Genomic DNA, 41829 nt, shown 5'->3' with positions numbered 1-41829 from the left:
GACTCCATGCCCTGTAAGGACTCAATGTGGGAGGGGGCTTGCCCCCGATAGCGGTGTATCAGAAGCAAAAATGCAGACTGACACTCCGTAATCGGGGGCAAGCCCCCTCCCACAGTAAGGCTGTTCGATGCTGGTGCTGGCAGCGGTGACTGAGCCCATGAAACAACGCTGAGCCTTGGTCATGTGAAATCAAAAGGTGGGAGGGGGCTTGCCCCCGATAGCGGTGTGTCAGACCCGGATGTTCAAACTGACCCACAGCCATTGGGCAAAGCCCCCTACATAGATATCCGCACTGTGATGCCCTCGGGTATTTGCCATAATGGCGCCCGTTTTCGTACTTCCCAATAGGCCCGATATGCAGGAAAACGCCCACACCCCCGTCAAAGACGCCGCCCCCACCGGCACCCAGACCCTGTTGCGTGGCCTGGGGGTGGTGCAGGCGGTGGCGGCGGGTGCGCGGGATCTGAAAGAGATCGCCAAGCGCATCGGCACCACTCGCAGCACCACCCACCGCCTGGCCAGTTGCCTGGTGGACGAGCGTTACCTGCGTGTGGTGCCGCAAGTTGGTTACCTGTTGGGGCCGAAGTTGATCGAGCTGGGGTTCCAGGCGCGCGAAGAGTTGCCGCTGGTTACCCTGGCGGTGCCGTACCTGGACGAACTATCGGCGCTGACCGGCGACACCATCCACTTGGCCATCCGCGAACACGACGATGTGCTCTACCTGCACAAGAACCCTGGCCGCTACGGCCCGGAAATGCGCTCGCGGGTCGGCCATCGCATGCCGTTGGCGCGTACCGGGGTGGGCAAGGCGATGTTGCTGGATGATTCGGTACAGGAATGGCAACGCTTGTACGACGCCAGCCTGCCGGCAGGCGGGAAGAATCTGCAGTGGCCCCACCATCCTGAGCAATCCTGGGCGCAGTTCGAGCAACGCATGCACGAGTACGTGGCGGGTGGTTATGCGTTCGATCTGGAAGACAACGAACCGTCGATCCGTTGCGTGGCCGCACCGGTGCGCGATGCCAGCCGGCGGATCGTCGCCGGCATCAGCATCGCCAGTACCGTGCCCTACATGCCGCTGGAAAAAATGGCCGAGCTGATCCCTGTAATCAAACAGGTCGCAGCACGGCTGTCGGCGGAGTTGGGTGCGAAGGCCTGATCAGACCTTGAGGGTCGCCATGTCGATGACAAAGCGGTACTTCACATCGCCGGCGATCATGCGGGTGTAAGCCTCGTTGATCTGGCGGATGTCGAGCATTTCGATATCGCAGGTGATGCCATGCTCGGCACAGAAATCCAGGACTTCCTGGGTTTCGGCAATACCGCCGATCAACGAGCCGGCCAGCACTTTGCGCCCCAGCACCAGTTTCGCGGCATTGACGGGCGGGTCCACCGGCTCGATCAGGCCCACCAGAATATGCACGCCGTCAAAACGCAGGGTGTCGAGGTAGGGGTTCAGGTCGTGCTGCACCGGGATGGTGTCCAGCAGGAAGTCGAAGTGCCCGGCGGCGGCTTTCATTTGCTCGGCATCGGTGGACACGATCACATGATCGGCGCCCTGGCGACGGCCTTCTTCGGCCTTGCTCGCGGAACGGGTAAACAGCGTCACTTCCGCGCCCATGGCCTTGGCGAACTTGATGCCCATGTGGCCCAGGCCACCCATGCCGAGAATCCCGACTTTGTCGCCAGCCTTGACCCCGTAGTGTTTTAGCGGTGAGTAGGTGGTGATGCCCGCGCACAGGATCGGCGCAGCGCTGGCCAGGTCGAGCTTGGCCGGGATCTTCACCACAAAATGTTCGCTGACCACGATGCTGTCGGAGTAGCCGCCCATGGTGTTGCTACCGTCCACACGGTCGGGGGTGGCGTAGGTCATGGTCGGGCCTTCAAGGCAGTATTGCTCGAGGTCCGACTGGCAAGCCTGGCACTGGCGGCACGAGTCGACCATGCAGCCCACGCCCACCAGGTCGCCGACTTTGTGCGCGGTGACGCTGGCGCCCACGGCGGTGACTTTGCCGACGATCTCGTGGCCGGGCATCAGCGGGTAGACGGCGATGCCCCACTCGTTGCGCGCCTGGTGAATGTCAGAGTGGCACACGCCGCAGTACAGAATCTCGATGGCCACGTCGTCGGCCCGTGGGCTGCGACGTTGGAAACTCATGGGGGCGAGGGGAGTGGTGGCCGACTGGGCGGCGTAACCGATGGCGGTGTACATGCAGAGAACCTCGCAAAAACAATGACAAGTGAGGCGGGCCATTGTCTCCATCGACTTGCTTGGCGGCCATGGCGATTGCTCCGAGTCTCATGCCTAAAACTCCGGGGGAGCAGCTAAAAGCAGCAAGCTACAAGCCGCAAGCTATAAACTGCGCGCTCTCTTGCAGCTTGAGGTTGAAGCTTGCTGATGCTCAGATCTGAAAACTCCCGAGAACTGCTTTTATGCTATTGACCCGCCATCTCGACGCCAACGCCACGTTGGTTTCCTTGATCGAGGGCCTCACGACCCGTGACGGTTTCTCCCCGACCCACTTGCCTGGCGTACAGGTTTTGCGTGCCAGTTGTGATGTGGCACGCGGTCCGCAGATCTATGAGCCGAGCCTGATGTTCGTGGCCCAGGGCAGCAAAGTCGCGTACCTGGGCCCGCGTACGCTGGAGTACGGCGCCGGGCATTACTTGATCCAGGCGATGCCGGTGCCGTTCGAGTGCGAGACCTTTGCCATGGCGCCCGGCGCGCCGTTGCTGGGGGTGACGGTGGGGATCGACCGCGTGGTGCTCGGCGAGCTGGTCATGGCCATGGGTATTCAGGCCGGACCACCGCCCGCTGCGCAGACATTGGCGTCGATGAGTTCGGTGGTGCTCGACGACGCGATGCGAGGTTGCGTCGAGCGACTGTTGCAGTGCCTGCACGATCCGCTGGAAAGCCGGATCATCGGCCCGTCGCGGGTGCGCGAATTGCTGTTTACCGCCTTGCGCGGGCCTCAGGCCGATGTGCTGCGCGCATTGGTGGAGCAGCAGGGGCAGTTCTCGCGCATCGCCACCTCGCTAAATCATCTGCATGCCCATTACGCCGAGCCGCTGAATATCGAGACGTTGGCCGGTTTCGCGCACATGAGCGCGTCGACCTTTCACGAGCACTTCAAGCGCTGCACCTTGTTGTCGCCCGTGCAGTACCTCAAGCGTTTGCGGTTGTTGAAGGCGCAGCAGTTGCTGCTGGTGGACGGCATGGGCGTGGCGCAGGCGGCGCACAGCGTGGGATATCAGAGTACGTCGCAGTTCAGCCGGGAATATAAGCGCTACTTTTTGCGCAATCCGGGTGAAGAGCGTGCGGCGTAGTGAGTTCAGGCGAAGACACAATCCAAAGGTGGGAGGCGGGCTTGCTCCCTTCCACACAGGACTGATGACAACTATAAAAAAGGCTCCCATGTGGGAGCCTTCTCTGGCTTACATATTCGGGTAAGTCGGCCCGCCCGCGCCTTCCGGCGTGACCCAGGTGATGTTCTGCGAAGGGTCCTTGATGTCACAGGTCTTGCAGTGCACGCAGTTCTGGGCGTTGATCTGGAAGCGCTTCTCGCCGTCTTCCTGGGTGATCACTTCATACACGCCGGCCGGGCAGTAGCGTTGCGCCGGTTCATCGTAGAGCGGCAGGTTGGTGCCGATCGGGATGCTTGGGTCTTTGAGCTTCAAGTGGCAGGGCTGTTCTTCTTCGTGGTTGGTACCGGAGATGAACACCGAGCTGAGTTTATCGAAGCTCAGTTTGCCGTCGGGCTTGGGGTAGTCGATCTTCTGGCAGTCCTTGGCCAGTTTAAGACAGGCGTAGTCCGGCTTGGTGTCGTGCAGGGTGAACGGCATCTTGCCGCCCAGGATGTTTTGGTCGAACCAGTTAAAGCCTGCACCGATGATCGGGCCGAACTTGTGCATCGCCGGGCCGAAGTTGCGGCTGGCGAACAATTCTTCGTACAGCCAGCTGGCTTTGAAGCTGTCGACGTAGTTGGTCAACTCGTCACCGCCTTCGGACTCGGCGAACAGACGCTCGGCCACGGCGTCAGCGGCAAGCATGCCGGACTTCATGGCGGTGTGGCTGCCTTTGATCTTGGCCACGTTCATGGTGCCCAGGTCGCAGCCGATCAGCGCGCCACCCTTGAAGACCATTTTCGGCAGCGAATTAATGCCGCCCTTGGCCAGTGCACGAGCACCGTAGCTGATGCGCTTGCCGCCTTCCAGGTACTGGGCCAGTACCGGGTGGTGCTTGAGGCGCTGGAACTCATCGAACGGCGACAGGAAGGTGTTGCTGTAGGACAGGTCAACGATCAGGCCGACGACTACCTGGTTGTTTTCCAAGTGATAAAGGAACGAGCCACCAGTGTTCTCGTTGCTCATGATATCCAGCGGCCAACCGGCGGTGTGCACCACAAGGCCTGGCTGATGCTTGGCCGGGTCGATTTCCCAGATTTCCTTGAGACCGATACCGTAGTGCTGGGCGTCGGCATCGCTGTCCAGCTTGAAACGCTGGATCAGTTGCTTGCCGATATGGCCACGGCAGCCCTCGGCGAACAGCGTGTACTTGCCGCGCAGTTCCATGCCGGGGGTATATACGCCTTCTTTCGGCTTGCCTTCGCGGTCGACGCCGAGGTCGCCGGTGATGATCCCACGCACCACGCCATTTTCGTCGAAGAGTGCTTCCTGAGCGGCGAAGCCTGGGTAGACTTCCACGCCGAGGTTCTCGGCCTGCTGGGCCAGCCAGCGGCACAGGTTGCCCAGGGAAATAATGTAGTTGCCTTCGTTGTGCATGGTCTTGGGCACAAAGAAGTCAGGCACTTTGGTCGAGGAATCGCTGCTGCGCAGTACATAGATGTCGTCGCGCACCACGGGGGTGTTGAGTGGGGCGCCGAGTTCTTTCCAGTCCGGGAACAGTTCGTTCAGGGCGCGTGGTTCGAACACGGCACCGGAGAGGATATGGGCGCCGACTTCAGAGCCTTTCTCGACCACGCAGACGCTGATTTCCTTACCGGCTTCGGCGGCCTTCTGCTTCAGTCGGCAGGCGGCGGACAGGCCAGCCGGGCCAGCGCCGACGATGACCACGTCGAATTCCATGTATTCGCGTTCCACAGGCTATCTCCTACTCAAGGCTCAACAGGCTTTTTTTCTAATGGATGGAGGTTCGGCATCGTCTTACAGCAACGGTAAGACCCACCGTTCTCTCTAGGTGGCGCATTATATATAGACCACTGTCAGCGTCCAATACAAACGTTTGTTTGAATTGCCCGCAGGCTAGGTAAATCAAAGCAACGCGGCTTATGACTGACCATTTTGCCGTATTGACCAGAATAGGCGTTCCGGTCAAGATACGGTCGGTTTTGCGCTTACCGTAGGCAGACAGCGGGTTTCAAGAGCACGTCCAAAAGCAACGCAACGGTAGAAACGGCAGGTACGCGTGCAAAGAATGGCGCGCAGTTTACACGCCGCGATTAGGAATGACCTCCCAGTCACCCCTGACGAACGGTCGTCACTTGCGTCGGTTTGCCGCTGCCGAGGTTTTTGGAGGTGCCCTTGTGTGCCGATGAGCATCAACCGCCAGGTTCGCCTAGGCGACTTTCTTTTCACCGGAGAGTAACGAGGAATCCATGAAGGTTCTTGTAGCTGTCAAACGCGTTGTCGATTACAACGTGAAAGTTCGCGTCAAGGCGGACAATTCCGGCGTCGATCTTGCTAACGTCAAAATGTCGATGAACCCTTTCTGCGAGATCGCTGTTGAAGAAGCAGTGCGTCTGAAAGAGAAAGGCGTTGCGACTGAAATCGTCGTGGTGTCCATCGGCCCAACCACTGCTCAAGAGCAGTTGCGCACTGCCCTGGCCCTGGGCGCGGACCGCGCCATCCTGGTCGAGTCTGCCGAGGACCTGACCTCCCTGGCCGTGGCCAAGTTGCTCAAAGCCGTTGTCGATAAGGAACAGCCTCAGCTGGTGATCCTGGGCAAACAAGCTATCGACAGCGACAACAACCAGACCGGCCAGATGCTGGCTGCACTGACCGGTTACGGCCAGGGCACCTTCGCTTCCAAGGTCGAAGTAAGCGGCGACAGCGTTGCTGTGACCCGCGAAATCGACGGCGGCGCCCAGACGGTTTCCCTGAAACTGCCGGCCATCGTCACCACCGACCTGCGTTTGAACGAGCCGCGCTACGCGTCCCTGCCAAACATTATGAAAGCCAAGAAAAAGCCGCTTGAGTCGCTGACTCCGGATGCCTTGGGCGTTTCCACCGCCTCCACCAACAAGACCGTCAAAGTCGAAGCGCCGGCTGCACGCAGCGCGGGCATCAAGGTCAAGTCGGTGGCCGAACTGGTCGAGAAACTGAAAAACGAAGCGAAGGTAATCTGAACATGACTATCTTGGTAATCGCCGAACACGACAACAAGGTGCTGGCTCCGGCCACCCTGAACACCGTGGCTGCCGCCGCTAAGATCGGTGGCGACATTCACGTACTGGTCGCCGGCCAAGGCGCGGGCGCCGTGGCTGAAGCCGCTGCAAAAATCGCCGGTGTGAGCAAGGTTCTGAACGCTGACAACGCCGCCTATGCGCACCAGCTGCCAGAAAACGTTGCGCCGCTGGTCGCCGAGTTGGGCAAGGGCTATAGCCACATCCTGGCCGCCGCCACCTCCAACGGCAAAAACATCCTGCCACGGGTTGCCGCGCAGCTGGACGTTGACCAGATCTCCGAGATCATCTCGGTCGAAAGCGCCGACACGTTCAAACGCCCAATCTATGCCGGTAACGCCATTGCCACCGTGCAATCGAGCGCTGCGATCAAAGTGATTACCGTGCGTGCCACCGGTTTCGATCCGGTCGCCGCCGAAGGTGGTTCGGCCGCTGTTGAAGCGGTTGCGGCTGCCCACGACGCCGGCACGTCCAGCTTCGTCAACGAAGAACTGGCCAAGTCCGACCGTCCTGAACTGACCGCTGCCAAGATCGTCGTTTCCGGCGGGCGTGGCATGCAGAACGGTGACAACTTCAAGCACCTGTACGCCCTGGCCGACAAGCTGGGCGCCGCGGTTGGCGCTTCCCGCGCGGCCGTCGACGCAGGTTTCGTACCCAACGACATGCAGGTCGGCCAGACCGGCAAGATCGTTGCGCCACAGCTGTACATCGCCGTCGGTATCTCCGGCGCGATCCAGCATTTGGCCGGCATGAAAGACTCCAAAGTGATCGTCGCGATCAACAAGGACGAAGAAGCACCGATCTTCCAGGTAGCCGATTACGGTCTGGTAGCGGACTTGTTCGAAGCCGTACCTGAGTTGGAGAAGCTGGTCTAATCCAGTCGCTTCACTTATAAAGGGCCCGGTCGTATGACCGGGCTTTTTTATGCCCGGCTTTTTTGAAAATTGGAGAACCGTGCCATGGACCTGCGCCCTTGGACCGCACTGCTGGGTATCACGCTGTTACTGCCGACCTTGTCGCTGGCTGCCGGTAAATGTGATCGTCTGGTGATTACCGGCAGCCCGGACGCACCGCCGCTCTTATGGCGCGACCCGCAGGACCCCACGCACCTGATCGGCGCCACTGCCGATGTGTTGCAGCAAGTCGCCAGTGATCTGGGGCTGAAAATCGACCTGCTCTACGGCGGCAAGCGCACCCTGGCTTCGGATGAAGCACGCAGCGGACGCATGGATATGCTGGCCGATGCACCGCTAAACTTGGCGGAGCTGGACCACTTCGACTATATCCATCCGGCCCTGATGCAGACCGATTATCTGGTCTGGACGCGCAAGGATTCAGCGCTGGCCTATGCCACGGCCGCCGACCTTCACGGTCATAAAGGCGCCATTTCCGAGCGTGCGCGCCTAAGCCGTGAATTTGAAACCTTCGCCAATCAGCAACTGAGCCTGCAACGCTTTCCCACGTTGACGCCTGCATTTCAAAAGTTGTTGCTGGGGGAGGTGGAATATGTGCTGGCCGGTCGCTATTCCGGCACCGCCATGGCGCAGTCGCTGGGCATGAGCAGCGACCTGGTCGCCCGTGATGTGCCCGTCGACCAACCTGGCCTGTACCTGGCGATTTCCCACAACTCGGCCTGCAATGATCCATGGCTGCGCGGACAGCTGGCCAAAAAGATGACAGAATTGGCCGGGTCCGATGGGGTACAAGCCGCTCTGCAGCGCAATATCGAGCGCTGGAAGGCGCAACTGCAACAATCTGTCGGCACCCCAACAAAGTAGGGATTTTCAGTGACTCTTCGACCTCTTTTCGCGGCCCTCGCCGTTGTCGCTCTGGCGGGATGTGCAGCCGATCCTGCGCCGAATGAACAAATACGCCTCACCCAGCAAGCCCTGGAACAGGCCAGTGCCGTCGGCGCCAATGCCGATGAATCCCCCGAGTTGAAGCTGGCCGAGGACAAATTCACCCAGGCCAAGGCCGATATGGCCGAGCAATCCTTCAAGGACGCGCGCATGCAAGCCGAACAGGCCGAGCTGGACGCGCGTCTGGCCGAAGCCAAAGTGCTGACTCGCAAGAGCCAGGAACAACTGAACGTGCTCAACACCCGTATCACGCGCCTGCGCAAGCAATTGCAATTGGGAGACGCCCAATGAGCCCGATGATCCGAGGTGTGAGCTGCGCAGTGCTGCTGGGCAGCGCGTTGCTGGGCGGATGTGCCAGCCACCCGAGTGGCGAGCAGGCCTTGCAACAGGCGGGGAGCGACTTTCAGAAGGTCAAGGAAGACGCCAATGTGTTGCGCATCGCGCCCAAGGACGTGATTCGGGCAGGTGAATCCCTGGCCCGCGCCGATCGCTTGTCCAGCTACTGGGGCAGCGGCGCCGACGTCGTGCACTACGCCTACTTGAGCCAGCGCTACAGCGCCATCGCCCGCGAACACACCGAACAGGCACTCAATGAAGAGCGCGGCGCCAAGCTCGAACTGGAACGTCAGCGCCTGCAACTAGCCCTACGCGAAAGCAAACTGAGCAGCGTGCAGCAACAGGGCAAATGGCTCGAAGAGCAGATCGCCAGCCTGGCTACCACCCAGACCGATCGGGGCCTGGTGATGACCCTGGGCGATGTGCTGTTCGACACCGGCGAGGCGGAACTGAAAAACTCGGCCAACCGCACCGTGCTCAAGATCGTGCAATTTCTGCAACTGAACCCCAAGCGCGTGGTGCGCATCGAGGGTTACACCGACAGTACCGGTGGCGAGCAGGAAAACCTCAAACTGTCCCGTGACCGCGCGCAATCGGTAGCCGATGTGCTGGTAGACCTGGGCATAGACGAAAAGCGCATTCAGGTCGAAGGCTATGGCGACCAGTACCCGGTGGAAGCTAACGCTTCCGAGCGCGGCCGCGCGCAGAACCGTCGCGTAGAAATCGTGTTTTCCGATGCCAAGGGCCAACTGGGCGCCGCCCGCTGAAGCCTTACGCTGACTAAAAATGTGGGAGGGGCAAACCCCTACCCACATTTTTTTTGCACAAGCCTGAATATCCTCAGCGCCACCCTTACAGTTTTTGCTATCACTGCCCGTCGTGCTCGACTATTGTGGCAACTGTCCCCGTACACTTCTAAACTGTGCCGGTATGTTTCACACAAAAATAAAATGCCCGTGAAATCGAGTGCTGCGACATGACCAATCTCTTGCTGTACCAACGTATCGCTCAGCAACTGGCTGAGGATATCCGGCGTGGTGTTTATCAACCGGGCGAACGCGTGCCTTCGGTACGTAAGATGAGTTCCCAGCTCAATGTAAGCCACGCCACGGTATTGCAAGCCTATGCCAACCTGGAGGACCAGGGGCTGATCAGGGCGCGACCGCAGTCCGGTTACTACGTGCATCAAACCCCCGCGCTCACCGCGCCCACGCCGGATATCGCACGGGTGGAGCGCCCGGGGCTGGTCACGCGCAGCAGCATTATCCAGCAGGTTCTGGGCGAGTCGCGCCGCGAAGGTGTGTTCCCGTTGGGCGCTGCGGTGCCGAGCGTCGACTACCTGCCGGTGCGCGCGCTGCATCAGCAATTGGCCAAGGTCACGCGTTTCCAGAGCCCGCGGGCATTCAGCTATATGTTCAGCCCCGGCTTCGAGCCGCTGCGCCGCCAGGTGGCGATTCGCATGCGCGATGCCGGCGTGGTGGTAGACCCTTCCGAAGTGGTGATCACCCACGGGTGCGTCGATGCGTTGCAGATGTCACTGCGTGTGCTGACCCGCCCCGGCGACCTGATCGCGGCGGAATCCCCCACTTATTACGGCCTGCTGCAACTGGCGGATCTGCTGGGCCTGAAGGTCATTGAGATTCCCAGCGACCCGGCCACCGGCATGAGCCTGGAAGCCCTGCAACTGGCCGCCAACCAATGGTCGATCAAGGCGCTGGTGCTGACCACGCGGCTGAGTAATCCCTTGGGTGGCACCATGCCTGAGGAGCGGCAGAAACACCTGCTGCGGTTGGCTTCGGATTTCGATATCCAGATCGTCGAGGACGATATCTACGGCGAGCTGATGTTCGAGCTGGGCCGCACCAAGGCTCTCAAAGCCTATGACCGCCTGGACCGGGTGATCTATTGCTCCAGCTTCTCCAAAACCTTATCCCCCGGCGTGCGTATCGGTTGGATGATTGCCGGCAAGTACCAGCAGGAGATCCAGCGTCTGCAGATGTTCAGCACCCACTCGGCCTGTAGCGTGACCCAAATGGGCGTGGCGGCGTACCTGGAGAACGGCGGTTATGACAGGCATTTGCGCTACATCCGCCAGGAATACCGCAAGAACCTGAGCGCCTTCCAGCTGGCGGTGCAGCAGTACTTTCCGGAAGGCACACAGATGACCCGTCCCACCGGCGGTTTTATCCTGTGGGTCAGTTTGCCCGGACGGGTCAATACCCAGGAACTGCATGTGCGTGCCTTGCAGCAGGGCATCAGCATCGCGCCCGGGTTGATCTTCAGTAACACCGAGCAATTCAACCACTGCATCCGGCTCAACTGCGGTACGCCGTGGAACCGCGAGGCAGAGCGGGCGTTGATGACCTTGGGGATGCTGGCCAGTCAGCTGTGCCAGGAGACCGCCGCCGGACTTTAAGGCACGGCCGACATACACAATGGGCACATTGCCGATAGCTGGCTAATCAATGCGCTTGTCATGTTGCCCTCAACAGGCGAGCATGTGGCCTTCTGCCGTTAATGCTGTAGGCGATATGACCTCGATGTTCCGAGTTGTTTTGGTGATTGGCCTGTTAAGCCTGTTTAACGTCCCCACGCTGTTGGCGGCGACTCCTGTGAGCGAAAGCAAGCCCGCGGCGAGCGCACAGAACACTAAGCCGGCGCCGGCTAAGACGGCCGCTTCTGCGAAAAAAAACGCCGCCGCCAAGAAACGCGCGGCGGCCAAAAAGGCCAAGTCTGCCCACGAAGTGGCCGAGACCAAACTGCCGCCGGCCCAGTTGGACCTGTCATTGCCTTCGGACATGGTCAGGCACTTGCAGCCGCTGGGCACCATGCCCCAGCCCAAAAGCGTGCCGTTGCTGCCTCCGATGTTCGCTGAGAAGCCCACCGACAACAGCGCTTTCCAGATTAACGGTCGCCTGCTCAGCAACGAAATGCGCCTGCAATTGCGCAACGAAGAGCGGCGTGATGTCGAGGGAGCGGCGCTGGATTTCGAATTCAAGCAGTAAACTTTTCCTACCAAGTGACTCGACGTTTCGACCATCTGTCGCAGACTGGTCAGTCACTTTCGTTTTGTGTGAAAAACCGATGTTGGACCATTTTAAAACGGCTGTTTAAGGGCGTACTCTAGCCCGGCCATCCTATTGAGTCGTCGAGGACCTGCTGGTCATGAAATGCCGTGAAGGCTGTGGCGCTTGCTGCATCGCCCCCTCCATCAGTTCGCCGTTGCCCGGCATGCCCAATGGCAAGCCGGCGGGTGAACGCTGTGTGCACCTGTCTGTCGAACTGCTCTGCCAACTGTTCGGCCAGCCGGAACGGCCGGCGGTGTGCAGTGATTTCAAGGCTGATATCGAGGTGTGCGGCACCGACCAGGCCGATGCGATCCGTTTGATCGGCTGGTGGGAACAGATGACGGCGGCTTGATGGGCTTTACTCTCGGAACTTGAACAATAAGGAATACAACAATGGGTTCGCTGAAACGATTGGCTGTGGTGTGCGGCTTTACCGTGTTATTTGCGGCCACCGCCCAGGCTGAAGAATGGGTGACCGCCAAAGACGACGACGGCATCAAGGTATCCCTGAGCGAAGTTGCCGGCTCCAAATACAAGGCGTATCGAGGTGTAACGGTGATCAAGGCGCCCGTCGCCAAGATCCTCGCTATCCAGGAGGACGTGGTTGGCGCATGTGCCTGGATTCATGAGTGCAAGTCGCAAAAGCTGATCGACAGCAAAGGCGACGAGGCCTGGACCTACACCCAGTTCAACACGCCATGGCCTGTGACGCCGCGTGACTCTTATACCCATGTCACCTCCACCAAAGCGGCTGACGGCAGCGTGACCCGCAAGCTGGAAGGCGTGCCGACTTACAAGCCTGAGGAAAAAGGCTTCGTACGTGTGGCCCAGGTCGAAGGTTTCTGGAGACTGGTGCCAAAGGGCGCTAACGAAACCGAAGTGACCTACCAGGTGCACACCGAGCCAGGCGGCAGCGTGCCTTCGTGGCTGGCCAACAAGTTCGTGGTCGACGCGCCGTTCAACACCCTCAAGGCGCTCAAAGCCCGCGCGGAAAAATAAGCGCGATTGATCGGGTGCTTCCTGCCTTGGGTGGAACGTTTGGCGAACCCCCAAGGTCCAGATAAAGGTGAGCCCACACACGGGTTTTATCGAGGAGGCACCGATGCAAACGTGGCAAATTACCTTCGTTGATGATCACGGCGAAAAATCCGTAGAGCAGTTCACCTGCGAACAAAAGCCCAGCCTCGAAGACGCTGCGCATATGATTCGCAGCAAACTGGTGCCGGTTGCCGCCGAACTCGACCTCAATGACCTTGAGGGGCGCAAGCCGGAGCCGACGGTCAAGATCCTCAAAGACCAGAACAGTATCCAGATTCTCGACATTTCTCCCGCCGCCTGAATATTCCCTGTCCTCCACCCAAGCGCCTCTGGTGGAGGCGATTGCTTCGCGCTACTCTGCAAACGAGATCAGCGAATGAATCGCTAAGGTCTGGTCTTGTCAGCTACATGCTTGTTTTCCAGCGGTGAAACCATTGCCGTAGTTCCCTCGCCAGTAAGGCGCGGGCTTCGGGAAGCACGGAAAGTCTATCCATCGTATTGAGGAGCACTTTTCATGAGCACAGCCTATCAAGAAGACATCAGCACCCACGTTCTGCGCCGCATGAAAGAAGGCGGTTTCGATTTTTCACGGTTCCATCCCATTGAGTTCTACGCGATTTTCCCCGACGAAGAACGGGCGCGCAGAGCTGCGGGCGAATTTCGTGGCGAATCCCTGAACGCTCAGGTCAGTGCGCGCGATGATGGCGCCTGGTACCTGGAACTGAGCAAGATCATGTCTGCAACCTACGACGGCATAGGAGACTTCGAGCAAGACTTTGAAGCAGTGGTCGAGCCCTTGGGCGGCATTATCGAGGGCTGGGGCGTCAAGCAGGAGGTGCGGGGGCGGCCGATGTAATGGTGCGTCCTTCACATCGTTAGCAACGCAGCGTATCGGCTGACCTTCGGGTCGGCCGATTTTGTTTGCGCCGGCGCGAACCCCGGCGGAACTTGCGGGCTCTTTTCATGCACCAAAAAAAAGCCACCCGAGTAGGGTGGCCGAAGGGAAGAGCGGAGCGCTGAAGGTCTGTTCAGCAGATGGTGGCGATTATCCGCAGCTATGGCGGGCCAGTGAAATCAACTCTGACTATGCTCTTGATAGTCAAAGCCCGCATTACGATGAAGCGCGCCACGACACACCAGGCATTCGACGCACCAGGAAGGTGCGATTAACTGCCTGGATCTATTCAACTCACTGATTTTTAAGTGTTTATGCCGATGGCACGGGCCTTGCGATGGTTCTTGCGTCCGGGTGACAAGGAGTACGGCATGATCCGCACTTATTACGACGAAATGTACGACGGGGCAGGGCAGGTCCGCCCCCATTACCGCGAGTTCGCCCGCTGGTTGGCCCAAACCCCTGATGAACTGCTGGCCCAGCGCCGGCGCGAAGCCGATTTGCTGTTTCACCGCGCCGGGATCACCTTCACCCTGTACGGGGACGAACAGGGCACCGAGCGCCTGATCCCTTTCGACACCATCCCCCGCAGCATACCGGCCAGTGAATGGCGGATTATCGAGCGTGGCTGTATTCAGCGGGTCAAGGCGTTGAATATGTTTCTCGCTGACCTTTACCACGAGCAACGCATCATCAAAGCGGGGATCATTCCCGCCGAACAGGTGCTGGCCAACGAGCAATACCAATTGGCAATGCAGGGCCTGAACTTGCACGGCAATCTGTATGCCCACATCGCCGGGGTCGATCTCGTACGCGATGGCGACGGCACTTACTACGTGCTGGAAGACAACCTGCGTACACCCAGCGGTGTCAGCTACATGCTTGAAGACCGCAAGATGATGATGCGCCTGTTCCCCGAACTGTTCGCCGCCCAGCGCATTGCGCCGATCGATCATTACCCCAACCTGCTGCTCGATACCCTAAAAAGCGCCAGCCCCCTGGATAACCCCAGCGTGGTGGTGCTGACCCCGGGCCGATTCAACAGCGCGTTTTTCGAACATGCGTTTCTCGCCCGGGAAATGGGCGTGGAACTGGTTGAAGGCGCCGATCTGTTCGTGCGCGATGACCGTGTATTTATGCGCACCACCGATGGCCCCAAAGCGGTGGACGTGATTTATCGCCGTCTCGACGACGCGTTCCTCGACCCCTTGGCCTTCAACCCGGAGTCCATGCTCGGAGTGCCCGGCCTGTTGGCTGCCTATCGTTCGGGCAATGTGGTGCTGGCCAATGCCATCGGTACAGGCGTCGCGGATGACAAGTCGGTGTACCCCTTCGTCACCGAGATGATCCGCTTTTACCTGGATGAAGAGCCGATCCTGCAAAACGTTCCGACATTCCAGTGCCGTAAGCCTGACGAGTTATCCCACGTACTGGCTAACCTGCCGCAGTTGGTGGTCAAGGAGACCCAAGGCTCCGGCGGCTACGGCATGCTGGTCGGCCCGGCCTCCACGGCGGCGCAGATCGAAGCCTTTCGCGCGCGCATCATGGCCAAGCCCCATGCCTATATTGCCCAGCCCACGCTGTGTCTATCCACGTGCCCGACCTTTGTGGAAAACGGTATTGCCCCGCGCCATATCGACCTGCGCCCGTTCGTGCTGTCCGGCAAGGAGACGCGTGTGGTCCCCGGCGGCCTGACTCGCGTGGCCCTGCGCGAAGGCTCGCTGGTGGTCAACTCGTCCCAGGGCGGCGGCACCAAAGACACCTGGGTGGTGGAGGACTGATGCCATGTTGAGTCGAACTGCTTCGGATCTGTATTGGATGTCGCGCTACCTGGAGCGTGCGGAAAACCTCGCGCGCATGCTCGACGTGAGTTATTCGCTGTCGCTGATGCCCCAGGACGGACGCGGCGATGGCCTGCATGAACTGGCGATGCCGTTGTTGATCACCGGCACCCTGGAGGATTACCACGAGCGCCACGGAGAGTTGCACGCCGAGCGCCTGCTGCACTTTTTTGCCCTGGACGCGGCAAACCCCGCCAGTATCTACAGTTGCCTGGGCGCAGCGCGGGCCAGCGCCCATGCGGTGCGTGGGCGAATCACCGCAGACATGTGGGAAAACATCAATGCCACTTGGCTGGACATTCGCGATATCGCCCAGCAAGGCCTGAGCCGTTATGGCATGAGCCGTTTCTGCGAGTGGGTCAAGGAGCGCTCCCACCTGTTCCGTGGCGCGACCTACGGCACCATCATGCGTAATGACGCATTTCGTTTCATTCGCTTGGGGACCTTTATCGAGCGCGCCGACAACACGCTTCGTCTATTGGATGCGCGCTATGAAATGGCCGGCGACCACGCCGACGCCGTCACCGATGGCACGGCTCACGCCTACTACCAGTGGAGCGCGTTGCTGCGTGCTTTGTCCTCGTTCGAGGCTTACACCGAAATCTATCGCGACGCCCCCGGTGCCCGGCAAGTGGCGCAGTTGCTGCTGTTGCGCGCCGATGTACCGCGCTCGCTGCGTGCGTGCAGCGAAGAGATCGACCAAATCCTCGCCAGCCTGCCGGGCCTCAATGGCCGCCCGGCGCAGCGCCTGGCCGCCGAGATGGATGCGCGCCTGCGCTTCACCGCCATCGATGAAATTCTTGAAGAAGGCCTGCATGCCTGGCTGACCGACTTTATCCCCCTGGTCCGCCAATTGGGCGATGCCATCTACCATTCCTACTTGGAGGCGGCATGAGACTTTCCATCAGCCACGAAACCACCTACCACTATGAAGACCAGGTGCGCGCCAGCATCCAGTACCTGCGCCTCACGCCCCACGACAGCGAGCGCCAGCATGTGCTCAGCTGGCAACTGGATCTGCCGCGCCCGGTGCGCGCGCAGGTCGACCCATTCGGCAATATCCTGCATGTGCTGACCCTGGATGAGCCCCACGACGCCATCATCATCGGCGCCCGTGGTCAGGTGGATATCGATGAGTTGCGCGAGGCCGAGCACGAGCAACAGTCGGCCTACCCATTCCTGCGCGGCACCCGCCTGACCGAGGCCGATGAAGCCCTGCGTGGGTTCGCCCAGCAGCAGTGCGGCCAACGGCGCGACCGCAGCGCCCTGATTGATTTGATGCACGCGCTCAACGAAACCATGGTCTACACGCCTGGCGCCACTGAAGTCGACACCTGCGCCGCTCATGCTTTCGCTGGCCGTGCGGGGGTATGCCAGGACCATGCCCATGTGTTCCTGGCTTGCGCGCGCAGCCTGGGGATTCCTGCACGATATGTGTCGGGGTATTTGTACAGCGAAGACAGCACTCACTTGGCCAGCCACGCCTGGGCCGAAGCCTGGCTGGACGACGCCTGGTACAGCTTCGACGTGACCAACCGTCTGGCACGTCCGGAACGCCACTTGAAACTGGCCGTGGGCCTGGATTATCTCGATGCCTGCCCGGTACGCGGCATGCGCCGGGGTGGCGGGCATGAACAGATGCACGCCAAAGTATCCGTGGCGCCGATGCCGGTCATTTCAGTCCAGCAGCAATAACCAGCCTCCACCGTGAAGCTCACCCGCCAAACGAAGGTGAGCGCTGAGCTTTACGGCTGCTTACGCCCCGCCATGTGCTTCAGATAGCCCACCAGCAGGTCCAGTTCATGGTCCGGCAACACGCTGGCGGTGAACGCGGGCATTTTTGCCTGTGGCCAATGCCGCAGGCTTTGCGGATCACGGATGTAGCGCTTGAGGAAATCGGCGGCGAAATATTCCGTAGGGTTGTAGGGAATATTCAGGTCCGGTCCCACCTGCGCATCCCCCGCGCCATTGAGGCGATGGCACGCCAGGCAGTTTTTCTGGAACAGTGCAAAACCCTGATTGATCGGGTCGTCGGCTGCGAGTTTCGGGTCGGGGAGGAGGGCGGGAAAGCGCTCCGCCACGGTTTTCAACTGTTTGATGCTGGAAATCTGGAATGGCCACTGTTCGGGGCTGATAGGCCCGGCCTGTGGGTCGGTCCACACCAGATAGAACGGACCTGCGCTAGGCTTGCCGTCGGCCAGTGCCGGCCATGGCTGCGCGGGGTCTTCCACGGCCAGCCATGCGCGGGCACCGTGGGTTTGCAGCAGTGGGCCAGCGCTCAGCTCGGCGGCGAAGCCATCCAGTGCAACGGCTTGCACATGGTGTTCCGGCTTAAGACCCGGCAGGAGTAGCGCCAGCGGCACTGCGCGATACGTCATGGTGCGCTTGTAGGAAACGTCATCAACGATACGCACAGTCTGCGCAGCCGGATGCTTGAGCAGGTCGGCGCTCTGCCAGGTCTTGCTGGTGTGGTCGAGTTCGATTGTCAGGGATGCCGCCGTGACCGGCAGGGCAAACAGCACGAGGAGAAGGGCGAAGATCGGTTTCAAGAGGAAGGCCCGGTAATAAGACGTGGCGAAAGCGCTCACGATACCGGAAAAACGCGGGTAAAAAGACAGCCCCTGCCACAGGATCGCGCACGGCGAAGTCCCGGCAGGTGCTGCCAAAAGCTGCAATCCTGATGCGATAAATGCCCAGAATTCGGGGGCTGAAGGGTCACCCAATCACCTTGGTGAGGTTGGGTAGGATCAGTATCAATGTGGTGGCGAAGAGAATAAGTCCCGCCTGACGTACTTTCGAATGCTTGAACATGGCTGACTGCCTTTTGTTGTTATTCCTGAGCGTCAAATGCGTGCCGTGGTCGTCCAGTATGGCGCTATGACGTGTCGCTTTTCTTACAGCCGCTCCGGCAAAACCCGGCAGCAACGTCTTACTGATTGAACCTTAGAGCCCTCGTTCTTCGTGGCTTAGATCCATTTCGTATCAGCTAATACGAATTCGCGCTTAAAACGACATGAGGCATAACGCCAGCTTGGCGCCAATGCCTTGGCTAGACAGCTAAAACGATTAATCCGGCAATTAGCATAGGCACCTACCGTTCGTCCGAGCATGAGGGTCAAAGTCAGTGAGCGCATCCGTCATTGAAACCGTGTCAATCGGGCTTAAGGTAAGGGCACACACGCACGCGGTTCGAGGACGTCATGACCCAAGCTTTGATCTTTGATGCCATACGCACACCCAGGGGCAAGGGCAAGGCCGACGGTGCCTTGCACAGTGTCAAACCGGTCAACCTGGCCGCCGGGTTGCTTACGGCGCTGGCGCAACGCAACGACCTCGACACCCAGCAGGTGGATGACATCGTGCTCGGCTGCGTCACCCCAATTGGCGACCAAGGTGCGGATATCGCCAAGACTGCCGCACTGGCTGCCGACTGGGCCATCAGCGTCGCTGGCGTGCAGATCAACCGCTTCTGCGCCTCGGGCCTGGAGGCGGTCAACCTGGGCGCGATGAAAGTGCGCTCCGGCTTTGAAGACTTGGTGGTGGTGGGCGGCGTCGAGTCCATGTCCCGCGTGCCCATGGGCAGCGACGGCGGCGCCTGGGTTCTGGACCCGCAGACCAATCTGCACAGCCATTTCACCCCCCAGGGTATTGGCGCGGACTTGATCGCAACGTTGGAAGGTTTCACCCGCGAGGACGTCGATACCTTTGCCTTACACTCCCAACAGAAAGCAGCCAGGGCCCGTGCAGACGGTTCCTTCAATAAGTCGTTGATCGCAGTGCAGGACCAAAATGGCATTGTGCTGCTGGATCACGACGAATTTATCCGCGCCGACTCCACCCTCCAAGGGCTCGGCCAGCTCAAGCCCAGTTTCGAGATGATCGGGCAGATGGGCTTCGACGCCACCGCGTTGCGGGTCTACAGCCATGTAGAGCGGATCCAGCATGTGCACACACCGGGCAACAGTTCCGGCATCGTCGACGGTGCCGCATTGATGCTGATCGGCTCAGAGGCCAAGGGCCGTGAGCTGGGCTTGCACCCACGGGCGCGGATTGTTGCCACGGCGGTGACCAGCACCGACCCCACCATCATGCTCACTGGCCCGGCGCCGGCCACCCGCAAAGCCTTGGTCAAGGCCGGTTTGCGCGTGGAAGACATCGACTTGTTCGAAGTCAACGAAGCCTTCGCCTCGGTGGTGCTCAAGTTCATCAAGGACATGGGTATCGACCCCGCGCGGGTCAACGTCAATGGCGGTTCGATCGCCATGGGCCACCCGTTGGGCGCCACCGGCTGTGCGATTCTCGGTACTTTGCTCGACGAATTAGAGGCACGCCAGCTGCGCTATGGCCTGGCCACCCTGTGTGTCGGCGGTGGCATGGGCATCGCCACTGTGATCGAACGTCTCTGAGCCCAAGGAATTAGTTATGACCGATGCCATTCGTTACGAAAAAGGCCAGGACCAGATCGTGGTGCTGACCCTTGACCTGCCTGGCCAGAGTGCCAACACCATGAATGCCGTATACCGCGAGGCCATGGCCGCCACCGTCGCACGTCTTGAAGAGGAAAAGGACCACATCGCCGGTGTGGTTATCACGTCGGCCAAGAAGACTTTTTTCGCCGGTGGAGACCTCAACGAGTTGATCGCCGTCGACAAGGCTGGTGCCAAGGCGTTCTACGACGGCGTGCGAGTGCTCAAGGCGCAGTTACGTCGCCTGGAGGCCCTTGGCAGGCCGGTGGTGGCCGCCATCAATGGTGCGGCGCTGGGCGGTGGCTGGGAGATTTGCCTGGCCTGCCATTACCGTATCGCGCTGGACGAGCCATCGGTGCAACTGGGGTTGCCGGAAGTCACCTTGGGTCTGTTGCCCGGCGGCGGGGGCGTGGTGCGTATGGTGCGTTTATTGGGCTTGGAAAAAGCCCTGCCGTATTTGCTCGAAGGTAAAAAAGTACGCCCGCAACAAGCATTGCAAGCCGGTTTGATCCATGCGCTGGCCACGGACCGCGACGCAATGCTGGCCCAGGCCCGCGCCTGGATTCTTGCCAACCCCGAGGCCAGACAACCCTGGGACAACAAGGGTTATCAGATCCCCGGCGGCACGCCGTCGCACCCCAAGGTCGCGCAGATGCTGGCGATTGCGCCGTCGATTCTGCGCAGTAAAACCCAGGGCTGTTTCCCGGCGCCGGAGAAAATCCTCTGCGCCGCTGTGGAAGGCGCTCAGGTAGACGTCGACACGGCTCACCTGATCGAAACCCGCTATTTCACCGAATTGGTCACCGGACAAGTGGCCAAGAACATGATCGGCACCTTTTGGTTCCAGCTCAATGACATCAATGCCGGGCGTTCGCGCCCCGCAGGTATTGCACCTTATGTGACACGCAAGCTCGGTGTGCTCGGCGCGGGCATGATGGGGGCGGGCATCGCTTATGTCAGCGCCTGTGCGGGAATCGACGTAGTGCTCAAAGATATCAACCTGGCGGCGGCCGAGAGGGGTAAAGCGCACGCGGCGGCGCTGCTGGACAAAAAGCTTGGCCGTGGGCAAGTGAGCGCCGAACAGCGCGAAAGCATCCTTGCGCGGATTTTTCCCACCCAGGACGACAGCGACCTGGCCGGCTGTGACCTGATCATCGAAGCAGTGTTCGAAGATCGTGAACTCAAGGCCAAGGTGTCGGCCGCCGCCCAGCGCGTAGTGGGTGCTGATGCGGTGATCGCGTCCAATACGTCCACCTTGCCCATCACCGGCCTGGCCACGACGGTGCCGGACCCCGCCAAATTTATCGGTCTGCATTTCTTCAGCCCGGTGGACAAGATGGCCTTGGTGGAAATCATCAAGGGCTCGCGCACCTCAGACGAAACCCTGGCCCGTGGTTTTGATTTCGTACTGCAGATCAAGAAAACCCCCATCGTGGTCAACGACAGCCGTGGTTTCTTCACCTCACGGGTGTTCGCCACCTTCACCAATGAAGGTATCGCCATGCTTGGCGAGGGCGTGGCCGCGCCGTTGATCGAGACTGAGGCGCGCAAGGCCGGGATGCCGGTAGGGCCGCTGGCGGTGTCCGATGAAGTCTCACTCAGCCTGATGAGCCATATCCGACAGCAAACTGCCAAGGATCTGCAGGCCGAAGGTCAGGCGGTGCTGGCTCATCCAGCCACGGCGGTGATCGAGCGGCTCGTCAATGAATTCAAACGGCTGGGCAAAGCCGCTGGCGGCGGTTTTTATGAGTACCCCAGTGGCGGGCAGAAATACCTGTGGCCAGAGCTGAAACAGCGCTTCGAGCGGCCCGAACAACGGATCTCGGCGCAGGACGTGCACGACCGCTTGCTGTTTATCCAAGCCATCGAAACCGTGCGCTGTGTGGAGGAGGGGGTGTTGATGTCCACGGCGGACGCCAACGTGGGCTCGATCTTCGGCATCGGTTTTGCGGCGTGGAGTGGCGGCGCATTGCAATTTATCAATCAATACGGCCTGAACGACTTTATCGCTCGCGCCCGTTATTTGGCCGAACAGTACGGCGAGCGGTTTACGCCGCCGGCACTGTTGTTGCAAAAAGCCGCGCGAGGGGAGAGTTTCGTATAGGTGTGGCGGGGGCTTGCTTTGCAGGTAGGTTTGCAGGCAGGCTTGAGGTGTTCGATATTCCCATCGCCGTGTCAGGTATTTTTTATGTCGCTACGCGTCTGCATCCTGGAAACCGATATCCTGCGTCCAGGCTTGATCGATCAGTACCAAGGTTACGGGCAGATGTTCAAGCGCCTGTTCGCCAAGCAGCCGATCCCTGCCGAGTTTGTGGTGTACAACGTGGTGAACGGGGAGTACCCGCCGGACGATGAGCAGTTTGACGCCTATCTGGTCACCGGCAGCAAGGCAGACTCCTTCGGCACCGACCCGTGGATCCAGACGCTCAAAACCTACTTGCTCGAACGTTACCAACGCGGCGACAAACTGCTGGGCATCTGCTTCGGCCATCAGTTGCTGGCGCTGTTGCTGGGTGGTAAAGCCGAGCGCGCTACTCAAGGTTGGGGCATGGGCATTCATGATTACACACTGGATGCCCAGGCGCCGTGGATGAGCCCCGAGGTGCCCGAACTGACGCTGCTGATCAGTCATCAGGACCAGGTGACTACCTTGCCGGAGGGCGCCAAAGTCATTGCCTCCAGCGAGTTTTGCCCGTTCGCCGCGTACCACATCGGCGATCAGGTACTGTGCTTCCAGGGCCACCCGGAATTTGTTCAGGATTATTCGCGCGAGTTGCTGGAGATTCTTCAGACAACCTTGGGCGAAAAAGTCTACTCAAACGGTGTGGCCAGCCTGGCACGCGAGCACCATGGCGTCACCGTAGCGGAATGGATGATGCGCTTTGTGGCGCACAAGCCCGAAGCCGAGGTTAAAGCCATCCCGACCGCTTGAAGCTGGCCCACAGGCTGGTGCACCCCACCGCGATCAGCCCGAGCACCGCAAAATAGCCGTAGTGCCATTGCAGCTCAGGCATGTTCTGGAAGTTCATCCCATAAATCCCCGCCACTGCGGTGGGGAACGCCAGGATCGCCGCCCAGGCGGCGAATTTGCGCTGCACTACACTCTGGCGCGACGCCTCCAGCAACACCCCGATTTCAATGGTCTGGCTGGCGATGTCGCGCAGGGTGGTGAGGTCTTCCATCTGCCGTGTGACATGGATCTGCACATCGCGGAAATACGGACGCATGTTTTTGTCGATAAACGGAAAGCTCAGTTTCTGCAGCTCCTGGCTGATCTCTACCATTGGCGCCACATGACGCTTGAGCCGCAGCACGTCGCGGCGCAGGCTGTGGAGGTTCTGGATATCGCGTTCGCTTAACGAACTGCACAGCACATTGCGCTCCAGCTCATCGATCTCGGCATGGATTGCCTCACTGACGGGCTGGTAGTTTTCCGTGACGAAATCCAGCAGCGCATAGAGTACGAAATCTTCCCCATGCTCCAATAACAGCGGTCGCGCCTCACAGCGCTGACGTACAAAACCGTAGGATGCCGAGTGACCGTTGCGTGCGGTAATCACGTAGCCGTTGCCGGCGAAGATATGGGTTTCGATAAACACCAGTTTGCCGTTCTCGCGCACCGGCGAATACGTGACGATAAACAGCGCGTCGCCAAAGGTTTCCAGCTTGGGGCGGCTGTGTTTTTCCAGGGCGTCTTCGATGGCCAGTTCATGCAGGTTGAACTGGCGTTGCAGGTTGGCCAATTCCAGGGCGTTGGGCTCTTCCAGGCCGATCCACACAAAATGCCCGGGTTTGGCGGCCCAGGCCGCGCCTTCGTCGAGGGTGATATCGGTGACTTTCTTTCCGGCGCTATACACGGCGGCCGCAACAACTCTACCCATGATGCTGATCACTTCTTATAAGAGGAGACAGATGTTGGGCAGCTTAGCGTGAATGGCGTTCCGTTGTAGGAGCGAGCACCCTCGCTCCTATAAGGAAAAGGGAATCAGACCCTCTTGAGCTGTGCATCCATGGCCTTGATGCACATGTCCATTTGCGCCTGACACGCTTGCATCAAGGCCGGGAGGTCGTCCGAGGTCATGCCGGTGGTAGGAATTGGAGGCAACGAGCGTATGAGCACATCACCGCTGTTCCAGCGATTGAGCTGCATATGGGTGACGTAATTGCTGACGCACACCTGCACGATGGGCACCCCGGCGGCGATGGCCATATGAAAGGCGCCTTTCTTGAATGGCAGCAGACCCTTGCCCAGGTTGCGCGTGCCTTCGGGGAACACCCAGATCGAGGTGTCTTTATGTTGCAACGTATCGGTGGTGGTGAGCATGGCGCGGCGCGCTTTGTGGGCATTGCCGCGGTCGATCAACACATTGCCCGCCAGCCAGAACAACTGGCCGAACAGCGGCACCCACTTGAGGCTCTTCTTGGCGATGCACACGGTGCGGTGGGGCACCACGGTACCGAACACGAACAAGTCATAGTTGGACTGATGGTTGGCGATAATCACGCAAGTGCCTGGCTTATGCCGCAGCGAGTCGACATCGGCTTTCACATTCAGCCCCAACAACCACATCGCGGGCACCGCGTAGAGGCGGGCGCACAAGCGACTGTTATCCGGGTTGAACGGGCGGCAAACGCCGATCAGCACACCCAACACACCAGCCACTATAAAGTGCAGGCCCATCAACACCATACGTAACAGAAAAAGCATCCACCTGGCCCATCGAAACAAAAGGTGGCGCAGTGTACGGTCGTGCACTGTATTCGGCAATTGGCGCTATAGAAGTAGGAGATGGGCGATGTTTGAGCGCATATTTCGATATTTGCCAGGGGCCCCAGCCTAGAGCGACTGAGGCTTTTTCAGATGTGGCTGTAAGAAAAAGCCCGACACAAGGTCGGGCTTTGGCATAAGCATAGTTAGGCTTAGCTCAGAATATGGCCCTGATCCTGGATGATTGCCTCGTCCAGGGCTTCCAGCAGCGCTTTGCGCACTTTCAATTTGGTGTGCTTGTGGGCGTTCATATTGATCTTCTTCAATTGCCGCGCCGCCTCCAGCGCTGCTGCGTGCAGTTCTTCCGGGGCGACCACTTTATCGAGGAAGCCGGCCTGCAATGCACCCTGAGGGTCGAACATCTCGGCATTGATCACCGAGCGATGGAACGCCGACTTGCGCAGACGATCCCGTGCCAGCTCGATTCCGGCGTGGTGCATGGTCATGCCGATCATCACTTCGTTCAGGCCGATGCTGAACGGGCCTTCTACCCCGATCCGATAATCCGCCGACAACAACAGAAAGGCGCCCTTAGCCACCGCATGCCCAGGGCACGCCACAATCACGGGGAACGGGTGCGACAACAGCCGCCGTGCCAATGTCGAGCCCGATGTCACCAGACCGATTGCTTCTTTGGGGCCGGCGGTCATCACCTTCAAATCGTAACCCCCGGACAGAATCCCCGGCGTGCCGGTAATCACTACTACCGCCCGATCCTTCTCGGCCTGGTCCAGCGCTTCGTTAAACGCACTGACCACCGCCGGGGAAATGGCGTTGACCTTGCCGTTGCTCAAGGTCAGGGTGGCGATACCGTCTTCGAGGTGGTAGGCAATCAACTCACTCATGACGCGGTTCCTTGTAGGGCTTGTTATAGAAGAATGCAGCAGACGTTACCCACCACGCCCGGCTCGGTAAAGCGCTATGACTGACTACCCAGTCAGCCTTTTCCCGCATGCCCAAGCCTAGACGGCCTGCGGCGTGGCGCGACAAAGCCTTGAGACAGGCGCCAGCGGTGCCTGAGAATGGCACAATCACCACCCCTCGCCGGACATGCTCAGGCATAACCGGCTAACCGCATGAATATTCTGAAAAAAACCTTTGCCATCAGAAAGGCTTTCGACTACATTAGCGCGCCTCGACAGACTGAACTGGTTTGACGAGATACGGTGAAGTGTCCGAGTGGCTTAAGGAGCACGCCTGGAAAGTGTGTATACAAGAAATTGTATCGAGAGTTCGAATCTCTCCTTCACCGCCACATTCTACAAACACAAACCCCTGGTTTCTTAACAAGAGCCGGGGGTTTGTGGTTTCTGGCGCTCGTAAATACAGGGCTTGGCACGCTGCGCTGTGCCCTCGCGTGCAGTCACTCAAACCCCGCAAGCCCTTGATGCCTCAAGTGCCTGATGGGTCCAAGCTCGGCTTGAGATGCCCGTATTCTTGCCGGTATTCACTTCGAATCGGTCTGGCTACCTGTGCGGGGCGACTCATACGTAATCTTGTTCGTTATACAACCTCTGCCTTGCCCGGATTGTGTAGATGACCACTCGACCGAAGCCCACGCTCAACCTTCGTAGTTTGATTCTTATTTTTGTACTGCTTTCTGCTGTTGCGACCCTGGTCAACAGTTTCTGGGTCATGTTCAAGATTCAGAAGCAGGAACTCATTGAAGGGGCGCTGGACGTCAATAGAAACTACGCCGCCCGTATCGCCCGCAGCGTCGAGCAGGTATTGGACGCCGATCTCGATAAATTGAAATATGGTGCAGCGGGTATTGGCAAAGCGTTTGGCGACAAAAGTGCTTTGACCCGTGAGGCCAAGCGCTTGTTTGAGCAGGACGCCAGTTTCAACTCCGTACTGGTCGCCGGCGCGGACGGTACCATCATTGCTTCCGCGCCTGAAAACCTTCAACTCAATGGCCGCACGTTGCAGCACAAAGAACCTTTGACGCTGCGCACGCCGAAAATCAGCAACGCCTTCAGGTCGATCTCCGGCAATTTGGTGGTGTTTATCTCTCAACCCATATTCGGTACGGGCGGAGAGTATCTGGGCTTGATCGGCGGCACTATTCGGTTGGAGCAGAGCAATACTCTTCAATCCCTCATGGACACGAATGTGCGCAAGGATGGCGCGCATTTCTACTTGGTCGACGCTGCGCGCCAGGTGCTCTATCACAGCGATCCTGCGCAGATAGGCAGTGTCAGGGGCACGGATTTGATCGCCAGCGCATCGCTCCGCGAGGCCTCAGGCACCTTACAAGCTAAGGATGAGCACGATGTGGAAATGCTCGCCGGTTTCGCTCGGGTGCCCAGCAGCGGTTGGGGTGTGATCTCGCAGCAGCCCTTGGAGAATATCCAGGCAGTTCTGCGCCGGACGATGACCAAAGTGGCTCAGGGTATAGCACCGTTGGCGCTGTTCGGGATCGTTCTGATCTGGTGGTTGGGCGCAAGGATCTCGGCCCCATTATCGCGGCTGGCCGACTGTGCCAAACGGCTGGACATGCCTGACAGCTACGCGCGCATCAGCGCAGTGCCTGCGCGTTATTTCGAAAGTTGGCAGATTCGCAGAGCGCTGTTGCTGGGCGCGACCCTGTTGCAGGAGAAGATCGGCAAGCTCAATCATCAGGCCCATACGGATGCACTGACGGGGCTGGCCAACCGCCGGGCCATGCAGGACGTGCTGGCGTTGTGGCAGGAGACAGGCAAAGCGTTTGCCGTGGTTTCCGTCGACATCGATCATTTCAAGCGCGTCAACGATACGTTCGGCCACGGCGTGGGGGATCAAACGCTGCGCGCCATTGCGGAACTCATGCAGCAGAATTCTCGTGCCAACGACTTGCCTTGCAGGGTGGGGGGCGAGGAGTTCGTCTTGTTATTGCCGGGCAGTTCGCTGCACACAGCGGCCGACGTCGCTGAACGGCTGCGTGCCTCGATCGAGGCTGCCAGCATCGAGACCGTGGGGCATATCACTGTTTCACTCGGCGTGGCCGTTTGGTGCCCCAATGGCGAGTCGATATCAGCGGTGCTCGAAAGAGCCGATCAATTGTTGTACCAGGCCCAGCAAAGTGGACGCAATTGCGTGGTGGTTGAGCACTCGTCGGACTGAACGGCGACCAGCCGGCACGCTGTTGGGCCCTCAATGCCTGTGGCGATGATGCACATCCGGAAAATGCGCGTGGCTATGCTTGATCGGGCTGTGCACATGCACATGGCTGTGCGGCTCATTGGGGGCCCAATCAAACGCATGTTCATGCTGATGATGTTCGTCATGCACATGCCAGTGCCCGTGTTCCGTGGCTTCGTGCTGATGTTCATGGGCGTGGCGTTCGGTCAGGTGCAGCCACACGCCTACCGCCATTAACGCCGAGGCCACCCAGAACGCGATCGACACCGACTCGCCCATCGCCAGTACCGCCAGGGCGGCGCCGAGAAAAGGGGCGGTGGAGAAATACGCCCCGGTGCGTGCGCTGCCCAGGCCGCGCAGGGCCAGTACAAACAGCACGAGGCTGATGCCGTAGCCGAGGAAACCCACCAGCAGGATTGGCATCAGTTGAGCGGTGGCCGGCCATTGCGCGCCGAGGTAAACGGCCAGGCCGGTATTCACCAGCCCGGCGATCAAACCTTTGATGCCGGCGATAAATACTGCGTCCGAAGCGGAAACCTTGCGCGTCAGGTTGTTATCGATGCCCCAGCACAGGCAGGCCAGCGCAACTGCCAGCGGCCCGGTCCAGTCGTGACTGGCGCCGGCGCCGTCCGACCATGACAACACCACGCCGCCCAGCACGATTGCGATCATCCCCAGGACGATACGGCGGTCGGCGTTTTCTCGGAACACCAGCCAGGCGATCACGGCGGTGAGCACCGATTCCAGGTTGAGCATCAACGAGGCCGTTGAGGCGGCGGTGCGGGTCAGGCCGTACATAAGGGCGACGGGGCCGAGGATGCCGCCGAAGAGAATGGCGCCGAGCAACCAGGGCCATTCGTGGGGTGTCAGCCCGCTGTTTTGCCATCCGCGATCGCGGATCAGGCGCACCACGCCGAGGCCGAGGCCACTGCCGAGGTATAGCAGGCCGGCCAGCAGAATGGGCGAGAGGCCCAGGCCGAAGTGCTTTGCGAGCGGGGTGCTGGCGCCGAACAGGGCGGCGGCGCAGAGGGCATAAACGATGCTGAGGTTCATGGGCCATCCTCGGAGGGTCAGCCCATGATACGTCGCGGGCGCAGGTGAACGCCCGAAGGATTTACTGTGCGGTTTTCAGCTTGACCACATCACCGGAGATCTTGGTGGTGTAACCGCTGAGCACCCAGGCCCAGAACCACTTTTCCTGCACTTGGGTGTTGATCAGAGCGTCGCCGCCTTTTGCCTTGATGGCCGCTTCTTGTGCGCGGACGAAACGGCTGTTCTGACCGATCGGGATCACGCCGAACAGCATGATGCCGGTGGCGCTGGCTTCACTGTGACCCAGCACGGTGTATTGGTTGCTGTCGTACTGTGGGGATTTGATGGCGGTGCCGGTGCAGCCGGCCAGGGCGAAACCGAGTACTGCGGCTGCAACTACTTTGCTGACGTACTTCACTGTGTAACTCCATGGTCTAAAGCCCAAGATTCAATTCCTGGGGGCGCGTACTGTAATCGCTGCATAGACGAATTGAAACGAATCTGAACGATTAGGCTCGTTCACGCCGCGCGGCTAAACATGCAGCCACGCCAGCCCGCCCAGCACCATGGCCACGCCTGCGGCCGTATACGAAAGCCGCTTCAACCACTCCTTCCTCGTCAACAAGGTAATTGCCGCCAACGAAATCGCGATCTGAATCGCAGTCATCGCCTGGGCCCAGCGGTGGTGCCGATGCAGCGCCTGTTCAGATTTTTCATCCCACTCCCGTGAGGTGGCTTCAAGTTTTTCTGCCTGTTGGCGCACGGCCTCCTTCTGGCTTTTGTAGCGTTCGATCTCTTCCCGATAATGCGCAGCATCCACGCCGGGGATATGGGTGGCCAGCTCCGCGAGGTTTTGTCGGCTGGACTTGGCCTGGTAGTAATTCCACTGGTTGGCGGCTTCGGTCTTGATGATCGCGGCGTTGTTCTTGTCCATCGCCGCTTCACTCTCGGTGGAACCGGCCTGGTAACTGAGCATGGCGCCGAGGGTGGCCATCAACGCGGTCATCACGGCGATGCGGCTGGCGAAACTATCCCCTCGGGCGTGGGCATGTTCGGTGGTGTGTTCGATATGTTTTTCGTGGGGGCTGGGGACTTCGAAGGCTTCGGACATGGCGGCGTCTGTGAACGGCGTGAGGGATACTGATTCTTCACCAGCCAAGCTGTCGCGATCCTGTCCGCGACGCAGGGTCAACCTCGTCCAAAGGGTTGCCCGCAGGTCAATGTGACCGCTATTGTGCTGAAACCTTTTAGTCCTTCCCCCAAGGATCCGTTGTGATGAATGCACCGCGTACCGCTGTCCCGATCAAGGCTGTGATTTTCGATATGGACGGATTGTTGCTGGACACCGAAGGCATCTACACCGAAGTCACGCAGATCATTGCCGAGCGCTACGGCCGTTCTTATGACTGGGGGATCAAGCAGCACATTATCGGGCGGGGTGCCCAGGACCTGGCCGAGTATGTGGTCAAGGCGCTGGAATTGCCGATCACCCCGGCCGAATTTCTGCGCATCCGCGAACCGTTGATGAGCGAGCGTTTTCCCAAGGCATTGGGCATGCCCGGCGCCGAAGCGCTGGTTCGGCATTTGAAGGCGCACAACATCCCGATTGCCGTGGGCACCAGTTCTTCGCGCAATTCGTTCGGCCACAAGACCACCTTGCACCGAGAGTGGTTTGCGTTGTTCGACACCATCGTCACCGCCGATGACCCGGAAGTCGGTGCCGCTAAGCCCGCGCCGGACATCTTCCTCACCGCCGCACGCCGTCTGGGTGTCGAGCCCAAGGATTGCCTGGTGTTCGAAGATTCGCCGTTCGGCGTAACCGCGGCAAAGGCTGCGCAAATGACCGCCATCGCTGTGCCCGATGAAGCCATGGCCGACAGCAAGTACCACCACGCCGACCAGATCATCCGCAAACTCGCGGACTTTGATCTGGCGGCGTATGGCTTACCGCCGATGTCCTGACCACACTCGGCCAAAATGTGGGAGGGGGTTTGCCCCTTCCCTATTGGCTCAGGCGCTGAAACCACCGTCGATAGTCAGGCTGGCACCGGTGATATATCCGGCCTCTGGCCCCGCCAGATACGCCACAAAACTGGCAATCTCCTCCACATGCCCGTACCGCCCAATGGCCATCAAGCCGATCAAGCTCTCGGCAAAATCGCTGTCGGCTGGGTTCATGTCGGTGTCCACCGGGCCGGGTTGCACGTTGTTGATGGTGATACCGCGTGGGCCCAGGTCCCGTGCCAAACCTTTGGTCAACCCCACCAGCGCGGCCTTGCTCATGGCATACGGTCCGCCGCCGCCGAAGGGCATGCGCTCGGCGTTGGTGCTGCCGATATTGATCACACGGCCGCCTTCGCCCATGTGCTTGGCGGCTTCTTGAGTGGCAATAAATACGCTGCGCACGTTGATCGCCAGGGTCTGGTCGAAGTCCTCCAGCTTGAAGTCTTCCAGCGGCGCAATGGCCAGCACGCCGGCGTTGTTCACCAGGATATCCAGGCGACCGAACGCCTTGACGGTGGCGCTGACGGCGTTGCGGATCGCAGTGGCGTCGGCGCTGTCGGCGTGGATGGCCAAGGCTTGGCCGCCTGCGCTGATCACGCTGTTTTGCAACGCCTCAGCCTTGGTCGCCGAGCTGACGTATGTAAAGGCGACGGCGGCCCCTTGGGCGGCCAGACGCTGGACGATGGCGGCGCCGATGCCGCGGGAACCGCCTTGAATCAAGGCGACTTTGCCGGTCAGGTTGTGTGCAGTCATGTCGATCTCCTGTCTGTTCAAGGCGGTATGCCCTGTTGTTGCAGCCGAGTATCGACCTGCCTCACCCAGGCCGGTAGACCGTGATTGCTATAGTCTGTGTAAACCAAAAGTTTAGGGTGAGTCGGTATGGAAAGCTTTGGCAGTATCGAATGCTTTGTGCGCAGCGCCGAAGGCGGCAGCTTTGCCGAGGCTGCGCGGCACTTGAGCCTGACCCCGGCGGCGGTGGGCAAAAGCGTGGCCAAGCTTGAAGCGCGCCTCGGCGTGCGCCTGTTTCAGCGCAGCACGCGGCGCCTTACCCTCACCGAAGCCGGCAAGCTGTTCCTCGATGAAGTCAGCGCAAGCCTTATCACCATCCAGAACGCCGTGGCCAACCTGGCCAGCGCCGAGGGGCGGCCGGTGGGCACACTCAAGGTGAGCATGGGCACGGTGTTCGGTAATCGTTATGTGATGCCGCTGCTGGGGCGATTCACTGAACGCTACCCGGATATCAGCCCGGACTGGCACTTCGATAATCGCCAGGTGGACCTGATCGGCCAAGGCTTCGATGCGGCCATCGGTGGTGGCTTCGAACTGCCCCAGGGCGTGGTGGCGCGCAAACTGGCGCCGGCTCATCGGGTGTTGGTGGCGTCGCCGGATTACCTGGCCAAACGCCCGCCGGTGCAGGGGCCGGAAGACCTGGGGCGCTGCCTGGGTATCCTGATCCGCTCGCCGCAAACCGGCCGCGTGCGCACCTGGCAATTGACCGGTCCCGACCGTGAGCAACGCCCCCTGACGCTCAAACCGCGCATGACCTTGAGCGACTCCGAAGCCGCCTGCTGCGCCAGCGCCCAGGGCCTGGGTATTGCGCTGGTGAGCATGCCCATGGCCGTGCCGTTTCTGGACAGCGGCGCGGTGGTACGGGTGCTGCCTGAGTGGTATGTGGACGACGGCAATATTTCCATCTATTACGCCGAGCACAAGCTGCTGCCCGGCAAGACCCGGGCATTTGTGGATTTCATCATCGAGCAGTTTGCCGAGCAGCGCCTGGGGCAGCGCTTTAGCGCGGTTTAATCGAAGCGCGGGCCTAGCGCCCGGACATCCCCGGCCAACCGATCACTTTCTTCGGCCTTGGCGTGGCATAGGTCCTGATCTTCGAGGTCGACAACCCCAGGCGTACCAGCGATTCGGCAATGGTCACGGCCGCCGTTACGCCGTCCACCACCGGCACGCCGGTACGCTGGCGAATCTGCTCATCCAGCCCGGCCATGCCGCCGCAGCCCAGGCAGATCACCTCGGCCTTGTCCTCGTGGATGGCCAGTTCGGCCTGGCGCACGATGGCCTCCATGGCGGCCAGCGGGTCTTCTTCCAGTTCCAGCACGGCCATGCCACTGGCGCGTACCGAGGCGCAGCGGGCAGAGAGGCCGGCGAGCTTCAGGCGGTCTTCGATCAACGGCACGGTGCGATCCAGAGTGGTGACCACCGAGTAGGCATGGCCAAGGAACATCGCGGTGCTGGCGGCCGCTTCGGTGATGTCCACCACCGGCACGTCGAGCAACTCCTGCAGGCCTTCGCGCCCATGTTCGCCGTAGCCGGCCTGGATGACCGCATCGAACGGCTGGTCATAGGCCATCACGCGGTCCATCACGGCGATGGCGGCCAGGTAGCTTTCGAAATTGCCTTCCACCGATTCGGCGCCGAAATACGGGGTGAGCCCGACAATCTCAGTGCCCGGTGCGGCCACGGCCCGCGCCTGCTCGGCAATGGTGTCGGTGATGGAAGCGGTGGTGTTGACGTTGACCACGAGGATGCGCATGGGGTGTCCTTGATTAATGACTGACGTTATCGACTGCAATGCTTTCGCCGCTGACATCGGCATAGAAAGGCTGGCGCTTGGCGATCAGCCGGTACAGCAGCCCTGCAATACCGGCGCCAAACAACCAGGAAAAGGGCGAGACGCTGGCGAAGCCCGGCAGCAGGGCCAGCAGAATGGCGATCACCGCCGCCGGAATAAACGCCGCCACCGCACGCAAATTGACCCCGCGGCTGTAGTAATAAGCGCCTTGCGGATCTTCGCTGTAGAGCTGCGGTACGTTCACTTGGCTTTTTCGGATCAGCCAGTAATCGACCATGATCACGCCGTACAACGGCCCCAGCAGTGCGCCCAGGCCCGAAAGGAAGTACACGATTACCAGCGGGCTGTTGTAGAGGTTCCACGGCAGGATCAGCACCGCCACCGTGGCGCTGATCAGCCCGGCGCGGCGGAAGTTCAGATACTTGGGCGCCAGGTTGCTCAGCACAAAGGCCGGCGCCACAAAGTTGGCCATGATATTCACCGCCACGGTCACGATCAGGAACGCCAGGCAACCGAGCACCAGGAACACGGTATTGGGGATCGCTGCGATGATCTCGGTGGGGCTCTCGATCACGCGGCCATTGAGTTGAAACTGCCCGCCGCACAGCAGCACGGTGATGGCGGCGAACACCAGGATATTTACCGGCAGGCCCCAGAAGTTGCCGACCACGATGGTTTTGCGGCACGGCGAAGAACGGGCGAAGTCGCAGAAGTTGAGGATCAGCGTGCCGTAGATCGCCAGCCACAGCGCGCCGCCGGCAAAGATATTGCGCCACATCTCACCGCCGCTCAGCGGCTCGCGCACCGACCAGGCAATATGGCCGTCCACTTGGAAGTACATCCAACCGGCCAGCGCGGCCATGGTCAGCAAAATCACGGGGCCTGCGAACCCTTCATAGCGCCGCACCATTTCCATGCCGTAGGCCAGGATCACCAGTTGCACGAACCAGATCGCCACGAAACACACCCAGCCCAGGGTCGACAGGCCGAGGATCGAGTTGTGGTCGTAGTCGGCAAAGCCTGGGTGAATCGCCGTAAGCAGTACGCGGAAAACCACCGAGGCCAGGTAGGTCTGGATACCGAACCAGGCAATCGCGATCACCGCACGGATCAGCGCGGGAATCTGCGCCCCGTGGATGCCGAAGCTGATGCGGCTGATCACCGGAAACGGCACGCCGGTTTTTTGCCCCATATACCCCGACAGGTTCATGAAGAAGTACACCAGCGCCGCGCCGATGCCCAGAGACAGCAGAATCTGCCAACCGCCCAGGCCCAAGGCGTATAGGCCGATCGCGAATGAATAGTTGGCGATGTTATGCACGTCATTGGTCCACAGCGCAAAGATGCTATAGCGCCCCCAGCGGCGGCCTTGCGCCTTGGTCGGCGCCAGGTCCTTGTTGTGCAGGCGTGGGCTCAGCACCAGCGGGCCAGGATCTGGGGCCGGGTGGTTCAGGGCGGAGGAGGGCAGATCCAGTGCGATGTTATTCGAGAGGCTTGTACGCATTCCGGCAGGCTCCAAGGCATCTGCAGCAACGCCGCGGATGGCAAAGTGTATGTAGATTTTGTATTAATTGTATACAAAGCACTTTTCACCTTAAGCCACATGCGTGCCAGTTTTTGGCATATCAAAACTGTAGGTAATTTCGTATTTAGAGGTGAGGTAAATAACTGGCTGAATTCAAAGCAATATAAATTGACCGTTTGAACAGCTATTTATTTTTCTGTTGAAAAGGGGCTATTCGCCAGTACGGAGGATGATGTGGAACAGGTGTTACGTTATGGTGCGAATTTATGAGGATTGCACACATAAATGGCACCTATGGTTACAGGTGTGTGTACATCTAGATGTCGAACTCAAAACAAATGTGGGAGGGGGCTTGCCCCCGATAGCCCAGTGTCAGTCACCACTCAGTTGGCTGATCCACCGTTATCGGGGGCAAGCCCCCTCCCACCTATTTAACTGCGTCAGCCCTTAGGCTTTGCTGATGATATTCCCGGCGTGCAGCCCGCATTCTTTTTGCGTGGCTTCTTCCCACCACCAACGCCCTTCGCGTTCGTGCTGGTTCGGTAGCACCGGGCGGGTGCACGGCTCGCAGCCGATGCTGATAAAACCGCGCTCGTGCAAGCTGTTGTAGGGCAGCTCCAGCATGCGGATGTAGCCCCAGATTTCTTCGCTGCTCATCTGCGCCAGGGGGTTGAACTTGTACAAGGTGCGTTCCGGGGTGGAAAACGCTGTGTCGATCTCCAGCACCGCCACCTGGCTGCGAGTGCCGGGGCTCTGGTCGCGACGCTGGCCGGTGGCCCAAGCGCTGACGCCAGCGAGCTTGCGCCGCAGCGGTTCGATCTTGCGGATGCCGCAGCATTCGCCGTGGCCGTCCTTATAAAAACTGAACAGGCCCTTTTCCTTGACGAAGGGTTCCAGCTTGCTCTGGTCCGGCGAGATCAGTTCGATGTCGATCTTGTAGAACTCACGCACCTGCTCGATAAATCGGTAGGTCTCCGGGTGCAGGCGGCCGGTATCGAGGCTGAACACTTTGACGTTCTTGTTCAGCTTCCAGGCCATGTCCACCAGCACCACATCCTCGGCGCCGCTGAAAGAGATCCACAGGTCGTCGCCGAACTGGCTGAATGCCAGCTTGAGGATGTCCTGGGCGGATTTGTTGGCATAGGTCGCGGCGAGTTCAGCGACATCGAAGGCTTGGTTCATCAGCACGGTTCCTGCAGGTCAGTGGCGCTGAGCGCTCTATAGGTGGGCGATGGTATCAAAATCCGCCCTGCGTTGCGGCTTCGGGCTTGAATCGCTAGAGTTCGGCAATCCTTTTGCTCGCTCAACCAATAACACCAAAATGGAGTGTCTTGTGGAAATTGCCTGTCTTGACCTGGAAGGGGTGCTGGTGCCGGAAATCTGGATCGCTTTCGCCGAAAAAACCGGTATCGAAGCCTTGCGGGCCACCACCCGGGACATTCCCGACTACGACGTGCTGATGAAACAGCGCCTGCGCATCCTTGACGAACACGGCCTGAAGCTTGCCGACATCCAGGCCGTGATCGCCACCCTCAAGCCGCTGGACGGTGCCGTCGAGTTCGTCAACTGGCTGCGCGAGCGCTTCCAGGTGGTGATTCTGTCCGACACCTTCTACGAATTTTCCCAACCGCTGATGCGCCAGCTGGGCTTCCCGACGTTGCTGTGCCACCGCCTCATCACCGACGAGACAGACCGCGTGGTGAGTTACCAACTGCGCCAGAAAGACCCCAAGCGTCAGTCGGTCCTGGCCTTCAAGAGCCTGTACTACCGCGTGATCGCCGCCGGCGATTCCTACAACGACACCAGCATGCTGGGCGAAGCTGACCAGGGGATCTTGTTCCATGCGCCGGACAATGTGATCTGCGAATTCCCGCAGTTTCCGGCGGTGCATACGTTCGAGGCGTTGAAGCAGGAATTTATCAAGGCGTCGAATCGGTCGTTGAGTCTTTAAAGCTTTGCAGCGCGGCTGAAGGCCCAATCGGGGGCAAGCCCCCCCCCTCACCTGAATGCAGCAGGTCCAGGAGAGAGGGGGCTTGCCCCGATGAACTTTCCAGCACCTACAACCCTTCCAACGTCCGCAATAACACCCGCACCTTGGTCAACGATTCCTGATACTCCGCTTCCCACTGCGAGTCCGCGACGATCCCGCCGCCGCCCCAGCAGCACACTTGCCCGTCCTTGACCAACAGGCTGCGGATGGCAATCGAGCTGTCCATCTCGCCGCGTACGTCCAGGTACATCAGCGAGCCGCAGTACAGGCCGCGTCTTGTCGGTTCCAGTTCGTCGATGATTTGCATCGCGCGGATTTTCGGTGCGCCGGTGATGGAGCCGCCAGGGAAGCTGCCGGCGATCAGGTCCAGGGCGTCCTTCTCGTCGGCGAGGGTGCCGATCACGCTGCTGACCAAGTGATGCACGTTGGGGTAGCTTTCCAGGCTGAACAATTCCGGCACGCTGACCGAGCCGGTGCGACAGGTGCGGCCCAGGTCGTTGCGCAGCAGGTCGACGATCATCAGGTTTTCCGCGCGGTCCTTGGGGCTGCTCAGCAGTTCGGCGGCGTGGGCGGCATCTTCTTCGGGTGTCAGGCCGCGCGGGCGGGTGCCTTTGATCGGGCGGGTTTCGACCCGGCGCGCACTGATGTGTACGAAACGCTCCGGCGACAGGCTCAGCACCGCGCCGTGGTCGGGCAGGCTCTGGAACCCGGAAAACGGCGTCGGGCAGGCTTCGCGCAGCGCGCAGTAAGCGGCCCAGGGATCGCCGCTGCACGGCGCGCGAAAGCGCTGGGCGAAGTTGACCTGGTAGCAGTCACCGGCCTGGATATAGTCATGGATACGCACGATGGCCTGGCGATAGGCCTCGGCGCTGATGTCCGGTGTCATCGGCCCCTGCAAGGCAAAGGTGGCCGCAGCAGCCTTGGGTAATGAGTTGAACAGCGCGATCAGGCGCTGTCGCTCGCTGTCGGCCAGCGTGGGGTGGAACACCAGTTGGCTGGTTTGCGCCTGGTGATCACTGACCAGCGCCCAGGCGTACAGGCCTAAACGCGCGTCCGGCAGATGCAGATCGTCCACCGCCAGGTGCGGCATTTGCTCCAAATGCCGGCCAAAGTCGTAACTCAGGTAACCGATCAAACCGCCGGCGAACGGCAGCTCATATCTGGCCGGAAGCTCTGCCTTACCCAACAGCGCGAGGTTTTCCCGCAAGCGTTGCAGGAAATCGCTGCCGCTTTCATCAGGCGAAACCGTCAACGTGGCTCGTGGCCAAGCGCTGAGCAGGTCATAGCGGCCGCGGTCCGCAGCCGGGCGGCCGCTGTCGAGCAGTACCGCGCCGGGCGCGTGGCGAATCGCCGCGAAATACTCGGCGGGGTTGGCCCGGTAGGGCAGCGGGTAAACGGTGCAGGTCGACATGCGGGGTGGATCAGCCAGGGCGCGGGGGAGGGGATTGTAGTCCCCCGTAGGATTTGCTCCTAGGGGGGATGTCGGGGATAGACAGATGGAGCGTTCGGATCAGCCTTCCACCGGGGGAATATGCCCGAACATTGCCTGCACGAACTTCACCCGCTCTTCCACGGTTTCTGTCACGCCGGCAGCCTTGAGTTCTTCCAGGCGTGCTTCTACCGCATGGGTGCGCAAGGTCAGGCCGCAGTCGTTGGCGATCTGGATGTTCAGCCCCGGCCGCGCGTTCAGCTCCAGGATCAGCGGGCCTTTCTCCTGGTCGAGCACCATGTCGACACCGATATAGCCCAGCCCACACAGTTCGTAGCAGCCCGCTGCGAGCTTCATGAAGCCGTCCCAGTTGGGCAGTTGCACGCCATCCACCGCGTTGGTGGTGTCCGGGTGTTTGGTGATGATGTTGTTCAGCCAGGTGCCACGCAGGGTCAGGCCGGTGGCGAGGTCGACGCCCACGCCGATTGCGCCCTGGTGCAGGTTGGCCTTGCCGCCGGACTGCCGGGTCGGCAGCCGTAGCATGGCCATTACCGGGTAACCCATCAGCACGATGATGCGGATATCCGGCACGCCTTCGTAGCTGATGCTCTTGAAGATCTGGTCGGGCACCACGCGGTATTCGATCAGCGCGCGGTCGCGGTGGCCGCCCAGGGAGTACAGGCCGGTAAGAATGCTGGAAATCTGATGTTCGATTTCTTCGTGGCTGATGATCTTGCCGGATACCGTGCGGTAGCGCCCTTCAAAGCGGTCGGCCACCACCAGGATGCCGTCACCGCCGGCGCCCTGGGCCGGTTTGATCACAAAATCGCTGCGCCCGCCGATGATCTCGTCGAGCTTGTCGATTTCCTTCTCGGTGGAGATCACCCCGTACATTTCAGGCACATGAATGCCGGCCGCCAGCGCCCGTTCCTTGGTGATGATCTTGTCATCCACGATGGGGTACAGGCTGCGCTTGTTGTACTTGAGCACGTAGTCGGCATTACGCCGGTTGATGCCCATGATCCCCCGCGCCTCCAGGGCCTTCCAGGTCTTCCAGAAACCGAACATTACGAGTCAGCCTTGAGGAAGGCCTTGAACCGCACCAGTTCGGTCAGGCGGTAGCCGCGATAACGACCCATGGCCAGCATGAAGCCCACCAAGATCAGCAGGATCGCCGGGAAGGTAAATACGAAGTAGATCAGCTCCGGCACGCTCATGATGATGTGCGCCAGGGATGCGGCGAACAGCGTACCGATCGCCACTTTCATTGCATGGCTGGCGCCGCGTTCTTCCCAGGTAATCGACAGACGCTCAATGGTCATGGTCAGGATCACCATCGGGAACAGCGCCACCGACAAGCCGCGCTCCAGGCCCAGCTTGTGGCTGAACAGACTGATCGCGGCGATCAGTACCACCACGAACGTCAGCACCACCGACAAGCGCGGCAACATCTGCAGTTTCAAGTGTTCCAGGTACGAACGCAGGGACAGCCCCAGCGCCGTGATGATGGTGAACAGCACAATCCCGAAGCCCAGCTGTGTTTCGCGGAACGCCAGGGCGATCAGCACCGGGGTGAAGGTGCCCAGGGTCTGCAGGCCGATCAGGTTGCGCAGGATCAGGATCACCAGCACGCCGATCGGGATCATCACCATGATCATAAAGGTCTGCTGGGTCTGCAGCGGCAGGCCGTACAGCGAGTATTCGAGGAAATTGGCGTCGGTGTTCTCGTCGGTCAGCTTGGCCAGGCGAATGGCGTTCATTTCGCTGTTGTTGAGGCTGAAGGTGACCATGGCTTTCTTGCCGCCATCGACGGTGATCAGGTTTTCATCGCCGGTCCACCACAGCAGGCGGTCGGCGGGCAGGCCCTGTTCGCCGGTTTCCGGGTTGAAGTACAGCCAGTCGTTGCCGTTGAAGCTGCGCAGCCACAGTTCCGGGGTTTGCGGCTGGTCGGCGACCAGGCGGATGGTGTGGACCTTTTCCACCGGCACATGGGCGATGGACAGCAGCAGTTCGACGATCTTGGCCTTGTGCGGCGTGGACGGGTCGCCAGCCAGCAGTAGCTTCACGTTGTCGTCGTTGAGGTTGTTGGTGCGCTTGATGGCTTCGGTGATAAAGGTCTCGACGTCGGCCGAGTGCTGGCGGATCGGCGCGAGCAGGGCTTCGGCGGCAATTTTCTCCGGGCCTTCCACAGCGATGCTGTCACGGAAGGTCGGGCCTTTGATCTTGGTTTTTTCGCCGCTGTAACGCTTGGTCAGCACCAAACGGTAGTAGAGGGTCTGGTTGCCCTTGGCCCGGCGCGCCGACCAGGTGACCTTGCGGTTGCCGTCGATGCGGTTGACGCTGACCCCGTAGTTATTGGAGATGAAACTCTCGTTGAGGCTGACGAAGTCGCGGCTCAGGGGCGGCACGAACATCTGGATCTTGACCGGGTCCTTGGGGCTGGCCACGAACTCTACCTTGGCGTCGATGTTCCACAGGTCGTCCGTGGCGTCTTCGGTCACGGGGATGCCCAGCACGAAGATTTGGTAGGCGGTGACCGAAATGCCCAGCACCACCAAAAGGGTGATGAGGATTTTCAGGTGCAGGGTCAGAGAGCGCATTCGGTTTACTCGGCGGTATGAGCGTCGGCGGCGCAGGCGGGTTTGCCTGCTGCATATTTAAGACTCGGATCGACCAGCGCATCAAAGCGTTTGAGCGCTTCGGAGCCAATCAGCAGCGGATATTGGAAAGCGCTGCGGTCAGTCAAGTTCACTTCGATGCTGCGTAAAGCGGTGCCCATGCAGATATCCAGGGCAATCACCGGGCGGGCGGTGTAGTTCTTGTCCTCATCGGGGTCGTAGTCACCGGCGCGGCGCTTGATTTTGCTGACCCGGGCCAGGGGACGTTCGATGGGGTGTGAGTGGGCGGTGTCGATCGCCAGGTAGAAGCGCACCCAAGACTCACCGTTGCGCTTGAAGCGTTTGATATCGCGGGCGCTGAGGGAGGCGGTCTTGGCTCCGGTGTCCAGTTTGGCGGCGACTTCCAGGTCGATGCCGGCCAGTTGGGCGTATTCGTTGAGGCCATACACAGTCTTCTCGGCGGCAGCGCCAAGGCTTGGGATGGCCAGCAGGCAAAACAATAGGGGGAGGGGCTTGAGTGTCATAGATCCTGAGGCAGTGCAGTGCGATGTTCATTCATGGCGACTGGCATGACTGCGCAATCTCTGGTACGCCCTTTCATCAAAAGACGTCAGGCAAAGGCGGCGGGCATTCTAGCATGATGCTTTTCTGACGCCAGCGCTGGCAGCCGGCCATGTTGTGGGAAATCGGAGGGAGGTTATTAGACGATTGTCGACAATGTGCATTTATTCTTTGACTAGCTGCGGTCTATTGGCTAGTTTTTGCCGCATTGGTTTTAAAGGTGTCGACAATATGCGGGTTCAAGCAGAGCTTCCGACGGTGGCGTCGGACGAC

41 protein-coding genes and 1 tRNA gene (1 of these 42 running past the window's edge) are annotated in these 41829 nt (G+C 60.1%); 25 read left to right on the top strand and 17 right to left on the bottom strand.

Annotated features, from left to right (window positions below; all coding sequences use genetic code 11):
* Positions 1-355 precede the first annotated feature (355 nt).
* A complete protein-coding gene (locus QRN41_RS11015) occupies positions 356-1159 on the top strand; it encodes an IclR family transcriptional regulator (protein ID WP_034099772.1) in 804 nt (267 codons plus the stop codon).
* Here QRN41_RS11015 and QRN41_RS11010 read toward each other — a convergent pair whose 3' ends face one another.
* Complete coding sequence (locus QRN41_RS11010; protein ID WP_034099771.1) at positions 1160-2212, bottom strand: NAD(P)-dependent alcohol dehydrogenase; 1053 nt, start codon at positions 2210-2212, stop codon at positions 1160-1162.
* Between the two features lie 221 nt (positions 2213-2433).
* Here QRN41_RS11010 and QRN41_RS11005 point away from each other — a divergent pair, with 221 nt between their 5' ends.
* Complete coding sequence (locus tag QRN41_RS11005) at positions 2434-3327, top strand: AraC family transcriptional regulator (RefSeq protein WP_034138982.1); 894 nt, start codon at positions 2434-2436, stop codon at positions 3325-3327.
* Positions 3328-3435: 108 nt separating this feature from the next.
* Here QRN41_RS11005 and QRN41_RS11000 read toward each other — a convergent pair whose 3' ends face one another.
* Entirely contained in the window at positions 3436-5100 is a 1665-nt protein-coding gene (locus QRN41_RS11000; protein ID WP_285421553.1) for an electron transfer flavoprotein-ubiquinone oxidoreductase, read from the bottom strand.
* Between the two features lie 515 nt (positions 5101-5615).
* Between QRN41_RS11000 and QRN41_RS10995 the strand changes: the two genes are divergently transcribed.
* The 14 genes from QRN41_RS10995 to QRN41_RS10930 all read left to right on the top strand — a co-directional run bounded on the left by QRN41_RS10995 (position 5616) and on the right by QRN41_RS10930 (position 17154).
* Positions 5616-6365, top strand: coding sequence for an electron transfer flavoprotein subunit beta/FixA family protein (locus tag QRN41_RS10995; RefSeq protein ID WP_034099768.1), 750 nt, complete (start codon positions 5616-5618; stop codon positions 6363-6365).
* A 2-nt stretch (positions 6366-6367) separates the two neighbouring features.
* On the top strand, positions 6368-7297 hold the full coding sequence (locus QRN41_RS10990) for an electron transfer flavoprotein subunit alpha/FixB family protein (RefSeq protein WP_034099767.1): 930 nt from the start codon (positions 6368-6370) through the stop codon (positions 7295-7297).
* A gap of 84 nt (positions 7298-7381) precedes the next feature.
* Positions 7382-8200 (top strand): substrate-binding periplasmic protein, encoded by an 819-nt coding sequence (locus QRN41_RS10985; protein WP_094065030.1) that lies wholly within the window; start codon positions 7382-7384, stop codon positions 8198-8200.
* A 9-nt stretch (positions 8201-8209) separates the two neighbouring features.
* Entirely contained in the window at positions 8210-8572 is a 363-nt protein-coding gene (locus tag QRN41_RS10980) for a DUF4398 domain-containing protein (protein ID WP_034138979.1), read from the top strand.
* Positions 8569-9384 carry an OmpA family protein gene (locus QRN41_RS10975; RefSeq protein WP_034099764.1) on the top strand — a complete coding sequence of 272 codons (816 nt, stop codon included), beginning with the start codon at positions 8569-8571 and terminating at the stop codon, positions 9382-9384. Before QRN41_RS10980 ends, QRN41_RS10975 begins: the two co-directional genes overlap by 4 nt.
* Before the next feature lie 209 nt (positions 9385-9593).
* On the top strand, positions 9594-11033 hold the full coding sequence (locus QRN41_RS10970) for an aminotransferase-like domain-containing protein (RefSeq protein WP_094065029.1): 1440 nt from the start codon (positions 9594-9596) through the stop codon (positions 11031-11033).
* 115 nt (positions 11034-11148) lie between these two features.
* A complete protein-coding gene (locus QRN41_RS10965) occupies positions 11149-11622 on the top strand; it encodes a translation initiation factor 2 (protein ID WP_285421552.1) in 474 nt (157 codons plus the stop codon).
* Between the two features lie 160 nt (positions 11623-11782).
* Positions 11783-12037: a YkgJ family cysteine cluster protein gene (locus QRN41_RS10960; protein ID WP_034138977.1), complete on the top strand. Its 255-nt coding sequence runs from the start codon at positions 11783-11785 to the stop codon at positions 12035-12037.
* Positions 12038-12078: 41 nt separating this feature from the next.
* On the top strand, positions 12079-12684 hold the full coding sequence (locus tag QRN41_RS10955; protein WP_285421551.1) for an START domain-containing protein: 606 nt from the start codon (positions 12079-12081) through the stop codon (positions 12682-12684).
* 103 nt (positions 12685-12787) lie between these two features.
* The gene (locus QRN41_RS10950; protein ID WP_034099759.1) at positions 12788-13024 is read left to right on the top strand and encodes a hypothetical protein; all 237 of its coding nucleotides are present in this window, start codon (positions 12788-12790) and stop codon (positions 13022-13024) included.
* A gap of 213 nt (positions 13025-13237) precedes the next feature.
* Entirely contained in the window at positions 13238-13579 is a 342-nt protein-coding gene (locus QRN41_RS10945; RefSeq protein WP_034099758.1) for a ribonuclease E inhibitor RraB, read from the top strand.
* A 410-nt stretch (positions 13580-13989) separates the two neighbouring features.
* A complete protein-coding gene (locus QRN41_RS10940; protein WP_034099757.1) occupies positions 13990-15399 on the top strand; it encodes a circularly permuted type 2 ATP-grasp protein in 1410 nt (469 codons plus the stop codon).
* A 4-nt stretch (positions 15400-15403) separates the two neighbouring features.
* The gene (locus tag QRN41_RS10935) at positions 15404-16354 is read left to right on the top strand and encodes an alpha-E domain-containing protein (RefSeq protein WP_094065026.1); all 951 of its coding nucleotides are present in this window, start codon (positions 15404-15406) and stop codon (positions 16352-16354) included.
* On the top strand, positions 16351-17154 hold the full coding sequence (locus QRN41_RS10930; protein ID WP_034099755.1) for a transglutaminase family protein: 804 nt from the start codon (positions 16351-16353) through the stop codon (positions 17152-17154). Before QRN41_RS10935 ends, QRN41_RS10930 begins: the two co-directional genes overlap by 4 nt.
* Before the next feature lie 50 nt (positions 17155-17204).
* On the opposite strand, the gene QRN41_RS10925 is transcribed toward QRN41_RS10930, so the two are convergent.
* Positions 17205-18008, bottom strand: a complete 804-nt coding sequence (locus QRN41_RS10925; RefSeq protein ID WP_285421558.1) for a c-type cytochrome — start codon at positions 18006-18008, stop codon at positions 17205-17207.
* Between the two features lie 651 nt (positions 18009-18659).
* Here QRN41_RS10925 and QRN41_RS10920 point away from each other — a divergent pair.
* From QRN41_RS10920 to QRN41_RS10910, 3 genes are all read left to right on the top strand, one after another.
* Complete coding sequence (locus QRN41_RS10920) at positions 18660-19865, top strand: acetyl-CoA C-acetyltransferase (RefSeq protein WP_285421550.1); 1206 nt, start codon at positions 18660-18662, stop codon at positions 19863-19865.
* Between the two features lie 16 nt (positions 19866-19881).
* A complete protein-coding gene (locus tag QRN41_RS10915; RefSeq protein WP_285421549.1) occupies positions 19882-22029 on the top strand; it encodes a 3-hydroxyacyl-CoA dehydrogenase NAD-binding domain-containing protein in 2148 nt (715 codons plus the stop codon).
* A gap of 84 nt (positions 22030-22113) precedes the next feature.
* Positions 22114-22857 carry an amidotransferase gene (locus QRN41_RS10910; RefSeq protein WP_034099752.1) on the top strand — a complete coding sequence of 248 codons (744 nt, stop codon included), beginning with the start codon at positions 22114-22116 and terminating at the stop codon, positions 22855-22857.
* Here the strand turns inward: QRN41_RS10910 and QRN41_RS10905 are convergent.
* From QRN41_RS10905 to QRN41_RS10895, 3 genes are all read right to left on the bottom strand, one after another.
* Complete coding sequence (locus tag QRN41_RS10905; RefSeq protein WP_034099751.1) at positions 22835-23806, bottom strand: magnesium and cobalt transport protein CorA; 972 nt, start codon at positions 23804-23806, stop codon at positions 22835-22837. The two genes, QRN41_RS10910 and QRN41_RS10905, sit on opposite strands and share 23 nt — an antisense overlap.
* 104 nt (positions 23807-23910) lie before the next feature.
* Positions 23911-24633, bottom strand: coding sequence for a 1-acylglycerol-3-phosphate O-acyltransferase (locus QRN41_RS10900; protein WP_167416843.1), 723 nt, complete (start codon positions 24631-24633; stop codon positions 23911-23913).
* A 212-nt stretch (positions 24634-24845) separates the two neighbouring features.
* Entirely contained in the window at positions 24846-25538 is a 693-nt protein-coding gene (locus tag QRN41_RS10895) for a crotonase/enoyl-CoA hydratase family protein (protein WP_034099749.1), read from the bottom strand.
* A 320-nt stretch (positions 25539-25858) separates the two neighbouring features.
* Between QRN41_RS10895 and QRN41_RS10890 the strand changes: the two genes are divergently transcribed.
* A tRNA-Ser gene (locus QRN41_RS10890) sits at positions 25859-25948 on the top strand.
* Between the two features lie 281 nt (positions 25949-26229).
* Positions 26230-27795 (top strand): sensor domain-containing diguanylate cyclase, encoded by a 1566-nt coding sequence (locus QRN41_RS10885; RefSeq protein ID WP_285421548.1) that lies wholly within the window; start codon positions 26230-26232, stop codon positions 27793-27795.
* 30 nt (positions 27796-27825) lie between these two features.
* On the opposite strand, the gene QRN41_RS10880 is transcribed toward QRN41_RS10885, so the two are convergent.
* From QRN41_RS10880 to QRN41_RS10870, 3 genes are all read right to left on the bottom strand, one after another.
* A complete protein-coding gene (locus QRN41_RS10880; protein ID WP_285421547.1) occupies positions 27826-28866 on the bottom strand; it encodes a DMT family transporter in 1041 nt (346 codons plus the stop codon).
* A gap of 61 nt (positions 28867-28927) precedes the next feature.
* Positions 28928-29263 (bottom strand): hypothetical protein, encoded by a 336-nt coding sequence (locus tag QRN41_RS10875; protein WP_034099746.1) that lies wholly within the window; start codon positions 29261-29263, stop codon positions 28928-28930.
* A gap of 114 nt (positions 29264-29377) precedes the next feature.
* Positions 29378-29956: a DUF4337 domain-containing protein gene (locus QRN41_RS10870; protein WP_034114842.1), complete on the bottom strand. Its 579-nt coding sequence runs from the start codon at positions 29954-29956 to the stop codon at positions 29378-29380.
* 164 nt (positions 29957-30120) lie between these two features.
* Between QRN41_RS10870 and QRN41_RS10865 the strand changes: the two genes are divergently transcribed.
* Positions 30121-30807 carry an HAD-IA family hydrolase gene (locus tag QRN41_RS10865; protein ID WP_034099744.1) on the top strand — a complete coding sequence of 229 codons (687 nt, stop codon included), beginning with the start codon at positions 30121-30123 and terminating at the stop codon, positions 30805-30807.
* Positions 30808-30855: 48 nt separating this feature from the next.
* On the opposite strand, the gene QRN41_RS10860 is transcribed toward QRN41_RS10865, so the two are convergent.
* Positions 30856-31602, bottom strand: coding sequence for a 3-oxoacyl-ACP reductase family protein (locus tag QRN41_RS10860; protein ID WP_184336144.1), 747 nt, complete (start codon positions 31600-31602; stop codon positions 30856-30858).
* A 126-nt stretch (positions 31603-31728) separates the two neighbouring features.
* Between QRN41_RS10860 and QRN41_RS10855 the strand changes: the two genes are divergently transcribed.
* Positions 31729-32652, top strand: coding sequence for a LysR family transcriptional regulator (locus tag QRN41_RS10855; protein WP_034138969.1), 924 nt, complete (start codon positions 31729-31731; stop codon positions 32650-32652).
* A 13-nt stretch (positions 32653-32665) separates the two neighbouring features.
* Here QRN41_RS10855 and QRN41_RS10850 read toward each other — a convergent pair whose 3' ends face one another.
* The 3 genes from QRN41_RS10850 to QRN41_RS10840 all read right to left on the bottom strand — a co-directional run bounded on the left by QRN41_RS10850 (position 32666) and on the right by QRN41_RS10840 (position 36140).
* Positions 32666-33394 carry an aspartate/glutamate racemase family protein gene (locus tag QRN41_RS10850; RefSeq protein ID WP_123478837.1) on the bottom strand — a complete coding sequence of 243 codons (729 nt, stop codon included), beginning with the start codon at positions 33392-33394 and terminating at the stop codon, positions 32666-32668.
* A gap of 13 nt (positions 33395-33407) precedes the next feature.
* Positions 33408-34937, bottom strand: a complete 1530-nt coding sequence (locus tag QRN41_RS10845) for an NCS1 family nucleobase:cation symporter-1 (protein WP_278408652.1) — start codon at positions 34935-34937, stop codon at positions 33408-33410.
* A gap of 468 nt (positions 34938-35405) precedes the next feature.
* Positions 35406-36140 carry a phosphoadenylyl-sulfate reductase gene (locus tag QRN41_RS10840; RefSeq protein WP_034138967.1) on the bottom strand — a complete coding sequence of 245 codons (735 nt, stop codon included), beginning with the start codon at positions 36138-36140 and terminating at the stop codon, positions 35406-35408.
* A 151-nt stretch (positions 36141-36291) separates the two neighbouring features.
* On the opposite strand from QRN41_RS10840, the gene thrH reads away from it, so the two are divergent.
* Positions 36292-36909 (top strand): bifunctional phosphoserine phosphatase/homoserine phosphotransferase ThrH, encoded by a 618-nt coding sequence (gene thrH, locus QRN41_RS10835; RefSeq protein WP_285421546.1) that lies wholly within the window; start codon positions 36292-36294, stop codon positions 36907-36909.
* Between the two features lie 106 nt (positions 36910-37015).
* Here thrH and pabB read toward each other — a convergent pair whose 3' ends face one another.
* From pabB to rloA, 4 genes are all read right to left on the bottom strand, one after another.
* Positions 37016-38359: an aminodeoxychorismate synthase component I gene (gene pabB / locus QRN41_RS10830; protein WP_285421545.1), complete on the bottom strand. Its 1344-nt coding sequence runs from the start codon at positions 38357-38359 to the stop codon at positions 37016-37018.
* Positions 38360-38458: 99 nt separating this feature from the next.
* The gene (locus tag QRN41_RS10825; protein WP_034099736.1) at positions 38459-39445 is read right to left on the bottom strand and encodes an alpha-L-glutamate ligase-like protein; all 987 of its coding nucleotides are present in this window, start codon (positions 39443-39445) and stop codon (positions 38459-38461) included.
* Positions 39445-40977: an osmotic stress tolerance membrane protein RloB gene (rloB, locus tag QRN41_RS10820; protein WP_034099735.1), complete on the bottom strand. Its 1533-nt coding sequence runs from the start codon at positions 40975-40977 to the stop codon at positions 39445-39447. Before rloB ends, QRN41_RS10825 begins: the two co-directional genes overlap by 1 nt.
* Positions 40978-40982: 5 nt before the next feature.
* A complete protein-coding gene (gene rloA, locus QRN41_RS10815) occupies positions 40983-41519 on the bottom strand; it encodes a retropepsin-like aspartic peptidase RloA (protein WP_034099734.1) in 537 nt (178 codons plus the stop codon).
* A 268-nt stretch (positions 41520-41787) separates the two neighbouring features.
* On the opposite strand from rloA, the gene QRN41_RS10810 reads away from it, so the two are divergent.
* A protein-coding gene (locus QRN41_RS10810; protein WP_034099733.1) for a GntR family transcriptional regulator crosses the window boundary here: on the top strand, positions 41788-41829 show its 5' end (the start). 681 nt of this gene lie beyond the right edge of the window; 42 of the gene's 723 nt are visible here — the first part of the coding sequence; it begins with the start codon at positions 41788-41790; its stop codon lies off the right edge, out of view.

Source organism: Pseudomonas sp. efr-133-TYG-23, assembly GCF_030209215.1.
Taxonomy (GTDB): Bacteria; Pseudomonadota; Gammaproteobacteria; order Pseudomonadales; family Pseudomonadaceae; genus Aquipseudomonas; species Aquipseudomonas rhodesiae.
This window is presented reverse-complemented; position numbering and strand designations above follow the sequence as displayed.

What these genes read in the sequence shown, in the direction of transcription:
- QRN41_RS11015 (WP_034099772.1), top strand. Translation starts at nt 356, where the DNA reads ATGCAGGAAAACGCCCACACCCCCGTCAAAGACGCCGCCCCCACCGGC.
- QRN41_RS11010 (WP_034099771.1), bottom strand. Translation starts at nt 2,212, where the DNA reads ATGTACACCGCCATCGGTTACGCCGCCCAGTCGGCCACCACTCCCCTC.
- QRN41_RS11005 (WP_034138982.1), top strand. Translation starts at nt 2,434, where the DNA reads ATGCTATTGACCCGCCATCTCGACGCCAACGCCACGTTGGTTTCCTTG.
- QRN41_RS10995 (WP_034099768.1), top strand. Translation starts at nt 5,616, where the DNA reads ATGAAGGTTCTTGTAGCTGTCAAACGCGTTGTCGATTACAACGTGAAA.
- QRN41_RS10990 (WP_034099767.1), top strand. Translation starts at nt 6,368, where the DNA reads ATGACTATCTTGGTAATCGCCGAACACGACAACAAGGTGCTGGCTCCG.
- QRN41_RS10985 (WP_094065030.1), top strand. Translation starts at nt 7,382, where the DNA reads ATGGACCTGCGCCCTTGGACCGCACTGCTGGGTATCACGCTGTTACTG.
- QRN41_RS10975 (WP_034099764.1), top strand. Translation starts at nt 8,569, where the DNA reads ATGAGCCCGATGATCCGAGGTGTGAGCTGCGCAGTGCTGCTGGGCAGC.
- QRN41_RS10970 (WP_094065029.1), top strand. Translation starts at nt 9,594, where the DNA reads ATGACCAATCTCTTGCTGTACCAACGTATCGCTCAGCAACTGGCTGAG.
- QRN41_RS10965 (WP_285421552.1), top strand. Translation starts at nt 11,149, where the DNA reads ATGACCTCGATGTTCCGAGTTGTTTTGGTGATTGGCCTGTTAAGCCTG.
- QRN41_RS10960 (WP_034138977.1), top strand. Translation starts at nt 11,783, where the DNA reads ATGAAATGCCGTGAAGGCTGTGGCGCTTGCTGCATCGCCCCCTCCATC.
- QRN41_RS10955 (WP_285421551.1), top strand. Translation starts at nt 12,079, where the DNA reads ATGGGTTCGCTGAAACGATTGGCTGTGGTGTGCGGCTTTACCGTGTTA.
- QRN41_RS10950 (WP_034099759.1), top strand. Translation starts at nt 12,788, where the DNA reads ATGCAAACGTGGCAAATTACCTTCGTTGATGATCACGGCGAAAAATCC.
- QRN41_RS10945 (WP_034099758.1), top strand. Translation starts at nt 13,238, where the DNA reads ATGAGCACAGCCTATCAAGAAGACATCAGCACCCACGTTCTGCGCCGC.
- QRN41_RS10940 (WP_034099757.1), top strand. Translation starts at nt 13,990, where the DNA reads ATGATCCGCACTTATTACGACGAAATGTACGACGGGGCAGGGCAGGTC.
- QRN41_RS10935 (WP_094065026.1), top strand. Translation starts at nt 15,404, where the DNA reads ATGTTGAGTCGAACTGCTTCGGATCTGTATTGGATGTCGCGCTACCTG.
- QRN41_RS10930 (WP_034099755.1), top strand. Translation starts at nt 16,351, where the DNA reads ATGAGACTTTCCATCAGCCACGAAACCACCTACCACTATGAAGACCAG.
- QRN41_RS10920 (WP_285421550.1), top strand. Translation starts at nt 18,660, where the DNA reads ATGACCCAAGCTTTGATCTTTGATGCCATACGCACACCCAGGGGCAAG.
- QRN41_RS10915 (WP_285421549.1), top strand. Translation starts at nt 19,882, where the DNA reads ATGACCGATGCCATTCGTTACGAAAAAGGCCAGGACCAGATCGTGGTG.
- QRN41_RS10910 (WP_034099752.1), top strand. Translation starts at nt 22,114, where the DNA reads ATGTCGCTACGCGTCTGCATCCTGGAAACCGATATCCTGCGTCCAGGC.
- QRN41_RS10905 (WP_034099751.1), bottom strand. Translation starts at nt 23,806, where the DNA reads ATGGGTAGAGTTGTTGCGGCCGCCGTGTATAGCGCCGGAAAGAAAGTC.
- QRN41_RS10900 (WP_167416843.1), bottom strand. Translation starts at nt 24,633, where the DNA reads ATGCTTTTTCTGTTACGTATGGTGTTGATGGGCCTGCACTTTATAGTG.
- QRN41_RS10895 (WP_034099749.1), bottom strand. Translation starts at nt 25,538, where the DNA reads ATGAGTGAGTTGATTGCCTACCACCTCGAAGACGGTATCGCCACCCTG.
- QRN41_RS10885 (WP_285421548.1), top strand. Translation starts at nt 26,230, where the DNA reads ATGACCACTCGACCGAAGCCCACGCTCAACCTTCGTAGTTTGATTCTT.
- QRN41_RS10880 (WP_285421547.1), bottom strand. Translation starts at nt 28,866, where the DNA reads ATGAACCTCAGCATCGTTTATGCCCTCTGCGCCGCCGCCCTGTTCGGC.
- QRN41_RS10870 (WP_034114842.1), bottom strand. Translation starts at nt 29,956, where the DNA reads ATGTCCGAAGCCTTCGAAGTCCCCAGCCCCCACGAAAAACATATCGAA.
- QRN41_RS10865 (WP_034099744.1), top strand. Translation starts at nt 30,121, where the DNA reads ATGAATGCACCGCGTACCGCTGTCCCGATCAAGGCTGTGATTTTCGAT.
- QRN41_RS10860 (WP_184336144.1), bottom strand. Translation starts at nt 31,602, where the DNA reads ATGACTGCACACAACCTGACCGGCAAAGTCGCCTTGATTCAAGGCGGT.
- QRN41_RS10855 (WP_034138969.1), top strand. Translation starts at nt 31,729, where the DNA reads ATGGAAAGCTTTGGCAGTATCGAATGCTTTGTGCGCAGCGCCGAAGGC.
- QRN41_RS10850 (WP_123478837.1), bottom strand. Translation starts at nt 33,394, where the DNA reads ATGCGCATCCTCGTGGTCAACGTCAACACCACCGCTTCCATCACCGAC.
- QRN41_RS10845 (WP_278408652.1), bottom strand. Translation starts at nt 34,937, where the DNA reads ATGCGTACAAGCCTCTCGAATAACATCGCACTGGATCTGCCCTCCTCC.
- QRN41_RS10840 (WP_034138967.1), bottom strand. Translation starts at nt 36,140, where the DNA reads ATGAACCAAGCCTTCGATGTCGCTGAACTCGCCGCGACCTATGCCAAC.
- pabB (WP_285421545.1), bottom strand. Translation starts at nt 38,359, where the DNA reads ATGTCGACCTGCACCGTTTACCCGCTGCCCTACCGGGCCAACCCCGCC.
- QRN41_RS10825 (WP_034099736.1), bottom strand. Translation starts at nt 39,445, where the DNA reads ATGTTCGGTTTCTGGAAGACCTGGAAGGCCCTGGAGGCGCGGGGGATC.
- rloB (WP_034099735.1), bottom strand. Translation starts at nt 40,977, where the DNA reads ATGCGCTCTCTGACCCTGCACCTGAAAATCCTCATCACCCTTTTGGTG.
- rloA (WP_034099734.1), bottom strand. Translation starts at nt 41,519, where the DNA reads ATGACACTCAAGCCCCTCCCCCTATTGTTTTGCCTGCTGGCCATCCCA.